The sequence below is a fragment of the Chryseobacterium sp. OSA05B genome (genome assembly GCF_019970065.1).
Classification (GTDB): Bacteria; Bacteroidota; Bacteroidia; order Flavobacteriales; family Weeksellaceae; genus Chryseobacterium.
In genome coordinates this window covers 461,374-519,044 of sequence record NZ_JAHXYH010000004.1, presented here as the reverse complement: position 1 = coordinate 519,044, position 57,671 = coordinate 461,374, and the positions used below count along the sequence as shown (strand labels likewise).

At 37.8% G+C, this 57,671-nt stretch carries 53 protein-coding genes (2 of these 53 only partly in view); 36 read left to right on the top strand and 17 right to left on the bottom strand.

From position 1 onward, the window contains the following. The 21 genes from LC419_RS18050 to LC419_RS17950 form a co-directional block, all read left to right on the top strand. On the top strand, positions 1 to 879 hold the 3' portion of the coding sequence (locus LC419_RS18050; protein ID WP_223608667.1) for a T9SS type B sorting domain-containing protein. It extends 1,257 nt beyond the left edge of the window; only the last 879 of its 2,136 coding nucleotides appear in the window; the start codon falls outside the window, past its left edge; the stop codon is at positions 877 to 879. A 104-nt stretch (positions 880 to 983) separates the two neighbouring features. Beyond that, positions 984 to 3,101: a T9SS type B sorting domain-containing protein gene (locus tag LC419_RS18045; RefSeq protein WP_223608666.1), complete on the top strand. Its 2,118-nt coding sequence runs from the start codon at positions 984 to 986 to the stop codon at positions 3,099 to 3,101. 415 nt (positions 3,102 to 3,516) lie between these two features. After that, positions 3,517 to 5,106, top strand: a complete 1,590-nt coding sequence (gene dnaB / locus LC419_RS18040; protein ID WP_034723999.1) for a replicative DNA helicase — start codon at positions 3,517 to 3,519, stop codon at positions 5,104 to 5,106. 83 nt (positions 5,107 to 5,189) lie between these two features. Next, complete coding sequence (rnhA, locus tag LC419_RS18035; RefSeq protein ID WP_090025038.1) at positions 5,190 to 5,666, top strand: ribonuclease HI; 477 nt, start codon at positions 5,190 to 5,192, stop codon at positions 5,664 to 5,666. Positions 5,667 to 5,824: 158 nt separating this feature from the next. Beyond that, complete coding sequence (locus LC419_RS18030; protein WP_223608665.1) at positions 5,825 to 8,077, top strand: T9SS type B sorting domain-containing protein; 2,253 nt, start codon at positions 5,825 to 5,827, stop codon at positions 8,075 to 8,077. Positions 8,078 to 8,320: 243 nt separating this feature from the next. Continuing rightward, positions 8,321 to 10,579: a T9SS type B sorting domain-containing protein gene (locus tag LC419_RS18025; protein WP_223608664.1), complete on the top strand. Its 2,259-nt coding sequence runs from the start codon at positions 8,321 to 8,323 to the stop codon at positions 10,577 to 10,579. 129 nt (positions 10,580 to 10,708) lie between these two features. Then, positions 10,709 to 11,335: an NAD(P)H-dependent oxidoreductase gene (locus tag LC419_RS18020; RefSeq protein WP_223608663.1), complete on the top strand. Its 627-nt coding sequence runs from the start codon at positions 10,709 to 10,711 to the stop codon at positions 11,333 to 11,335. A gap of 30 nt (positions 11,336 to 11,365) precedes the next feature. Further along, positions 11,366 to 12,937: an L-aspartate oxidase gene (gene nadB / locus LC419_RS18015; RefSeq protein ID WP_223608662.1), complete on the top strand. Its 1,572-nt coding sequence runs from the start codon at positions 11,366 to 11,368 to the stop codon at positions 12,935 to 12,937. A 12-nt stretch (positions 12,938 to 12,949) separates the two neighbouring features. After that, a complete protein-coding gene (gene nadC / locus LC419_RS18010; protein WP_223608661.1) occupies positions 12,950 to 13,810 on the top strand; it encodes a carboxylating nicotinate-nucleotide diphosphorylase in 861 nt (286 codons plus the stop codon). Between the two features lie 209 nt (positions 13,811 to 14,019). After that, complete coding sequence (locus LC419_RS18005) at positions 14,020 to 16,599, top strand: TonB-dependent receptor (RefSeq protein ID WP_223608660.1); 2,580 nt, start codon at positions 14,020 to 14,022, stop codon at positions 16,597 to 16,599. Between the two features lie 78 nt (positions 16,600 to 16,677). Continuing rightward, the gene (locus LC419_RS18000) at positions 16,678 to 17,430 is read left to right on the top strand and encodes a nucleotidyltransferase domain-containing protein (protein WP_223608659.1); all 753 of its coding nucleotides are present in this window, start codon (positions 16,678 to 16,680) and stop codon (positions 17,428 to 17,430) included. Between the two features lie 42 nt (positions 17,431 to 17,472). Further along, positions 17,473 to 17,712, top strand: a complete 240-nt coding sequence (locus LC419_RS17995; protein WP_223608658.1) for a hypothetical protein — start codon at positions 17,473 to 17,475, stop codon at positions 17,710 to 17,712. Positions 17,713 to 17,773: 61 nt separating this feature from the next. After that, on the top strand, positions 17,774 to 18,010 hold the full coding sequence (locus LC419_RS17990) for a hypothetical protein (protein WP_223608657.1): 237 nt from the start codon (positions 17,774 to 17,776) through the stop codon (positions 18,008 to 18,010). A 57-nt stretch (positions 18,011 to 18,067) separates the two neighbouring features. Next, positions 18,068 to 18,307: a hypothetical protein gene (locus LC419_RS17985; protein ID WP_223608656.1), complete on the top strand. Its 240-nt coding sequence runs from the start codon at positions 18,068 to 18,070 to the stop codon at positions 18,305 to 18,307. Between the two features lie 68 nt (positions 18,308 to 18,375). Further along, on the top strand, positions 18,376 to 19,539 hold the full coding sequence (locus tag LC419_RS17980) for a lanthionine synthetase LanC family protein (protein ID WP_223608655.1): 1,164 nt from the start codon (positions 18,376 to 18,378) through the stop codon (positions 19,537 to 19,539). 13 nt (positions 19,540 to 19,552) lie between these two features. Then, positions 19,553 to 21,811: a lantibiotic dehydratase family protein gene (locus tag LC419_RS17975; RefSeq protein WP_223608654.1), complete on the top strand. Its 2,259-nt coding sequence runs from the start codon at positions 19,553 to 19,555 to the stop codon at positions 21,809 to 21,811. Then, positions 21,801 to 22,667, top strand: coding sequence for a thiopeptide-type bacteriocin biosynthesis protein (locus LC419_RS17970; protein ID WP_223608653.1), 867 nt, complete (start codon positions 21,801 to 21,803; stop codon positions 22,665 to 22,667). The genes LC419_RS17975 and LC419_RS17970 overlap by 11 nt, the downstream gene beginning before the upstream one ends. Beyond that, positions 22,657 to 23,559 (top strand): hypothetical protein, encoded by a 903-nt coding sequence (locus tag LC419_RS17965; RefSeq protein WP_223608652.1) that lies wholly within the window; start codon positions 22,657 to 22,659, stop codon positions 23,557 to 23,559. The genes LC419_RS17970 and LC419_RS17965 overlap by 11 nt, the downstream gene beginning before the upstream one ends. Positions 23,560 to 23,615: 56 nt before the next feature. Continuing rightward, positions 23,616 to 24,047 carry a hypothetical protein gene (locus LC419_RS17960; RefSeq protein ID WP_223608651.1) on the top strand — a complete coding sequence of 144 codons (432 nt, stop codon included), beginning with the start codon at positions 23,616 to 23,618 and terminating at the stop codon, positions 24,045 to 24,047. Between the two features lie 75 nt (positions 24,048 to 24,122). Further along, complete coding sequence (locus LC419_RS17955) at positions 24,123 to 25,115, top strand: aspartate-semialdehyde dehydrogenase (RefSeq protein WP_223608650.1); 993 nt, start codon at positions 24,123 to 24,125, stop codon at positions 25,113 to 25,115. Between the two features lie 53 nt (positions 25,116 to 25,168). Then, complete coding sequence (locus LC419_RS17950; protein WP_223608649.1) at positions 25,169 to 26,170, top strand: cation diffusion facilitator family transporter; 1,002 nt, start codon at positions 25,169 to 25,171, stop codon at positions 26,168 to 26,170. Between the two features lie 181 nt (positions 26,171 to 26,351). Here the strand turns inward: LC419_RS17950 and LC419_RS17945 are convergent, their stop codons facing one another. Together LC419_RS17945 and xrtF are read right to left on the bottom strand one after the other, a co-directional pair. Continuing rightward, positions 26,352 to 26,786, bottom strand: coding sequence for an exosortase F system-associated protein (locus LC419_RS17945; RefSeq protein WP_223608648.1), 435 nt, complete (start codon positions 26,784 to 26,786; stop codon positions 26,352 to 26,354). Then, complete coding sequence (xrtF, locus tag LC419_RS17940; protein WP_223608647.1) at positions 26,773 to 27,303, bottom strand: exosortase family protein XrtF; 531 nt, start codon at positions 27,301 to 27,303, stop codon at positions 26,773 to 26,775. Before xrtF ends, LC419_RS17945 begins: the two co-directional genes overlap by 14 nt. A gap of 277 nt (positions 27,304 to 27,580) precedes the next feature. Here xrtF and LC419_RS17935 point away from each other — a divergent pair, with 277 nt between their 5' ends. The 5 genes from LC419_RS17935 (at position 27,581) to LC419_RS17915 (ending at position 31,227) form a co-directional block, all read left to right on the top strand. After that, positions 27,581 to 28,600 carry an aminoglycoside phosphotransferase family protein gene (locus LC419_RS17935; RefSeq protein ID WP_223608646.1) on the top strand — a complete coding sequence of 340 codons (1,020 nt, stop codon included), beginning with the start codon at positions 27,581 to 27,583 and terminating at the stop codon, positions 28,598 to 28,600. Positions 28,601 to 28,734: 134 nt separating this feature from the next. Further along, the gene (locus tag LC419_RS17930) at positions 28,735 to 29,151 is read left to right on the top strand and encodes an RNase adapter RapZ (protein ID WP_090025028.1); all 417 of its coding nucleotides are present in this window, start codon (positions 28,735 to 28,737) and stop codon (positions 29,149 to 29,151) included. Positions 29,152 to 29,225: 74 nt separating this feature from the next. Beyond that, positions 29,226 to 29,939 carry a nucleotidyltransferase family protein gene (locus LC419_RS17925; RefSeq protein ID WP_223608645.1) on the top strand — a complete coding sequence of 238 codons (714 nt, stop codon included), beginning with the start codon at positions 29,226 to 29,228 and terminating at the stop codon, positions 29,937 to 29,939. A gap of 6 nt (positions 29,940 to 29,945) precedes the next feature. Continuing rightward, positions 29,946 to 30,698, top strand: coding sequence for a TIGR00730 family Rossman fold protein (locus LC419_RS17920; RefSeq protein WP_223608644.1), 753 nt, complete (start codon positions 29,946 to 29,948; stop codon positions 30,696 to 30,698). A 58-nt stretch (positions 30,699 to 30,756) separates the two neighbouring features. Continuing rightward, complete coding sequence (locus tag LC419_RS17915; protein ID WP_223608643.1) at positions 30,757 to 31,227, top strand: DUF6702 family protein; 471 nt, start codon at positions 30,757 to 30,759, stop codon at positions 31,225 to 31,227. A 416-nt stretch (positions 31,228 to 31,643) separates the two neighbouring features. On the opposite strand, the gene LC419_RS17910 is transcribed toward LC419_RS17915, so the two are convergent. From LC419_RS17910 to LC419_RS17895, 4 genes are all read right to left on the bottom strand, one after another. Further along, positions 31,644 to 32,165, bottom strand: coding sequence for a hypothetical protein (locus LC419_RS17910; RefSeq protein ID WP_223608642.1), 522 nt, complete (start codon positions 32,163 to 32,165; stop codon positions 31,644 to 31,646). A 23-nt stretch (positions 32,166 to 32,188) separates the two neighbouring features. Then, positions 32,189 to 32,647 carry a DUF1206 domain-containing protein gene (locus LC419_RS17905; protein WP_223608641.1) on the bottom strand — a complete coding sequence of 153 codons (459 nt, stop codon included), beginning with the start codon at positions 32,645 to 32,647 and terminating at the stop codon, positions 32,189 to 32,191. Between the two features lie 91 nt (positions 32,648 to 32,738). After that, complete coding sequence (locus LC419_RS17900; RefSeq protein ID WP_223608640.1) at positions 32,739 to 34,136, bottom strand: DUF5689 domain-containing protein; 1,398 nt, start codon at positions 34,134 to 34,136, stop codon at positions 32,739 to 32,741. A 19-nt stretch (positions 34,137 to 34,155) separates the two neighbouring features. After that, complete coding sequence (locus LC419_RS17895) at positions 34,156 to 37,032, bottom strand: carboxypeptidase-like regulatory domain-containing protein (RefSeq protein WP_223608639.1); 2,877 nt, start codon at positions 37,030 to 37,032, stop codon at positions 34,156 to 34,158. Between the two features lie 246 nt (positions 37,033 to 37,278). Here LC419_RS17895 and LC419_RS17890 point away from each other — a divergent pair, with 246 nt between their 5' ends. Together LC419_RS17890 and LC419_RS17885 are read left to right on the top strand one after the other, a co-directional pair. Then, entirely contained in the window at positions 37,279 to 38,466 is a 1,188-nt protein-coding gene (locus LC419_RS17890; RefSeq protein WP_223608638.1) for an endonuclease/exonuclease/phosphatase family protein, read from the top strand. A gap of 55 nt (positions 38,467 to 38,521) precedes the next feature. Next, complete coding sequence (locus LC419_RS17885) at positions 38,522 to 38,941, top strand: DUF6146 family protein (RefSeq protein ID WP_223608637.1); 420 nt, start codon at positions 38,522 to 38,524, stop codon at positions 38,939 to 38,941. Positions 38,942 to 39,048: 107 nt separating this feature from the next. Here LC419_RS17885 and LC419_RS17880 read toward each other — a convergent pair whose 3' ends face one another. After that, complete coding sequence (locus tag LC419_RS17880) at positions 39,049 to 39,645, bottom strand: superoxide dismutase (protein ID WP_223608636.1); 597 nt, start codon at positions 39,643 to 39,645, stop codon at positions 39,049 to 39,051. A gap of 343 nt (positions 39,646 to 39,988) precedes the next feature. Continuing rightward, positions 39,989 to 41,863, bottom strand: coding sequence for a transcription termination factor Rho (rho, locus tag LC419_RS17875; protein WP_223608635.1), 1,875 nt, complete (start codon positions 41,861 to 41,863; stop codon positions 39,989 to 39,991). Positions 41,864 to 42,008: 145 nt separating this feature from the next. Here rho and LC419_RS17870 point away from each other — a divergent pair, with 145 nt between their 5' ends. The 4 genes from LC419_RS17870 (at position 42,009) to LC419_RS17855 (ending at position 46,038) form a co-directional block, all read left to right on the top strand. After that, positions 42,009 to 42,398 carry a DUF4293 family protein gene (locus tag LC419_RS17870; RefSeq protein ID WP_223608634.1) on the top strand — a complete coding sequence of 130 codons (390 nt, stop codon included), beginning with the start codon at positions 42,009 to 42,011 and terminating at the stop codon, positions 42,396 to 42,398. Between the two features lie 323 nt (positions 42,399 to 42,721). Continuing rightward, on the top strand, positions 42,722 to 43,642 hold the full coding sequence (locus tag LC419_RS17865; RefSeq protein ID WP_223608633.1) for a M28 family peptidase: 921 nt from the start codon (positions 42,722 to 42,724) through the stop codon (positions 43,640 to 43,642). Between the two features lie 189 nt (positions 43,643 to 43,831). Further along, on the top strand, positions 43,832 to 45,664 hold the full coding sequence (locus tag LC419_RS17860; protein WP_223608632.1) for an ABC transporter ATP-binding protein: 1,833 nt from the start codon (positions 43,832 to 43,834) through the stop codon (positions 45,662 to 45,664). A gap of 26 nt (positions 45,665 to 45,690) precedes the next feature. Next, positions 45,691 to 46,038: a DUF1801 domain-containing protein gene (locus LC419_RS17855; RefSeq protein WP_223608631.1), complete on the top strand. Its 348-nt coding sequence runs from the start codon at positions 45,691 to 45,693 to the stop codon at positions 46,036 to 46,038. 143 nt (positions 46,039 to 46,181) lie between these two features. On the opposite strand, the gene LC419_RS17850 is transcribed toward LC419_RS17855, so the two are convergent. The 5 genes from LC419_RS17850 to rsfS all read right to left on the bottom strand — a co-directional run bounded on the left by LC419_RS17850 (position 46,182) and on the right by rsfS (position 50,854). Then, positions 46,182 to 46,835, bottom strand: coding sequence for a phosphatidylserine decarboxylase family protein (locus tag LC419_RS17850; protein ID WP_223608630.1), 654 nt, complete (start codon positions 46,833 to 46,835; stop codon positions 46,182 to 46,184). A 4-nt stretch (positions 46,836 to 46,839) separates the two neighbouring features. Then, positions 46,840 to 47,712 (bottom strand): phosphatidate cytidylyltransferase, encoded by an 873-nt coding sequence (locus LC419_RS17845; RefSeq protein WP_223608629.1) that lies wholly within the window; start codon positions 47,710 to 47,712, stop codon positions 46,840 to 46,842. 24 nt (positions 47,713 to 47,736) lie between these two features. Continuing rightward, on the bottom strand, positions 47,737 to 48,318 hold the full coding sequence (locus LC419_RS17840; RefSeq protein ID WP_034724042.1) for an LUD domain-containing protein: 582 nt from the start codon (positions 48,316 to 48,318) through the stop codon (positions 47,737 to 47,739). A gap of 135 nt (positions 48,319 to 48,453) precedes the next feature. Continuing rightward, complete coding sequence (gene ftsH / locus LC419_RS17835) at positions 48,454 to 50,469, bottom strand: ATP-dependent zinc metalloprotease FtsH (protein WP_223608628.1); 2,016 nt, start codon at positions 50,467 to 50,469, stop codon at positions 48,454 to 48,456. A gap of 22 nt (positions 50,470 to 50,491) precedes the next feature. Then, complete coding sequence (gene rsfS / locus LC419_RS17830) at positions 50,492 to 50,854, bottom strand: ribosome silencing factor (protein ID WP_034700760.1); 363 nt, start codon at positions 50,852 to 50,854, stop codon at positions 50,492 to 50,494. A gap of 85 nt (positions 50,855 to 50,939) precedes the next feature. On the opposite strand from rsfS, the gene LC419_RS17825 reads away from it, so the two are divergent. Then, positions 50,940 to 51,656: a biotin--[acetyl-CoA-carboxylase] ligase gene (locus tag LC419_RS17825; RefSeq protein ID WP_223608627.1), complete on the top strand. Its 717-nt coding sequence runs from the start codon at positions 50,940 to 50,942 to the stop codon at positions 51,654 to 51,656. A 1-nt stretch (position 51,657) separates the two neighbouring features. On the opposite strand, the gene LC419_RS17820 is transcribed toward LC419_RS17825, so the two are convergent. The 4 genes from LC419_RS17820 to LC419_RS17805 form a co-directional block, all read right to left on the bottom strand. Next, complete coding sequence (locus LC419_RS17820; RefSeq protein ID WP_223608681.1) at positions 51,658 to 52,767, bottom strand: LptF/LptG family permease; 1,110 nt, start codon at positions 52,765 to 52,767, stop codon at positions 51,658 to 51,660. Between the two features lie 15 nt (positions 52,768 to 52,782). Beyond that, positions 52,783 to 53,913, bottom strand: coding sequence for a tRNA guanosine(34) transglycosylase Tgt (gene tgt, locus LC419_RS17815; RefSeq protein WP_223608626.1), 1,131 nt, complete (start codon positions 53,911 to 53,913; stop codon positions 52,783 to 52,785). A 71-nt stretch (positions 53,914 to 53,984) separates the two neighbouring features. After that, on the bottom strand, positions 53,985 to 54,353 hold the full coding sequence (locus LC419_RS17810; RefSeq protein WP_223608625.1) for a DUF4296 domain-containing protein: 369 nt from the start codon (positions 54,351 to 54,353) through the stop codon (positions 53,985 to 53,987). Next, on the bottom strand, positions 54,350 to 55,066 hold the full coding sequence (locus LC419_RS17805) for a polyprenol monophosphomannose synthase (protein WP_223608624.1): 717 nt from the start codon (positions 55,064 to 55,066) through the stop codon (positions 54,350 to 54,352). Before LC419_RS17805 ends, LC419_RS17810 begins: the two co-directional genes overlap by 4 nt. A 76-nt stretch (positions 55,067 to 55,142) precedes the next feature. Between LC419_RS17805 and LC419_RS17800 the strand changes: the two genes are divergently transcribed. From LC419_RS17800 to LC419_RS17790, 3 genes are all read left to right on the top strand, one after another. Continuing rightward, positions 55,143 to 55,811: a DUF4271 domain-containing protein gene (locus tag LC419_RS17800; RefSeq protein ID WP_223608623.1), complete on the top strand. Its 669-nt coding sequence runs from the start codon at positions 55,143 to 55,145 to the stop codon at positions 55,809 to 55,811. A gap of 12 nt (positions 55,812 to 55,823) precedes the next feature. Then, positions 55,824 to 56,564 (top strand): uroporphyrinogen-III synthase, encoded by a 741-nt coding sequence (locus LC419_RS17795; RefSeq protein WP_034724052.1) that lies wholly within the window; start codon positions 55,824 to 55,826, stop codon positions 56,562 to 56,564. A 176-nt stretch (positions 56,565 to 56,740) separates the two neighbouring features. Continuing rightward, positions 56,741 to 57,671, top strand: partial view of a S9 family peptidase gene (locus tag LC419_RS17790; protein ID WP_223608622.1) — the 5' end (the start) only. The gene runs 1,115 nt beyond the window's last position; only the first 931 of its 2,046 coding nucleotides appear in the window; its start codon is at positions 56,741 to 56,743; the stop codon falls past the right edge of the window.

Below are 57,671 nucleotides of genomic sequence, written 5' to 3'. Positions count from 1 at the left end.
AATGCGCCAGTAACTGTAGGAACAGCAACGAAAAAATATTACCCGTCTGTAGCAGATGCCGTAAACGGAACGAATGAAATTTTAAACTTCCTTACTTATACAGCACCTACAGGAGTAGTGTATGCGAAAGTATTCAACGCACAGGGATGTTATAATATCGCAAAAATAACACTGACCGTAATGGGACCTGTTTACTCAAGCGTTTTAAAAGATAAAATCATCTGTATCGAGGACAAAACAACACTGGATGCAGGACCCGGATTCAACGGTTACGAATGGAGCACAGGAGCTACTACACAGGCTATTAACAATGCAGCTGTAGGAACTTACTGGGTTAAATTAAAAACCGGAAACTGTATCACACTACAGAAAGTAAAAGTATATGCTTCCGAGCAGCCGGTAATATCAAGCATTGATATTTCAAACACTACAATCACCGTGAATGTTATCGGAGGAACTCCAGACTACAAATATTCTATGGATAATATCAACTGGCAGGACTCTAATGTATTCACCAATATTTCAAGAGGTGACCACAAAGTATATGTAAAGGATGCTTATGACTGTGAGCCTATAGATATTACCGTTTTAGTTCCGAACCTTATCAATGTGATCACTCCAAACGGAGATGGCGTGAACGATGTCATTGATTATTCAGCATTATCTGGAAAACAAAGCCTTGTGCTGAGCATCTTTGACAGATATGGTACGAAAATCCATCAGGCTGATAAGTCCAACGGATATAAGTGGGACGGAACCGTAGCCGGGAAAAAGATCCCTACAGGAACCTACTGGTATTCTGTAACATGGAATGAAAATGACAAAAAGAATACACCATTCAAGTTTTCAGGATGGGTAATGGTAAAAAACAGAGAATAATCATTATAAAAAACAGAAAACCGCTCTACGGGGCGGTTTTTTTTCACATAAATGCTGATAACTTTATTTTTCTCAAATCTTGTTTCACTAAAATCATTTTAAACATGAAAAAAACATTACTTCTTTTAATTCTATTTGTAGCGCAGGTGTTTTATGCACAGTCCGACTGCGTTACAGCTATTCCACTCTGTGGAAACTCGGATATCTCCTACACACCATCAGGACATGGAACTACTCAAGAGAATTTATCTGCCAACGGTTGTCTGGGTAGAAATGAAAACTATTCAGTATGGTATACCTTTACAATAGCAACATCCGGCACACTGTCATTTACGATTGACCCTAACGTTAATTCGGATGATTACGATTTTGCAGTATATGGCCCTACGACCAATGGATGTACTTCTCTAAATACCAACAACACTTTTGTAACTCCTATAAGATGTAACTATACTGGCCGTGTACCTAACGGAAATACAGGTCTTAGCCTGACCGTGCCGCCGCCTGCAACACCTAATACCAACGGAACTGCAGGAAATCAGGCAGAATGGAGCCCTTACATGGACGTACTGGCAGGACAAACCTATTATCTTGTTGTAGATAATTTTGAAAGTTCTCCTGATGGGTTTAAGCTGATCTGGGGTGGTACCGCTACCTTGAGCTCCGCATTTAACAATCCAACTCTTGCTCCTAACCCTTTTATTCCACCGGGAATTCCGGGAGCTGCTCCAACCGATCCTACAACGATCATGGTGTGCGGACTTCCTTCACAATTTAACTTTAACTCGCTTACTGCCGGAATTATTAACGGTAACAGTCCTAATTTTAAAGTTACTTATCATAATGATACCAATGATGTAGTTACAGGAGATAATCCTCTAACAATTGCAACGGTAAATGCAACAACCGATTATTACTACAGAATCCGATATCTGGATCCCGATGACCCTAATAATGTGGTCAATAAATGTTTCATCAGTGGGAAGTTTAAATTTGTAAATGCCAGCATCACGGCTAAGAATGCTACCATTTTTGCATGTAACAATAATAGCGAAGGAACTGGGAAATTTGATCTTACCACGGCAGATGTATTTACCGGCGGTACCAAAAAATACTATCCGACACTGGCTGATCTAAACGCTGATACCAACGAGATCACCAGTCCTACCGATTATATTTCTGCTCAGAAAATAGTCTATGCAAAAGTAATTTCCGCATTCGGATGTACAGCAGTAGGTAATATTACATTATCATTCCATCCGGTAGTTACACTAAGAGATGCACTGGTTGAAGAATGTTATATAGAAAACGACATCCTGCAGGCTAAGTTTGACCTTACAAAAGTTGAAGTAGGTGCAATAGCAGGACAAACCAAAAAATTCTATAAAACACTGAACGACGCGAAAGCAGAAACCAACCCTATCGGTAATCCTGATGCTTATATTACCATAAGCACAGAAGTTTATGTAAGAGTAACCAATGCCAATCAGTGTTATGATATCGCAAAAATCACATTAAAAGTTCTTCCTCCTGTAAAATCTGCAGTACTGAAAGACAAAACGATCTGTGCTGAAGCTAAGACAACACTGGATGCAGGACCTGGATTTGACGGATACGAATGGAGCACCGGAGCAACTACTCAAACCATCAGCAATGTAGGAATCGGAGTATACTGGGTGAAACTGAAAACAGGAAAATGCTTTACGCTTCAAACGGTAACCGTTTTTGCTTCTACGCAACCTGTGATCTCTTCTGTAGAAATCAGTAATAATACCATTACCGTGAATGCTTCAGGCGGAACTCCTCCTTACATGTATTCATTAGACGGAATCACATGGCAGGCAGCAAACTCGTTCAGTGGGCTTCCTAGAGGAGACAACAAGATCTTCTTAAAGGATTCTTTCAACTGTAACCCTATCCAGATCACTGTGACTGTACCGAATTTGATCAATGCGATTACTCCGAACGGAGATAAGATCAATGACGAGATCGACTACTCTGCTCTGTCTTATAAGAAAAATCTGGTATTCATTGTGTACGACAGATATGGAAATAAGCTTTATGAAGCCAACAAAATGAGAGATTACAAATGGGACGGAACTGCTTCAGGCAAGAAGATCCCTACAGGAACTTACTGGTATACGATCTCATGGAACGAAAACGATAAGAACAGTACAGAAACGAAATATTCAGGATGGATACTGCTAAAAAATAAAGAATAAATCTATTCTTATATCAAAAAAAAAGACTGCCTTAACCGGCAGTCTTTTTTTTGCAGGTTACGAATACGAGTTTGAGAGGTTTGAAAAGTTGTAAATTGTGCGTTATGAGTTATTAGGAGTGGATCCCGGAGTTGGAGAACTTTCGCATTTAACTTGCGCAGCAAAATTCACTATTCACATCCCGTAATCACAATCTAAAAATCTGAAATCTCACGTCTGACATCTGATGTCTAAAATCAAAAAACTTATAATCTTCATCCAATTAAGCAGAAATTATTGAAATTTTTCTATTTTTGATCCCCGTTTTTTACTAACATTCTTATACTTCCTGTCCATTGCATCTTAAGTAGGAATGCTGATAACTTGTTAGTTACTATTTTTTAATTATTTTTTTTAAATAAACTATCTTTGCATCATGGCGCAGAAAGAAACATTATCATCCCTTACACACGGAAACTTTGCAAGAGAGCTGTCTATTGCGGATGGAAAAATGCCACCCAATGCTGTAGATTTTGAACGACTGGTGATAGGAACTTTTCTTATTGACAAGAAAGGTCTTGACCACTCTATTGACCTTCTTACTCCCGAGGTATTTTATGATCCGAGACATCAGGTCATTTTTGCCACGATTTTAAAGCTTTATGAAGGCAATCACCCTGTGGATCTTATGACGATCATCCAGGAGTTAAAGAAAGAAGATAAATTAAGCCAGGCTGGTGGCGACCATTATATCATTGATCTTACCATGGGCGTAAGTTCATCTGCCCACATTGAATACCATGTACGTGTTATTCTTGAAAAATATATCTTAAGAAGTCTGATCAATGTTTCTGCGAACGTGATTGACTCTTCCTATAAAGAATCTACCGATGTATTTGAACTTCTGGACAAAGCAGAACAGTCATTCTTCGAGATTACGAACGGTACGATCAAAAAAGGGTTTGATACGGCCAACTCATTGGTAAAACAGGCTATCGACACCATTAAATCTTTGAAGGACAAGGAAGGACTTTCCGGGGTTCCTTCAGGATTCAGAGATATTGATAAAGAAACAGGAGGTTGGCAGAATTCCGACCTCATCATTATAGCAGCCCGTCCCGCGATGGGTAAAACAGCATTCCTGCTGTCTATGGCCAGAAATATTGCGGTAGGTCACAAGATTCCCATGGTGCTATTCTCTCTCGAGATGGCATCTGTACAGCTGATCACGAGGATGATTGCTTCCGAAACGAAAATCTCTTCCGAAAAACTGAGAAAAGGAACCCTGGATGATGAAGAATGGCAGAGACTGTTCTCCAATGTATCGGAACTGGAAAATGCACCGCTATTTATTGACGAAACCCCTTCCCTTTCTATATTCGACTTCCGTGCGAAATGCCGAAGATTGGTAATGCAGCATGGAGTAAGACTGATCATGGTCGACTACCTTCAGCTGATGACCGCAGGAGGCGGAGGAAAAGGAGTAGGAAACCGTGAACAGGAAATCTCCATGATCTCACGTTCCCTGAAAGCGATTGCTAAAGAACTTAATGTACCGGTGATTGCCCTTTCCCAGCTATCCAGAAGTGTGGAAGCCCGTCCCGGAAAAAGACCTCAGCTTTCTGATCTGAGGGAATCCGGAGCGATTGAGCAGGATGCGGATATCGTATCGTTTATCTTCAGACCGGAATACTATAAAATTGCAGTTTGGGATAACGATGAAGAAGGTGCGGAAACGCCAACGGAAAACCAAGCCGAGCTGATCATTGCGAAACACAGGAATGGTGCTACAGCCGATGTGAGATTATCATTCTTAAAGCATTTTGCTAAATTTGGTGACATTGAAGCTGCGTTAGATGGCGGTATGGGAGGTTATCCTTCTAATTTCGGATCTAATGAACCGAGTGGTTTTGACAAGATCAAGACAACCATTCAGCCGGGTGCAGCATTTGATCTTCCGGACAGTTCAAAGCTTTCCGGTTCATCCATGAACGATTTCGATGACGATGATGATTTCCCGTTCTAGAATCCACACAATTTAAATTAAATAACAGCTCAGTATTCTGTAAGCTACATGTTGCGGAATACTGATTTTATATACCTGAACTTTTGAGAATAGAAATATACACTGACGGTGCATGCAGCGGAAATCCCGGAAAAGGAGGCTACGGAATCCTTATGCGTGTTCCTGAAAAAAACTATCAGAAAACATTCTCCAAAGGTTTCAGAAAAACCACCAACAACAGGATGGAACTCCTGGCTGTGATTTCCGCCATGGAAAAACTAAAATCTTCGGAGAACGATATTCATATTTATACTGACAGCAAATATGTAGCGGATGCCGTGAATCAAAAGTGGATCGCAGGATGGATCAAAAGAGGCTGGAAAAATGTAAAAAACCCTGACCTCTGGAAAAGATTCATCGAAATGTACAATAAGCATACTCCACAAATGCACTGGGTAAAAGGCCATGCAGGACATTTCGAAAATGAACTCTGCGACAAACTTGCTGTAGCTGCAGCCAATTCATCTGATCTGGAAATCGACACTTATTTCGAAGGTTTGGAGAGCAACTCACTTTTTTAATAAATCTAAATTGCTACTCATCACATACGACATTCTTTGGTTTTCCTTATCATTATTGAAAATTTGCTATCATATTCAGTAAAATTAACATTGAACACGCATTAATTAATTGGGATTTAATATATTTACACCATCTAATTAAAAGTAATCCCAATTCAATGAATAAATCTTTACTGTCTTATATTTCCCTCTTTCTGATCTTCCTGTCAGGGGGAATCTTTTCCCAAACCTATCAATTAACCGGAAATCCGGTGAGCACTACAGGGTGGACCATGGTAAATCCTGCACAGGTAAACGGTGATTTTATTCAGCTTACTCCGGATACGAATAATCAATCCGGCTCTATACGACTGAATGATCAGATTAATCTAAAATACTGTGATAAGTGGAGAGTGGAATTCGATTTCAGAATGGATTCCAACCAAACGTCCAACGGAGATGGCATCGCCTTCTGGTATCTAGCCAATCCGCCGGTTGCCAGTGTACTGGGTTCAGGTCTTGGAGTTTCTCAAAATGCAGTAGGTTTTATTGTAGGATTTGACACGTACAACAATACCACCACAGCAACAATGAGTAAGGTCCATGTGGCTTACGGACAGGTAGCCAATACATCGGATACCAATAACGTAGAGTTTTTCAATACGGCAGGAAGTTCTTTTCACTCACCGGATCTGAATACAACGATTCCTTTTCAGGGAGCTACTTATAAACATGTTGAAGTAACCGCTCAGGTAGATCCTGCCAATCCTGTTAACTGGATTGTAAAAATTACCATTGACGGGACTTTGATCTGTAACCAGTCATTCGCACCTTCAGGCACTGCAGCTGCTATGACGATTGGGTATTTCGGATTTTCGGCTTCTACCGGAGGGGCCAGATCAAGACATTCCATTAAAAATGTAAAAATTTACACGGACAAAGTTCCTATTTTGCAGGCTACAGCTACTCAGTCTTTCTGTCCAAATCCTACAACCGGATTCGGATCTGTCAATTTAACAACCTTTAATTCTCAATTTGTAAGCAACCCTTCCAACTATACCTTCACCTATTTTCAGGGAGCAACTCCAATTACAACTCCAACCAACTTCCAGTTCAATGCGAACACTACAGTCACCGTGGTCGTAAAAGATAACGCAGGAATATTATGCGACAACCCTGATGGAAAAATACAGCTTGTCCTTGCTCCTCTTCTGCTGACCGATAAAACTTTGCTGGCCTGCAACAACAATAAAGCAGGAAACGGACTATTCAACCTCAACGCAGCGGATGTGGCCGGTGGCCTTACCGTGGTTAAAAAATACTACAGAACACTTGCTGACCTGAATGCAGGCACGAATGAGATTACCAATCCGGGCAGCTATACTTCAGCACCAGGGAGTGTTTATGTAAAAGTAACGACACCTCTTGGCTGTACGGGTAATGCAAAAATCACCCTGGCATTTTTGCCGGAAACACCAGTAAGAGAAGTTACGTTGCGCTCATGCTTTTTACAGAATAATATTACGAATGCCCTATTTGACCTTACTTCCGCTAACGTAACAACCCTAACCAGCGGTTTCACAAAAAAATACTATACCTCTGTAGCAGATGCTTTAGCCGGAACGAATGAAATTGTCAATCCGCTTCAGTACATGTCCGTGAGTACTTCGGTTTATGTAAAAGTAACAGATTCCAATGCATGTTTTGCACTGGCTAAAGTAAATCTGATTGTTCTACCTCCTGTCACTTCTTCTGTTTTAAAAGACAAAATCATCTGTATCGACGGAAGAACCAATCTGGACGCGGGTCCCGGCTTTGATGGCTATGAATGGATCACCGGCGCAACAACACCGTCTATCCAAAATGTTGGCGTAGGACTCTATTGGGTGAAATTAAAAACAGGAGACTGTATCACAACCCAGACTGTAAAAGTAATTGCTTCGGCAAATCCTGTTGTAACAAGCATAGATATTAATAATACTACAGTAACGGTCAATGTATCGGGAGGAACTCCGCCTTATAAATATTCATTGAATGGTATAGACTGGCAGGATTCAAATACATTTACAGGACTTCACAGAGGGGAAGCAAGGGTTTTTGTGAAAGATTTTTACAACTGTACACCTGTTGAAGTGCAGATCACTGTTCCCAACCTGATTAATGCCATTACACCAAACGGCGACAACGTGAATGACTTTATTGATTATTCTGCTCTGGCTTATAAGAAAAACCTTGTTTTCATCGTATACGACAGATATGGCAATAAACTTTACGAAGCTGACAAAATCAGAAACTTCAAATGGGACGGAACTGCTTCCGGTAAAAAGGTTCTTACAGGAACTTACTGGTACTCCATCTCCTGGAATGAAAATGACAAAAACAATACGGCTACCCAATACTCAGGCTGGGTATTGGTAAAAAACAGAGAATAATATCTCTATTAAAAAAATCACTCTTTCCCGGAGTGATTTTTTTAATAATATAAACCTCATGTGAATTAATAATGTATTTTTTTATCCAATACAAGAAAAACATAATATCATTTTAATGTTTATATCATTCACATAAAATTAATTTTAAATTGACAATTTTAACCAAACAATTGACAATTATTCATTATACAATCACAAACAAAATAAATATATTTATAGCAATAACCTTAAACCAATCGCTTCATGAAAAGAAAACTACTCATTTATTATCTAACCATTCTATTAGGCTTTTCAGGGCAGCTGTTTTCCCAGACATATCAGCTGGCCGGAAACCCTGTCAACACCACCGGCTGGGACCTTGTTTCAAATGCAGCTGTTGACAACGATTTCATCCGCCTTACTACAGATAACACCAGTTTGTACGGCGCTATAAAACTGGCAACTCCCATCACATTAAGTTATTGTGACAAATGGAAGGTAGAATTTGACTTTAGGATCGATGGAAACGGAACTACGCAGTTTGGCCGTGGAGACGGATTTACATTCTGGTATCTGGTGAATCCTCCAACAGGATTCGTATCCGGAGGCGGGCTTGGAATTCCGGGAAATGCCTCAGGACTTATGGTAGGATTTGATATTTTCAACAATTCCACAGAAGGACAGATGAGTAAAATACATTTGTTGTATGGAACCAATGACACTGCCGGAAATAACATTGAATACAACAATACTCCAAACAGTACATTCCACTCTCCGGATCTTATTGCCACACAGCCATTCGTAGGACCTACCTACAAACACGTAGAGGTAAACGGAGAAACAGACCTTACCAACCCTACCAACTGGATCATTAAAATTAAACTTGACGGTGTTCTTATTGTTGATCAGTCTTTTGCCCCATCAGGAGGAGCAATAGGAATGTCACAGGGATATTTCGGTTTTTCTGCAGCTACGGGAGGTGCCAGTGCCAGACACTCTATCAAAAATGTAAAAGTTTTTGTAGATAAAGTTCCTATCCTGAACGCTACGGTTACTCCATTTGTGTGTACCAATCCGGCAACAGGCGCAGGCTCTGTGGATCTGACTTCTTTCAACGCACAGTTTGTTAATAATCCGGCAAACTACGTATTCACTTACTATGTTTTAGGAAGTTCAACACCAATTCCGAACCCTGCCAACTTTCCCTATACAGGCAATACAACGATTAAGGTCGTCATTAAGGATCCAAGCTCTACGCTCTGTGACAATGGGGACGGCATCATACAGCTAAATCCTACGCCATTTGCTGCTACGGACGCCACACTCACAGGCTGTAACAACAATAATGCAGGAACTGCCACATTTGATCTTACGACAGCCGCTCTTACCGGTGTTCCAGGCTGCACTATGCAGTTTTACAATACAATGTTTGATCTGAATGCAGGAATCAACCAGATTCCTAATCCTACCGCTTATGCATCAGGAGCTGCCGTGCTATTTGCAAAAGTAACCACTCCTCAAGGGTGCGTCAGTACGGCAAAAGTCACCCTGACACTTAACCCAGTTGTAGTTGTAACCGATGCTTTCCTAAGAACATGTTTCCTTGAAACCAATCCTTCACTGGGAATATTCAATCTGGCCAATGCTCCGGTAACCGCAGGAACAGCAACTAAAAAATATTACCCATCTCTGGCTGATGCTGTAAGCGGAACCAATGAAATTTTAAATTTTGCAACTTACACTGCGCCATCCGGAGTGATTTATGTAAAGGTATTCAACGCGCAGGGTTGTTACGGAATTGCAAAAGTGACTCTTACTGTTATAGCACCGACACTGTCGGCTGTATTAAAAGATAAAATTATCTGTATTGAGGATAAAACCACATTGGATGCAGGACCTGGATTTAGCGGATATCTCTGGAGTACAGGCGCAACGACACAGGCAATTACGAATGTAGGAGTAGGAACCTATTGGGTAAAATTGAAAACCGGAGACTGTACAATATTGCAACCGGTAAAAGTATATGCTTCGGAACAGCCGGTAGTAACCAGCCTTGATATTTCCGGAAGCACTGTCAATGTTTTTGTGAATGGTGGAACTCCTCCTTACAAATATTCAATGGATAATGTGAACTGGCAGGATTCCAATGTCTTCACTAATGTAGCCAGAGGAGAGACCAAGGTCTATGTTAAGGATAGCTATGATTGCGAACCTATAGAAATCGACATCACAGTTCCTAATCTGATCAACGTGATTACTCCAAACGGAGACGGTATCAATGATGTTATTGATTATTCTGCACTTGCTAACAAGAAAAACCTGGAAATCGGCATCTTCGACAGATACGGATACAAAATGTTCAAGGCTGACAAGTCCAACAGATACACCTGGGACGGGACGACCAACGGAAGCAAGAAAGTTCCTACCGGAAACTACTGGTATTCTATCACATGGAATGAGAATAACAGCAAGAATACGCCAATCAAGTTCTCGGGTTGGATCATGGTGAAAAACAGAGAATAAATAGAAATTGATTATTTTTAAATACCCGGGGATCACGTCAAATTTGGCGTGATCCTTTTTTGTTTTTTCAAACGGGAGATATTTCATTTTAAAGGCTCTTTATTCATATTCAATTCTTAAATTTGTCTTATGAATTATTTGGAAGCTTTAAGCAGAAGATATTCTGTGAAAAAATTTAATCACGAGATCATTCCTCAAGACACTTTGTACAACATTCTTGAGTCAGGAAAGCTGTCCGCCAGTTCGCTGGGGCTTCAACCTTACAAAGTATTGGTGGTGGAAAGTGAGGAGATGAAACAGAAATTAATTCCGGCCTTCTATAATCCATCGCAGATCTCCACCTGTTCTCACCTCATTGTCATCATTTCAAAGAAAACCATTGAAGAAAGCTATATACACGGCTATTTCAATCATATTTCCGAGGTAAGAGAAACACCTATTGAGAAACTTGATCTGTTCAGAAAAAGCATTAATCAGCATATTATTCAAAAAACACAGGATGAAATTTTCAATTGGGCAGAAAAGCAGTCTTATATCGTGCTGGCAAATCTGATGTACGCTGCCGCGATTGAAAATATAGACTCATGCCCTATGGAAGGCTTCCGACAGGATATGATAGAGGAAATTCTCAATATCAATCCGGAGACAGAAAAAGTAACCGTCACCCTCGCTTTAGGTTACCGTTCCGAGGAAGATCATTTCCAGCACATGAAAAAAGTAAGAAAACCAAACGAAAAATTGTTTAAATTTATTTAATATTTAAACGATTGTACCTAAAGCAAGCATATGATAAAAGCGGATGTATTAGTAATTGGTTCCGGCATCTCGGGACTTTCCTATGCCATTAAAGTTTCTGAACAGTTCCCTGATGCCAAAATCATCATCGTAACCAAATCTGACGAAGACGAAAGCAATACTAAATATGCACAGGGCGGGCTGGCTGTAGTCACCGATTTTAAAAATGATAATTTCCAAAAGCATATCGATGACACCATGCGCGCCGGAGACGGAGAAAACAAACGCGACGTTGTAGAAATGGTGGTAAGAGAAGCTCCCGCAAGATTCAACGAGATTGTAGAATGGGGCGCTAATTTCGATATGAAAAACGGCGAATTTGCTTTAGGAAGAGAAGGTGGTCATACTGAAAACAGGATTGTTCATCATAAAGATATTACAGGATTCGAGATTGAAAGAGCTTTGCTGGAAACCGCGAAAAACAGCCCGAATATTGAAATCCTCGATCACCATTACGTTATTGACATCATCACGCAACACCACGTTCCGGGGAAAGAGGTAAATCAAGGTGACATCAATTGCTACGGCGCCTACATCCTTGATGAAAAATCAAAGACCATTAAAAAAATTACTTCGAAAATAACACTGGCAGCTACCGGAGGAGCAGGACACGTTTATAAGAACACCACCAATCCTACCATTGCTACCGGAGACGGAATTGCCTTCGTAGCCCGCGCCAGAGGTAAGGTTTCGAATATGCAATATTACCAGTTTCATCCTACAGCACTATATAGTAAGATCAACGGAATGCTTTTCCTTATTTCTGAAGCAGTAAGAGGAGACGGCGCTAAATTAAGAACAAAAAAAGGGGAGAAATTCATGCACAAATATGATGAGCGTGAAGAATTGGCCTCCCGAGATATTGTAGCCAGAGCCATCGACAATGAGATGAAAATTTCCGGAGACGAATACGCCGGCCTCGACTGCCGCGATATGAACCAGGAAAAATTTTTGGAACACTTCCCTAATATTTATAAAAAATGCAGAGAAGAAGGAATCGATCCTTTCACTCAATTAATCCCTGTAGTACCTGCCTGCCATTATCTTATGGGCGGTATTGAAGTAGACAAAGACGGACAGTCTTCTATCAGAAATCTCTTTGCAGTAGGTGAATGTACGAACTCAGGACTTCATGGCGCCAACAGGCTTGCTTCAAACTCTTTACTGGAAGGTTTAGTTTTTGGACACAATGCCGCTATTAAAACTGTTGATTTACTTAAAGAAAACAATTTCAATTTCGACGACCTGAAAGCTGTTCCGGAATGGAATGAAGAAGGTATGAAGATCATGGATGAAATGGTCATAGTAAGCTACCTCAGAAAGCAGCTTCAGGAAATGATGAGCGATCTGGTAGGTATCGTAAGAAGCAACAGACGTCTGAACATGGCCCTGCAAAAACACCAGGAAATCGCCGCAGCTGTTGATGAGATTTATCACTACTCTATTCTGTCACCTCAATTATCTGAATTAAGAAACCTGACCACCGTTGCTCACCTTATTATTACCCAATCTATAGAGATGACGGAAAATAAAGGAGCATTTTATAATAAAGACCTAGTCTAAAAAACATCAATAATGAAAAGACCAAGCTACGCAACCGATAAAGCATTAAAAACGTTTATTAAAAACGCCCTGGAAGAAGACATCCAGGATGGCGACCACTCTACCCTTTCCACAATTCCAAAAGATCTGGAGCAGAGTGCTAAACTCCTGGTCAAGCAGGACTGTATTTTAGCAGGTGTTGAACTGGCGGAAATTATTTTTAAAACGTTTGATAAGGATTTAAAGGTTGAAATTTTCATTAAAGACGGAGAAACAGCCAAAGTGGGAGATGTCGCAATGATTGTTACCGGAAGCGCAAGATCCATTCTTTCCACAGAAAGGCTTATCCTGAACTGCATGCAGAGAATGAGCGGAATCGCTACGCTTACCCATGACTGGGATTCCAGATTAGTAGGAACTAAAACAAAGCTTCTTGACACCAGAAAAACAACCCCGAATTTCAGAGTTTGTGAAAAATGGGCAGTGGCTATAGGTGGTGGAACTAATCATAGATATGGCTTGTACGACATGATTATGCTGAAAGACAATCATATTGACTATAACGGCAGCATTACGAATGCTGTAAAAATGGCAAAAGATTATGTTAAAAGCACCAAGAAAAAGTTAAAAATTGAGGTTGAGACCAGAAACCTTGAAGAAGTAAAGGAAGCCATCAAAGCAAAAGTCGATAGAATCATGCTCGACAACATGACCGTGCCCATGATGAAGCAGGCAGTAGAGATGATCAATGGCTCTTGCGAGTCTGAAGCTTCGGGTGGAATTACCCGTGAAATGTTAAAAGAAATCGCTTCTACAGGCGTTACTTATATCTCTGCAGGGGCCCTAACACATTCTGCTGAAAATATAGATTTGAGTCTCAAAGCTGTGAAATAGCGTTGTATTTTTAATAAAAACACCCCCTCTTTGTTAAAAATTCAATAATATGATTTTTTTCATGCTAAAATTCAATTTTTATGTAGAATATTGAAAATCAGCATTTTAATTCTTATTAAGATTGAGTAAAAATTAACATACAGTTAATATTAGTTAAATTTTATTTCGCGAATTTTGCAGAAAATTAAATCTAACTATTACTAACGATTATGAAATTAATCAACAAATCGATGCTAACTGCAGTTATTACATTATCTACAGCCAGCGTCTATTATGCTCAACAGGTTCAGGACACAGTGAAAACTAAATCCAATGACATTGAACAAGTTGTATTAACTGGTGTTGCCGATATCGCCAAAGATAGAAAAACACCGGTAGCAGTTTCAACAATTAAAGAAGCTCAAATTGTTGAAAGATTAGGAAACCAGGAATTTCCTGAGATCCTAAATACGACTCCGTCTGTTTATGCTACTAAAGGCGGTGGAGGTTTTGGAGACTCTAAATTGAACATTAGAGGATTCAGCCAAAATAACATTGCTGTAATGGTAAATGGTATGCCTGTAAACGACATGGAAGGTGGATCTGTTTATTGGTCTAACTGGGCTGGGCTATCTGACGTTACTTCTGCAATGCAGGTACAAAGAGGTCTTGGTTCATCAAAACTAGCTATTGCCTCTGTAGGAGGTACAGTAAATATCATAACTAGAGCTGCCGATAAAAAGCAAGGTGGTATAGTTTCTTTAGGTTTAGGAAACGATGATTATTTAAAAACTCTTTTTGCATACAATACAGGAAAATCTGATAAAGGATGGTCTTCTTCATTCTTAATGAGTAGAACAGCAGGTTCTATGTATGCCGACGGAACTAAGTTTGAAGGATACAACTATTATTTTGCAGTAGGATATAAAAAACCTGGAGGTAATCATGATTTCCAGTTTACGATCACTGGGGCTCCTCAATGGCACAATCAAAGATCATTTGCAATTTCAATTGCTAACTATATTGGATTCAATCCTGCTCAGGACGGTACGCCAAACAGAAGATATAATTCTGACTGGGGATATCTTAACGGTGATGAATACTCTGCAAGAGTAAACTATTACCACAAACCGGTAATGTCATTGAACTGGGACTGGACCATGAGTGAAAAATCAAAACTTAATACAGTATTGTATGGCTCTTTTGGTAGAGGTGGAGGTACAAACACCACGGGTACGGCTAATGGAAAAAACTTAGCAAGCTTTAGAGACACTACTACTGGTTTATATAATTTTGATAATGTTTTTGCAGCTAACCAAGCTTCAACGCCTGACAAAGGAGTATTGATCAGAAATGCTTCAATCAACTCACACAACTGGTTTGGATTAATTTCTAGCTTCAATCATAAGATCAATGATAACATGAAGTTTTCTGCAGGTGTTGATGCAAGATATTATTATGGGTACCACTATCAGGTAATTACCGATCTATTAGGAGGTAGCGGATATATTGATAAAGCCAATAAAAACATCCCACCTAATTTGGTAACAGCTGTATCTAAACCTGAATCTTCTTGGAATCCATTTGGAGGAAAAATTGACGATTTAAATAATAGAATCGGTTATAGCAATGACGGTGAGGTACTTTGGTATGGCGCATTCGGACAATTTGAGTATACAAACGATAAAATTTCAGCATTCCTTCAAGGTTCCGTTTCTAACCAAGGTTTCCAAAGAATCGATAACTTCATCATAGATGGAGTGACTACTTCTAAGAGAGGTGAGGTTATGAATACCAAAACTGGATTTAAAAACCTATTTGGATACAATGTTAAGGCTGGCATTAACTATAACATCGATGAAAAACACAATATTTTCGGAAATGTAGGGTACTACGAAAAACAACCGTTCTTCAATGCAGTTTACAGAAGTAATGAAAATGTTGTTTCTCCAGACCTTACCAATGAAAAAATATTTGGTGCAGAACTAGGATACGGATTCAGAACAGCACAGTTTAATGCTAATGTTAACTTATATAGAACAACTTGGGACGACAGATATCTAAGAAGATCTAGCTTAAGAGATGCTGCTTCGGGTAAAACTTTCTATGCTGAAATCACAGGGTTGAATGAAGTACACATGGGAGTTGAAGTAGACGCCAACTATACCTTAAATAAATTCTTCTCAGCCTTCGGTATGTTCTCTTATGGAGATTGGTACTACAGAGGAAATGCTACAGCAACTTTATTTGAAGATACAACCAATTTACCATTCAACTTCCCAGGAACGTCAAGCAATGAAACCCAATTGTATCTAGATAAAGCTAAAGTAGGAGAAGCAGCTCAAATGACTGCAGCATTAGGATTTACTGTAAGACCAGTTAAAAACCTTAGCTTTGATACTACCTGGAGAAGCACCAGCAACCTTTACGCGAGCTTAGATGCTTACAATTTCAGTGTAAAGTCTACTGCAGAAAGAGGAACTTTAAAACTTCCAAACTACAACTTATTTGACCTTGGTATTTCTTACAGAATTAATCTAAATAATAAGCAACAGTACTTTACAATCAGAGGAAACGTTTATAACTTGTTCGACACAACTTATATCGCAGAATCTAACACAAGTACTCAGGTTAAGCAATTATCTGATTTTGCAACGACTACCACAGGTGGTGTAACTACAACTGCACAACAAAAGTATGATGCCTATATAAACAATCCAAAAAATTTCTATAAAGGATTGGACACATCTAACCAGGTATTCTTCGGATTCGGAAGAACATGGGCAGCAACATTGTCATTCAACTTCTAATAAGATCATTATATTAGATTTTATAAATATCTATCCCGGCTTTTAGCCGGGATTTTTTATTTTTATAAAAACAAATTTATGGAAAAGGCACTTGAAGAATTTTTAAACCAATGGAAAAACAAAAAATATGTTTTAGGAATTCTACTAACTGGAAGTTATGCAGTAGGCTTACAAACTGAAAATTCGGATATAGATATTCGAATCATATTTGACAAATCTAAAACAAAAACACTAAAAGGCCTTACCAAGATTAACAACTACACTTTTTCTTACCTTGGCAGAAATACCGATTCCATTATACGAAAACTCAATAGCGAGTTTATCAACAGGCAGAAATTTGAAGCTTATATTTTCAATATTGGTAAGATTTTATATGATAGAAAGAACACCACCGCCGAATTAAAGCATCTGGCCCAAACCTACGCATCTACACCATTTTTAAAAAAACACCATATAAAAAGCGAAGTAAAAGCTGGGATGTATGGATTATATAACCATAAAAATCACCTCATTAATTTAGATGAAAATTCTCCCTTTTTTCATTATCAATATTATATGTTTATGAAAAAGGCACTTAGCTTTTACTCATCCTATCTGGGCTTCGAATCGTTCTTAGATACAAAAACAGAAAAAGTCCTGTATGATACTGAGTACAGACAGCGATATCAGTGGGATGATTTTCCAGATAAAATATTTTCAGAAAAATGGATAACCAGTATAAAAATTGAAAATATTAGTAAAAATTCAGCCATAATCATTTATCACTATTTAGAGAGTAAAATAGAAAAAATCAATGAAGAAAATTTCACAATACACTGGAAGGAGATTTAAATTTTACTATTTTAGAGATTAATAAATTTAAAATTTCAATCCATGGAAAAGAAGAAATTAATTTTAAAAAAGACAAAAATTTCAAAACTCAACACTAATATTCTTGACATAAGTTTCAAACGAAATATAAAAGGAGGTGATGTCGTTCAGCCAAATACACATCCGTCAGAAGTATGGGGTGGAGACAATGGTTCAGCTCATGGTGTATGGATGCATGAGGGAGTTGATGCACAAACAAACGACATCCACGGAGCTACCTGCTATTTTGTTTGCGGATCTTAGACTGCTGTAACATTTTAGTATAACCAATCAAAAAAAATAATTACGTTATAAATTATTCATTATGAAAAAAAAACTAACACTAAAGAAGACAAAAGTATCAAAGCTTAACACTAATATTTTAAGCAGAAATCTAAAAGCAAACGTCAAAGGTGGTGATGTACTTCAACCCAATACGCATCCTACTCCAGTATGGGGAGGAGATGGAGGTTCAGCTCACGGCGCATGGTACCATGAGGGATACGATGCCCAGACCAATGTTATCCATGGCACTACATGCTATTATGACTGTGGTTCATAATAAAATTCTAAGATTCTAGTTTAAAATTAACCGTACTAAAACTCTATATGCATTAACATGAAAAAGAAAAAGTTAACATTAAAAAAAACAAAGATTTCCAAATTAAATTTAACAACTTTAAGCAGGAATCTAAAAGGAAATATAATAGGTGGTGATGTAGTTCAACCCAACACACATCCTACTCCTGTAATTGGTACAGAAAATGCCTCGGGCCAAGGGTATTGGCAACACGCAAGCTATGACACACAAGGCAACCCTATCCATAGTACAGAGTGCTACTATGTATGTGTATCCTAGTCCGATTTTAAAAACATTTCGCCATAGTAAGGGTAACTTTACTATGGCTTTTTATTCAATAGATTTTCATGATTTCAGCTAATCTCACAACTGACCTTGATAAAAAGTTACATGATATTTACATTCATCTTGGAGATCATTATCAGCAATATAACCGGATAGGTGCACTCAATGGCCTGGCCGGGATTGCCCTTTTTCAATTCTATTATGAAGAACGTTATAACCTTCATTCAGGCAGAGGCTTTGACTCTTTAGAGCACTGCATAAAAAAAATAAACGAGGGCAATTTCTCCGCTTCTTACTGTAATGGTCTGGCTGGCTTCGGCTGGCTTTTAAATCATTTAGAGGAATACAAATTTGTAGAAGACAATGAATTCGTCCAAATAGGATCTGTTATAGATACTTATATAGAAAATCATCTGGATCAATGTATCAGACAACATAATTATGATTTCTTTCATGGCACCCTCGGATCTATTTTTTATTTCTTAAAAAAATCAGACTCTACAAATAAATATAAAAACCACATTTCCTTGTTATTTTCAAAGCTTCCTCATCTCTATGACACTATTAATGACTATGATCTCAGCAAAGTAGCTGTGCCAGAAGCCATAGAAGGCAAACTTAAAAAAAGGCTTCATCTTGGTCCGGCACATGGCATATCAAGCATTATAGCAATACTCTGTATGGCTTATAATAAAGGTTATTTTCGCGAACAGTCTATATTGTGGATTGATGAATTTGTACAGCTGATTTTAGCATACGAAATGCCGTTAGATTCGGTATCGGAATTTCCTATGTGGATCGATTTGCAAACCAAAGAAAAAGCCACAAGTAGTCTAAGCTGGTGCTCCGGAGATACAGGTATAGGAATAACTTTATTAAATACCTCCGAGACACTTGGAAACAGAATATGGAAAGATCAGTCATCAAATATTCTAAAAAAAGCATGTCAAAGAAGACACATACAGCAATCAATGATTAAAGGCTATGGAATATGCCATGGTTATTTTGGAGCTTCAAGAATCTTTTCGCGGGCATACAGCTTAAATCCTATCCAGGAATTCGAAGAAGCTTCAATTTACTGGCTAAAGGAAGGTATGGATTCGCTCATCATAACACAGGATTCACCCATGAGTATTCTTAATGGACTGGCAGGAGCAGGGCTTGTGATGCTGGATTTTCAACACAACAAATTAAGTAACTGGGACGAATGTCTGCTAATTTCATAAATAAATAAGTACAATGAGTAAGTTTCCTTATAAAGTTTTAGATCAATATGTTCTCCGGACACCTTCCAAATCCTTTCATTTACTTAAAACTCTATTCAAAGGCAAAGATATCAATGAGCAACAATTTAAAGACTTAACAACTGATCCTCTTTTTCAGGAAGCATTATTTCTGGCATCACCCTTACTCTATAGCACGCTTTTAAAGTGGCTGAAAGAAGGATTAAATACTGAAAAAGAAGAAAAATTAAAAATATCTTTACTTAAATACATCAGCCGAATGTCTTCACGCTGTACTCCTTTCGGATTATTCGCAGGATACTCTCTGGGGCAGCTGGGTGATTATAATGAAGTGGAAATAAATGAAGAAAGTAAATATCTCAGGTACACAAGACTGGACATGCAGTATCTTATTACTTTTTCCCAATATATCTCTGTAGACAAAAAACTTCGGAATCATTTTATTTACCAAGTTAACAGTAGTGTCTATAAAGCAGGTAGCCAGTACAGATATGTAGAGTATACCTATCCCGGAGGATTACAGAGAGTTCATCATATACAAGCTATTGAAACAACACCTCATCTGGAATATATTTTTGACAAAGCTTCCACTGGATCAACAATTGTCACGCTGACGGAAGAACTTATTCAATACGATCCGGAGATCGACCGTAAAGAAGCCAAAAGATTCATCAATGAACTTATAGACAACCAGGTTCTTGTAAGCAATATCAGTGGATCATCCATTGGGGAAGATTATTTCACATCCATTAAAAACAACATCTCTCCCATCAAAAACAACTTCTACAATGAAAGCTTTAATCAAATCAGCAACGAACTCTCCGAGCTAGATAAAAAAATCCCAAATACAATCAGCAGTTATTACACTCTGAAAAGCAAAATTGATGAACTTGGAGTAAAAACAGATCCGAAATTTCTGTTTCAAACTGACCTATCCGTTACAACAAAAAAGAATATACTGGATAAAAAAATTATCCGAGATCTTCAGGATGGGCTGCATATTCTTAATGGAATATCATTTATTTCAGAAAAAAAAGACAATCTGCTGTTAGATAATTTCATTTCAAAATTCAAAAAGAAATATGAAGATCGTGAAATTCCTCTACCAATTGCATTAGACAACGAAATTGGAATAGGCTATGGTATAAATACTAATATAATTCCAGGGAATCATTTTCTTGAAAATCTTCATATCCCTATTCAAAGGAAGAACAAGAACGAAATAAAATGGAATGCTGCCAGTACACTGTTTCAGGACAGGATAATGGAAGCTCTCAGAAATAATTGTAAAGTTATTACCCTTACAGCTGCTGACGTTCCGGAAAACACCGATGGAATCTGGGACGATATCCACGATACTTTCTCCCTCATGACAGAAATTATTCATACAGATAACGAACAAAAAATATTTTTTCATGGATTTAGTGGAGCAAGCGGAGCAAACTTATTTGGTAGATTTTGTTCCTCAGATTCTTCGCTGAAAGAGCATACCCAAAATATTATTGACATTGAAAAAGAAATAAGGAAAAATTTTATTATTGCAGAAATATCACATATTCCGGAAGCAAGAATTGGAAATGTCATCTGCCGTCCAAGTTTCGTAGATTACGAAATACCCTATTTATCTATGTCCGAGAAAACCTCAGAATTTCAAATAAAACCCTCCGATTTAATGGTTTCTGTACGAAATAATAAAATACTATTACGATCGAAAAAATTAAACAAATACATTATTCCCAGACTTAATACCGCTCACAATTTTAGCAACAATTCTCTGCCTGTGTATCATTTTTTATGTGATTTGCAAAGTCAGGATAGCAGATATGGACTGGGTTTAAATTTGGGATCGATGGAAAAAAGATACAAGTATATTCCAAGAATAGAATACAAAAAATGTATTCTGAAGGCCGCTACATGGAATCTCAATAAGAAAGACATGCCTATCTTTACAAAAAAATACAGCTCAGATGAAGATCTTTTTGATTTGATGAATGAAACACAAAAGCAATGGGATCTCCCTCAATATGTTTTATTTGCAGAGCATGACAATGATCTCTTAATTAATCTTGAAAATATCTACTGTATAAAAATGTTGATTGATACCATCGGAAATCGCGAAAATTTCACCCTCAAAGAATTTTTATATACAGATGATAATCAGCTTGTGAGAAGAAACGGAAGAAATTTCACCAATCAGTTTGTATTTACTTTTTATAATAATCAAAAACTTTCTGCGATAAAAAATGCAAAATAATATTCAGCGAATTTTTTCACCTGGAGACAAGTGGCTTTATTACAACATATTTTGTGGATATAATTCCTCAGATCATATTTTAATTGAGTATCTCAGTTCTTTTAGTCAGTCTATGCTTTCTCAAAACCTGATCGATCAATGGTTTTTCATAAGATATAATGATCCCTCTTACCATATAAGGTACAGAGTAAGAATGAAAGACCAGGCAGATTTGGGTTTAATCATTAATACATTAAACAAATTACTGGAAAATCTGGTTTTGGATGAATATATCTGGAAATTACAGATCGACACTTATACAAGAGAGATTGAAAGGTATGGTTCATCCAGTATGGAAGAGGTAGAAAAAATTTTCTTTCAGGACAGCAATATGATTATTAATATCATAAGTTCTTTGGATGAAAATCAGGAGAACATCCGAAGTTTATTTGCATTAAAGCTGATTGATTTTTATCTCTCTGTTTTTAATTTTTCGATTGCAGAAAAATTAAATTTTACGGAAAAATTACGAAATCACTTTTACAACGAATTCAACATAGACAAAAATGCAAAGAAGCAATTTGATAAACTTTATTCTGAAAACAAACACAAGATTGATGATTTTTTAAGCAAAAAAACAAAAAAAATTAATAAAAAATTAATTGCAGAAAGGGCTTTAAAAATCCTGGAGTTAAGAGACAGGAAACTTCTCAATGTAGATTTCTATAGTCTGATATCAAGCCTCATTCATATGTCACTCAATAGACTTTTCGTTGGCGACAATAGAATGCATGAACTTATTACTTACGATTTCATATGGCGTTTTTATAAGAAAGAACATTATTTCAGCACATGTACAAAAGATCATGAAAACTGAAGAATATTACAATACCATAAAAAGCTATCTGCAAAAAAAAGAACTTTCCTCTCTTAATACAGGTTTAAATGGCAGATGTTCCATTTCAATCTTTATGTTTGAATTTTATAGGATTTCGTGTAATACGGAAGCCTATAACTATGGGATAGAACTTATAGAGACTGAATTGAACGGAATAGATTTAATTAGTAATATATCTATGTACGACGGACTATGTGGCATAGGCTGGACTTTGCAACATCTATCAAAAGAAAAATTAATTGATTTTAATCCAGACTCTTATCTTTCTCAATACATAGAAAAACCCTTAATGAGATTTAGAGACTCTAATGTAAATTTCAGGGACCCCATACAGCTTGAATATTTCAGCGATCTTCTTTTCTATTTTTCAGATAGGCTTTCTTATACAAACAAAAAACTCCAAAAGGAAAATTACATTCATACTCTGAATCAAACGTTGATCATCTTAAACAATCAGCTCCTTCAGATAGAAAAACATAATGATCATCAAAACATATCATTTGAAAATATATTTTCTATAATAAGATCATTGGTATATTTATCTGAAATGAATTTCAGTTCCCCGCTGATTTCAGGATTATTAAAAAAAATTATTCTTTGGATTGAAGATAAGAAAAGCCATAAAAGACCAACTGCATTCGAGTTATTTATTTTAGAAAAAGCCATACCAGACCTAGCATCATCCCAACTCATTGCTAGAAAATATTTCACTGAAAATAAAATTTCTGAAAACAATTATACAACAGAAATAAACAACCTTGGAATATGGAATAATAGTATCATAAATCATGCTATCCGGAATATTACAGCATTAAACACTAAAAAAGCTTCTGGATTAGAGTATATCTTAGAATACCAATATAATTCCTAATAATCCACCCGGGATTTTTGTTATATTTGTACTTAGAAAAATAGAAAAAATTGAATATGGATTTTTACAAGATTTTGCTTAGTGCACACAAAGGATTCGGGTATCTTGAACTTCTTTTGGCTTCATTATTTATTATTGCCCTTTTAGCTACTATGTTTGGCTTCAGTGGTAAAGTGAACAAATTTTTAAAGAAGATCACCCTCTTCACGATGATTTTCTTCCACGTTCAGTTTTTAATAGGGATCATCATGTTGGCGATTAATTTCACAAAAGGATTGGACATGGGATCAGTAATGAAAAACGCTGACTTAAGATTTCAGTATGTAGAACATCCATTTTCTATGCTGATCGCAGCCGTATTGATGACCATCATCAATAAGAAAGTAAAATCTAATGACACTATTTCTTTAGGAATCGTGATCATGGGTCTTATTGCGGTAGGTTTATTTGCATTCGCGTTCCCTTGGACAAGAGTCTTTGGGGCTTAAAAAATAAATATTAAGTGATCAATGATGCGTTGATAAACTTAGTAATAGTTTAACCTTAAATTTTTAATTAAATCAATGAAAGTAGCTGTAGTCGGTTCAACAGGAATGGTTGGACAAGTTATGCTTAAAGTTTTGGAGGAGAGAAACTTCCCTGTAACAGAATTAATTCCGGTAGCATCCGAAAGATCTGTAGGAAAGAAGGTGAAGTATAAACAGGAGGAATTTACGATTGTAAGCATGAAAGACGCTATAGCTGCCAAACCTGATATCGCTATTTTCTCTGCAGGAGGAGACACTTCTCTGGAATTCGCCCCTCTGTTTGCAGAAGCAGGTACAACGGTGATTGACAATTCTTCTGCATGGAGAATGGATCCTACCAAAAAACTGGTAGTTCCGGAAATCAATGCGAATGTATTGACTAAAGAAGATAAAATAATTGCCAATCCGAACTGTTCTACCATTCAGCTGGTAATGGTATTAGGCCCATTGAATAAAAAATATGATCTGAAAAGAGTGGTTGTTTCTACGTACCAGTCTGTAACAGGAACAGGAAAAGCTGCCGTGGATCAGCTCAATGCTGAAATAAACGGAGACGACAGTGTTGCCAAAGTATATCCTTATCAGATCTTTAAAAATGCGCTTCCTCACTGTGATGCATTCAGCGATGATGATTACACTAAAGAAGAGATCAAACTGATGAAAGAACCTAAGAAAATTTTAGGGGACGATACCTTCAACCTTACGGCAACTGCAGTGAGAGTTCCTGTTCAGGGAGGTCACTCAGAAAGTGTAAATATTGAATTTGAAAACGAGTTTGACCTTGACGAAGTAAGAAAGATCTTATCTGAAACCCCTGGTGTAATCGTAATGGACAACGTTAAAAACAACGAATATCCAATGCCACTCTACTCCGAAGGTAAAGACGATGTATTCGTAGGAAGGATAAGACGGGATCTCTCGCAGCCCAAAACGCTGAATCTTTGGATCGTAGCAGACAATCTGCGAAAAGGAGCCGCAACGAACGCTGTACAGATTGCAGAATACTTAGCAGCCAACAACTTAGTTTAAACTAACAAAATAAAAAAGAGTCTCAGAATTGAGATTCTTTTTTTTATCAAACTATGGAAAATAAAAAGACCATTACCCACAAAGACAAAATAGGATTTCAGAAAATCATTGCTGTTTTCGGAGTCATCTTATTCATTGGAAAAATCATTGCATGGAAGCTCACCAATTCCGATGCCGTATTTTCTGATGCCATGGAAAGTGTCGTCAATGTCATCAGTGCATTTATGGGACTCTACTCTCTTCATCTGGCTGCAAAACCAAAGGACGAAGACCATCCATATGGCCACGGAAAAGTAGAATTCGTAACATCCGGCATTGAAGGTGCGTTAATCGCCATTGCAGGTATTATGATCATCTATGAAGGCATCAACAGCCTTGTTGTAGGGAAAACCTTAGCCAAACTGGATCTCGGAATATGGATCATCGCTGCTACTGCGATCGTTAATTATCTTTTAGGCTATATTTCCATTAAAAAAGGTCAGGCGGAAAACTCGCTGGTTCTGGTTTCATCCGGAAAACATCTTCAGTCTGATACTATCACAACGTTAGGAGTAGTGATCAGCTTAGTCGTCGTTTATTTTACCAAAATCTATTGGCTGGATTCTGTGGTAGCCCTTATTTTTGGTTTTTACATCATCTATGTCGGATATAAAATTGTTAGAAAGTCGTTAAGCGGAATCATGGATGAGCAGGATCCCGATCTTCTTAACCAGATCATCAAGGTACTCGAAGACAACAGAAGAATAGAATGGATAGACGTTCACAACATGAAAATCCAACAGTTCGGCGCCAATCTCCATATCGATGCCCATATTACCTTACCCTGGTACTACAGTCTTCGGGAAGCGCACAACGAAATGGAAAAGATGATTATCCTTTTAGCCAAAAACACCAAAAGAAGTGTAGAATTTAATTTCCATATGGACGATTGCAAAACAGTTTCATGCCCTGTCTGCCAGATCAAAGACTGCCCTGTCCGTGAAAAAGATTTTGTCAAAAGAGTACAATGGACTCCGGAAAATGTGACGAGCGTGGATAAACATACCGTAGATTAGGGTTCAGAGTGTTGTCAGTTACTGGTTAGTTACTGGTTGCCAGTAATGAAGCTAATGAAGCATCTTCTCATTATCTTGATTCTTACTTCTGCTTCTATCATTGACCATTGACTTGCGAAGCAAAATTCACCATTGAAATTTCTCAATTTTAATTTTATTCTAAAACCTTAAATTAATAAGTTTAACTGTTTTTCTCTAACTGTTTCCTGTAATAAAACATAGGAACAATCAAAAGCAGCGCCAGCGGCTGAATGACAAACCTTCTCATATAAAAGGAAAAAAGATAACCCACATCAAACCGGTCGTAGATACAGTAAAGATAGATTGGAAAAGTAATGACAAAGATAATGGTGATCAGCAATGCGCCCTGCACCGTCCACTGTTTATTTTTAAAAAGACACTGAATGATCAGGCAGGATAAAGCAAGATTGAGCATAAACCTGAACATATGGCCTGCTATTAATTTCCTCCATTCAAACTGTGGAAACGTAATATTTTTATTCGCTTCGTGAAAATACTCCAGGAAAGGATCGTAGAAAACTTTATCCTCAAGCACACGCACGCTGATAAGGCCGCAGATTCCTGCTATGACAAGAAGCCAGTTAAGAATTTTCATTTTTTAAAGCAAAGAATTTAATCCAGACCAACCAAAGAACCACCACCGTTCCATAAATAACCGCCGGAAAAATAAAGTCATGAAACATTTTTCCATATTCTTTATAGTCTGACATCACAACATTCAGTCCTACAATCCGGAGAAGATTCATCACATACAGCAGAACAAGTCCGGCAAGGGCAAACACAAAAGTTTTGGACCCTTTATAAAATGCAAATACAAATGCTATAAACAGAATCATCACTGAGACGGCATTACACCCTTCCACCATTCGGGTTACATAATTTTTCTTTACATAAAACCAAACCTGTTCATTTTTCACATCATCATAAAGTAACGTAGGAAATCCGGAAGCTTTCTGGATAGATGCTACCTGATCAGCGATCATTCTGGAAAAAGGATCCAGCCCGCCTGCCTTGCTTCCATTCAGATAAAACTGGTACGCAAACAGCAACACCAGATAAATGACGATGAACCTCAGCAAAATGTTTAAAACTGGTTTAAAATCCTTTAGCATACTACAAAGATAAAAATTAGACTGAAATGTTAGCTAATTTAAGACATCAGATTTCAGATGTGGGGTACAGGGTATCGAGTTCCGGGATGCGAGATCCCAGTTACTACTCTAAAAATTTATTTTCAAAAACACTCAAACTCTAATACCCTCAAACCCCATAACACTCCGACCCCGTATCTCAGAACACGAACCCCAACCCCACAACTCTCGAACCCTAAAACTCTCAAACGTCACAAACACCAAACTCCCATTAAATTAGTATATTTGTTTCCATATTATGACTTCCGAAAACGCAAAACGATTTTTTGAAAACTATCTCGGTGAACCATCTTCTGAGTTCGTTACATTGGCTCAAAGCGGTTCTGCGAGGGTGAATTTCCTGGCCAGATCCGGCAACAGAAAATATATTGTCACCAGCAATGAAAATATTCCGGAAAATGAAAGCTTCCTTTATTATTCTGAAATTTTCTCTGAACTCAACCTCAATACTCCACAGATTTTTGCAGTCTCTGATGACAGAAAAATGTATGTACAGGAATTCCTTGGAGGGCAGACTCTCTCCGAGATGATTACCAACGACGGACTTTCTCCTCATGTACAGGCATTGGTAAAACAAACCTTAGAGAAACTTTTCCAGCTTCAGATTCAAACAAAAGGAAAGATTGATTTCTCAAAAACTTTTGAATACGAAAGTTATGACGAACTTCCCGTGATCCACGATCTGTATTATTTTAAAAACTTCGTGGCAGATGTCCTGGAACTGGAATACCGTAAATCTGCTTTGCTGAAAGAATTTAAACAGATCGCTGCACTTATTGAAAGTCTTGAACCTACAGGAATTATGATCCGTGATTTTCAGGCCAGAAATATCATGGTCAATGAAGAAAGTAAAGTTTCGTTCATCGATTACCAATCTGCTATGAAAGGGCCATTGATGTATGATGTAATCTCTTTTCTGTTCCAGGCCAAGGCTGATTTTCCGGAAGAGTTTAAAAATAAAATGCTTGACTACTACATTGGGCAATCTGATAATGAAGAAGTTAAAATCAAACTAAAAAATTCGGTAAAACCAATCCAAATGATGCGATTTCTGCAGGTACTTGGAGCTTACGGCTTCAGAGGACTGATCCAAAGAAAACAACATTTTATATCAAGCCTGGAAAAAGGGATTCAAAATATCACGCAGTTTGCAGCATCATGGGACCAGATGAATAATTACCCGGAACTTAAAAAAGTGATAGAACAGCTCGCTACAGAAGAATCAAAATTAAAAATTAATGCAATTTTAAACCATTAAGATTCTTTTGATGTTCTGTTAGGATAAAATACAGGCAACTGGAAAGTATTAGAAATATCAGCCTGAGCGGAGTCGAAGGCTTTACTACCAATAAAAAATAAAAACCTTAAATGGTTGAAATAAAATAAACAACAATGCTACACATCGACATACACAGTTTTTCGTACAAAAAAGGAGGAATTCCCAAGGATCATTCAGGAAACGGCGGAGGTTTTACTTTCGACTGCAGAGGAATTTTAAATCCGGGAAGAATTGAAGAATATAAAATCCAGACAGGAAATGACATTGGGGTTCAGGAATATCTTGAAACCAAAACAGAGATGCCTAAATTTCTGGAACTGGTAAAATCCATCGTATCCATCAACATTGATAATTATCTGGAAAGAGGTTTTGAAGACCTTCAGATCAGTTTCGGATGCACCGGCGGACAGCATAGATCTGTATATTCTGCCATCAAAATTGCTGAATTCATTAAGGAAAAATATCCTGAAGGAACGGAAATCAGTCTTCATCACGACGAACAGCACCAACTGAACGTGAGTAATGGGTAATGAGCAATAAGTAATATTTTACTTGTTCATCACCCTGAAATTACTCATTACTTATCACTCATTACTTATACTATATGAAAGCTTTAATTTTCGCTGCCGGAAAAGGCACAAGGCTAAAACCCTTTACGGATCATCATCCGAAAGCACTGGCCAAGGTAAACGGCATACCGCTTTTGGAAAGAAATATCAATTATCTTAAAAGCTTCGGAATAAAAGATTTTGTGATCAATATCCATCATTTTGGAAATCAGATTGTTGAATTTTTAAATAAAAACAGTAATTTCGGCTGCAACATTGAAATCTCAGATGAGACCAATGAACTGCTGGAAACCGGTGGCGGCTTGATTTTTGCTAGAAAGTTCCTCGATCACGGGGAAGATTTCCTGATCATGAACGCTGATATTTTAACGAATATCAATATCAATGCTCTGGTTGAATACCACAAAAAGATAAAAGATTTTGCTACTTTAGCGGTTTCAGACAGAGATAGTTCGAGAAAATTACTTTTCAACGACGATATGGTTTTGAGAGGCTGGCTTAATGTACAGTCGGGAGAACAGCGGCTTGCGGAATTCAACAAAGGCTTTAAGGCTCTTGCATTCAGCGGCGTTCATTGTATCAACCCTGCTATCTTTGAAAAAATAAAGAGAACCGGCAAGTTTTCTGTCATGGAGGAATATCTGGATCTGATGCAGACCGAGCATATCCACGGATTTGTGCACGACAGCATTCTGATAGATGTGGGAAGACCCGAATCTGTGATAGAAGCCGAAAAACATTTTAAATAGTTTGTAATGGAAATGGATGGAACCAGGGATGAAAGTTTAGTCAATCCGGCCCTAGATATTAATGAAACAAAGCTTCACAACAGTCTCAGACAGAAAACCTGGGACGAAACCATCACCAAAGACAGCTGGATGGTTTTCAAAGTGATGGCTGAATTTGTGGATGGCTATGAAAAACTGGCCAAGATCGGACCCTGCGTTTCTATATTCGGATCTGCAAGACTGAAGCCTGAAAGTAAATATTACGAAATGGCGGTGGAAATTGCTGAAAAGATCACCAAACTGGGCTTCGGAATCATTACCGGAGGCGGCCCGGGGATCATGGAAGCAGGAAATAAAGGCGCTTTTAATGCACAGGGAAGATCTATCGGACTTAATATTGATCTGCCGTTTGAACAGCATTTTAACCCGTACATCAACAAATCTTATTCAATGAACTTCGATTACTTTTTTGTAAGAAAAGTAATGTTTGTAAAATATTCTCAAGGTTTTGTCGTAATGCCGGGAGGTTTCGGTACATTAGACGAACTTACGGAAGCGATGACCCTGATCCAGACCAATAAAATCGGTAAATTTCCGATCGTTCTTGTAGGAAGTGAATTCTGGGGCGGATTGTTGGAATGGTTCAAAGCAACACTGTTAAAAGAAGGGATGATCGCAGAAGATGATCTGGACTTATACAGAGTAGTAGACACGGCTGATGAAGCGGTGGCCCACATCAAGGCATTTTATGACAAGTATTCTGTGAATGTAAATTTTTAATTGGCATATTATTTGTGACCTATAATTAGCAAGTATGATTGTAAATCTATTAATTAAGATGAAAAAACTTTTATATATATCAGGAATTTTAACATTTTTTGTGTTAATGAGTTTTATGTATGTAGACTTTTTCTCTTCAATGACCAAAGTTGATTATATAGATGGAAGCAAAACATTGAAGTTTACCACAAAAATGAATACCAACCATATTTCTGACGCTATTAAAATCAATCCCAATACAGCCGGATTTGAAGCAGAAGTAAAAAAATATGTGAACAATAATTTTGATGTGTATGTCAATGGCTCTCCGAAAACTATAACATTCACTGGAAGTCAGGTAAGCGGAGAAACGGTATGGGTATATTTTGAAACCGGCGGCGTGTCGGACATCAGTACCATGAAGATTAAAAACACGATCCTTTTAAGTTCTTTTCCTAAGCAGTTCAACATTGTGAGTGTTTCTTACAAAGGAAGCCAGAAAGTAATGAACTTCCAGAGAGGAAAAGAAGTGAATGAGGTTTCTTTCTAATCGGAATAATTTAAAAATAAATAAACCACTGCAGATGCGGTGGTTTTTTTGTGTTTTTATCTCTTATTTTACCAAAATAATCGTTGTTAAGATAGGGTCATAAACTTTGGGATGTGATTTTTTTTCACGCAAAGTTCTATGAAAAATGCTTTTGAGTTAAAGGAGGCAAAGAGTTCGACTTCGTCGCTGATGAAGCTTCCGGATATAGCGTCTGCTTAATCGAATCAATGAAATTGATTCCGCATTTGCTTCACTTTATCGATAGAGTAATCAATTTCTTTGCGTTATCAAAAACGCATCTGCTCTACAAGTTTTGAAATTGATTCTCAATATTCTATCTTGAGAGTAGAATCTATGTCTAAACTTTATATAGCTTATTGTAAATATATCCATTCTAAAAAACAGTGTATGGAAATTTACTTAAAATCGGCAATGACCGGAGGTAATATTAGTCTTAAAGAATTAGTGTAATCATCATCAAAATAAATAGCCCGTACTTCTTTGAACAAAAAACTTTCCACTTGCAGCCAGGTTGCATTGGGACTGAATAAATGAACTTTGAATGAATGCTCTCTAACCAGATTAATTTCCCCTATATATGCTTTATTATGGTCTTTCAGCTCAATTTTAATGATTCCGATTTTATCCTGTAAGTCTGATAATAATTCCACATGATGATCAATATTTAATAAGGTGCTTTTTTTAGAAATCATCCTTTTTAGCTTCAATATATTTTCTTTAAACCCATCATCATCAACTGTTTCAATAGTTACAATATATCTCCGGCTTATTAGCACATAACCATCAACTACATAGTCCACAGGAATATACTTCAAATAGCACCATTCATCGGACACGTCAATCAATACCCCTTCAAAGGATGCTTTATTTTTTAATGTGATTGAAACCACTCTGTTGATAAACTTTTTTGTATTCACGGTTATCATTATTTTAAATCATTCTAAAGCTCTTCATAAGCTCTCTTCAAATCATATTCTATATCACCTTTATCATATTGAAAAGGAATATTAATCAAAGACCAGGTTTCATCATACATGGTATGTTTTGGATAGATATGATGCTGTATCAGAGAATCTGTAATATCATATTTTTCAAGTATAATAACTCCGTTTTCGATATTTAAAGAATCAAAAGCGACCAGATATTTTCTTCCTTTTGTAAATTCACCATTTGCTTTCGACTCTATGATATGGCCACCGTCATACATGAATTCAAAATCATTTCCTTTCCGCCCTCTTTCTGTATAATAAGCCGAAGTAACGATTCCCACAGCATATTTGGTATTTTTAAGCATATCCTGATTAGGCGGTCCTATTCTCGACGTAAAGAAAAACATATATATACAATAAGCGACCAGTCCTGCTGCGATCGCTCCCAATACTATTTTACCTTCCTGCATGGTGCTATGTTTAAAACAAAGTTAAAATAATTATTACATAAAAAAGGCCGTCTCCTAAAAGACGGCCTGTATTTAAAATATCAGATTTTGATTATTGAACCTGAATATTATCTAATTGAATCGTAGTAGTAACACCTGTAGATGCTCCCGTATATTCAAATAAGATAAATCCGTTACCTGTTAATCCGGCCGGCAGGGTATAAGTTCCCGCAGGAGCTAGAGTACCATAGTTAACAGCCGGAGCCTGTGGAATTGTAAATGCAGATGTAATATCTGTTTTAGTGGCCGTTGTAATATCTCCAAGCGGAGTATAGTTGGTTGTGTAATATACTTTTAAAGCATTACCATTCCAGAATCCAACGTTAACGTCAAATTTCACTGTATTGGCTGCTGTAAAGTCAACCGGTACGGCAAAATAAGTCAAGTAGTTTCCAGAACCGGAATTAGCTCCCAACTGGATATACTTATTGCTGCTGAAAGTTTTTAACTGCCAGTATCTGTTTCCTAATACCGCATCATTTACATATTTAGGGTATACTTCCAGGTTAGCAGGCGTCAGAGAATAACTTTCAAAGTTTTCAAGGAATGAACCTGAATATGCAATCTCAGTCCCTCCTTTAGGTGGCGTTGCATCTACTCTTGTTCCTGTGAAGTTGATATCAGATAAGCTTCTGATCAGCATCTGCCATGTAGAATTGTATCTGCTCACTACGAAAGTAACCGTACCGTTTCCTTTTGGAATAAGCTCCCCTCCACTCTTGAAGAATCCTGAGTTTCTGATTACTGCTGAACCTCCTAATTTATCTTCAATATTTCTGTCTGTATCCAATCCTTGGTTTCCGGCATCATAATCAAGATATTTTTTCTGAACCGGGAAGATTTCACCGATACCGAACTGTACATCAGATACAGTCACTAACGTGTTGATCAGGTTAGCTTGTTTTGCATCGTTTAATGAATTAAGCTTTGTAGGGACAAGAGTCTGGATATCCAAACCATTTCCTGAACATACTCCGGAAACATATCTTCCTACAAGAGCCTGAGGAATTCTACCGATCGCAAAGTTCGGATCTTCAGACCCCAACTTAATAGAACCTCTGTCAAGACCTAAACGCAATCCTTTAGCATTAATTCTGATGTGTGCACCTACCGGGAAATCAGCAAAGTTACTTGCTTTATCTACTTCGATCTGAAGACCTACAGTAGGATTCACCGTTTTATCCTGGAAAGAGATTGTTTTATAGAAATTTCCCTGAGCATCAGAAGAAACGATATAACCGTCGAAAATCTGATCTGTAGTGATTAATTTGTATCCTGTAGCAGGAGCCTGAGCCGAAAAATCTGCCATTGAAATGTTTGGCGCTTCGAATTTATTTGAACAGGCGATCGGGGGAGTTTCCCAATCATCATTCTTTACACAAGAAGACACTGCAGACAGTACACCTACTGCTACGAATGTCGTTTTGAAAAAGTTAGTGAAATTATTCATTGTTATTTTTTTATTTTTATTAGAATCTGAATTGTAAGTTAACAAAGTACGAACGTCCCTGAGTATACCAGTATTTCGGTCCAAAAGAAGGTGTAGGGCTGTAATAGTCGGCCGCAAAATCTTTCGCTTTCGTTTCTCTCGTCTGCTCAAAACCTCCTGTAATGAATCTTTTGTTGTTTAAGATGTTATTCACAGAAGCAGTCAATAATATGTAATACTTTCCAATCATGAATGATTTCCCTGCATTGGCATTTAAGAAAAATGCAGAAGGAAGTTGTACAGGCTTCAGCATATCACGTACATCTCCTTCGGTAAGACCAAGGTAAGGTGTACTTGAGTAAGGGTTCTGAATAAAGTTATTCGTTCTTAAAGCCGGAGCCGGATCCAGATAATTGTTGTCAAAATAGTTCCAGTTAGCTCCTACCCACCAGTATTTCGGGTTGTTGTAACGGAAACCTAAAGAGAAAGCACGCTGAGGAGTTCCTCCCTGCTTATAATCTTTCAGATATGCTTTTCCGAAAGAAGTCACACTGCTTCCTGAAGCATCAGAAACCAGATAAACTTCCGGGTTATTTCTGTATGTATATTCACCTAAACTCGCAAGCCCCTGTAAAGATAAAGTAGGAAGAACTTTCAGGTCAACCCCTAGTTCAACCCCCATATTTCTTTTCTCCAGATTGGACATTACCTGAGTAACGAATGCACTCTGTACCTGAGAAACAGATCCGTCAGGGTTTGTGCTGCTTAGCTGAATCCCGTCTGCAAAGAATCTCTGTACATTGGTTTCATTCTGAGTATCTACAATAAATCCTGATGCTCTTAATTTAAGGAAAGGCGTATTGATCACATAACTTAAATCATTCGCTGTATATACCGTACTTCTGATATTAGGATTAACAAGTGCATTGATTCTTGGATTGATAAACAAATCTTCCAGGAATGGTGCCTGATTGTACATTGCTCCGTTATACACTAAGAAATTACGTCCGTTGATACGGTACACAACCTGTCCTTTAAGACCAAAGTTCCAGAAATTGTAATCCTTGCTTTTCCCGTATGAGTTGTCATATAAATAATGCTTGAAAAGACCTTCTCTGTTTGAAGTAGAATATCCTGCCATAGCAGAAACAAAAACATCAAAGTTACCTGTAGAGAATTTCAGTCCCGGATTTACTTTTGCTTCCTGTCTTCTCAGGATGTAATTGTAAGTCATACGGTCTCCTTCTCTCAGCTGAACATTGGAATCTAACGTATTATACAATCCTGAAGAACCCGGTTTTGCAGATTCTTTAAACGGATCCACACCAATAGCGTAATCACCTCCTAAAAGATCTTTCAGTTCACGGTACAACTCAGATTTATAGTTCTGATAAGAAACGTTCATGATAAACTTCGTACGGTCGTTAAAGTTGTATGTGTAGTGTGTACCTGCGTTGAAGATCTTATCATCACTTACGTCATCTACCAGATATATTTTGGAACGTTTTCCGGATATTCCGTAAAGACGGGTCATTTCAGCCTGGTCTGCAGCATCCACCTTTTGGTTATTGGCATAGATCTGTCCCCAGTTAAGCTGAGTAACATTAGGATCTCCGTTCTGCCAGGCTGCCAAACTTGTATTGTAAGCATCAATCAGAGTTCCATACTGTGTGGGATCTGGCTGCGTATTGTTGGTAGCGTTATAAATAATGCTGTTGATATAATAACTTGGTAAGTTTCTGTAGTAGGTAGGAGAAGGATTGGTAACCCCATTCCAGTCTAAACGGGAACCTTTATCTTTTCCAAACTGGTAAGATGCAGTCGTCCAAAGGCTTGATTTCTTATTAATCTTCCAGAAGTCCTGAATCTGGAAAAGTGGCTGAAATCCTCTTCGAACTCTTTCGCTTCTCTTTTCTCCATCCTGCCATCCCCAATAAGAGTTGTAATGTACCCCTCTATAATCATACACTTCCTGGGTATTTGGACTTGATGTAGATCTTCTGTATGGCGCACCAATCGCGTTGAATGTGATCGTGTGGCTGTCGCTGAATTTCTTCTCTACACCAAGGTAAGCACCGTAAGCATCATAGAAAGTCCCCTCCTGGATTCCTTCTTCTGCCCATCTTCTGGCTCCCATTGCAGTAAATGCCCATCCTTTCTTGCTCATTCCTGAGGTATATCGTAAAGATGTTCTGTTTCTGTAGTTTCTGTTGGTTAAGGATTGTGTAAACTGGAATCCTTTTCTATACTCACTTGCTTTTGTGTTTTTGTAAACCACAGAGCTGTTTCCACCAAAAGCATATTCGGATGGAGAGTGATTAGACGCGATTTCCGGATATCTCGTGATCTCGTTTAGCCCACCCCAGTTACTGAAGTCAACATTACCATTATCAGATTTTACCATGGAAACACCGTTCAGCATAGATTCACCAGTTCGTCCGTCGATCCCTCTTGGGCGGAACCAGTAAAATCCTAAATCAAACGCAGCAATTCTACTGAATACATCCATTGATGATTGTAGCAAACCTACCGTAGAAGCCTGTCCACTGCTGTTGCTGTCATCATCATCATTGTCTATAATAGCTAAACCTTGATCTGCGCTTGTAAGATTAGAATACAGGGTAATGATCCCCAGATCCTTTTTTTTCTCATCGGCTACGTCAAACTCCATCATTTTGGTTTCGAAGTTTGGTTTCGTAATCATAATTTGATAATGGCCCGGCTGCAGGTCTACAAACTGGAAATATCCAATTTTATCAGCCGTTACATCATTCTCACTCCCTTTAAGATCTACTTCTGCCCTTTCAATAGGCTTTCCTTCGGCATCCTTAAGATACGCAAACACAGTGGTCTGCGCAAAATAGAATGAAGCAGGAAGTAAAGTAAATAAAGAGACTAATGATAGTTTTTTAATCATGAGTATATTTATTTTTTTTAATACTTTTCTTGTTAGTTTTCAACAGTTTAAAAGTTGGGGGCACAAATTTAGTCAAAATTTGGAATTTCCAACTTTTTTAACATTATTTTTTCTTAACATTGCAACCTTTTATGATTCATTATATAAGAGAATTATTTTATATTGTTTTAAATTTACAAATATTTAAAATGGAGTGAATTAAAAAAAGGTAAATTTGTCGTTTAAATAATTTTAATACTCTAGAGGATGAAGAGATTTATGAGTTTTATAGCCATCGTTTTTTCGGTGATGGCTTTTGCACAACAGGGGAAACTGAGAAAAGTGGCTGCTGTTGGTTTTTTGAATGTGGAAAACCTTTGGGACACTATACGTTCTGCAGATTATATAGATGGGACTAAAGATATTCATAATCCTGCTTTCCACAGAAGCATCCCACTTGATTCCATCAAATTTCTGGAAGCAGAAAAACATGACGGACCATGGAGTGATGGAGCCTTAAAAGGTAAAAAAGCAGTAAGATACCAAAGCGGTTCTGAGGAATTCACCCCAAGCAGTGGTAAAAACTATAATACTAAAATCTACAAAGCCAAACTGGCCAACGAAGCAAAAGTAATTGCCGAACTAGGTGCGCAGTATACCAAAACAGCCCCGGCTGTGGTAGGACTTATCGAAGTAGAGAACAGACAGGTGATCGAAGATCTGGTGAAACAGCCTGCTCTTGCCAAATATGATTATGGAATCGTACATTACAATTCTTATGACTACAGAGGAATTGATGTTGCTCTTATTTATCAGAAAAGAAGATTCACGGTAACCAACTCTTTAAAGAAAGAATTAAAAGTGTTCGGTGACGACGGGAAAAGAGAATATACCAGAGATATTCTGGTAGTAACCGGTTTCCTCGACAATGAAAAAGTGGCCTTCTTTATGAATCACTGGCCTTCAAGAAGAGGGGGTGAAGCCGTTTCATTACCGAAGAGAAATGCAGCAGCAGCTTTACTTAAGCAGCAAATGGACAGCATTAGAACAGCAGATCCTACGACAAAACTTTTTGCAATGGGTGACTTTAATGATGATCCTGTAAGCTCAAGTTTAAAAAATTATTTAAAAGCAGCGGCAAGCCCTAAGGACTTAAGCGAAACTACACCTTATCTTAATTTAATGTATCCTTTATATAAGAAAGGTATCGCTTCACTGGCTTATCAGGATGCACCTAACCTTTTTGACCAGATTATCGTTTCCAAGAATTTGGTTTCTGATCAGGTGACTAAAGAGTACTCGGTATACAAAGCAGAAATCTTTGCTCCGGCTTATCTGGTAAACAAAGAAGGAAATTATAAAGGCTATCCTTTCAGATCCTGGAACGGAGACCAGTTTACAGGAGGATACAGTGACCACTTTCCGGCATTTGTCATTCTTCAGAAAGAACCATAAAAAAGCAACTTAGGCACTCATTTTGAGTGCTTATTTTATATACAATGTTTCTATTATGAAAAATATAATTAGCATCCTTCTCTTTGCGCTGATTCCTTTCAGCTGTTTTTCTCAGGAGAGTACTAAGAAAGACGAAGAGAAATCTGAAATAAAGCCTTCTAAAAATGAAGACGGCGAGTGGGACATTACTGTGATCGACACCCAATTCGATTACTTTTTAAATGCGGTAGCCAAGCCGATGAACCAGTATTCGGAATCTTATCTGAAAACAAAAAATACATTTCTAGTTACTGAATGGAATTCTTACTACAGTTCGGGAAAATACCGGAATATTATAGAATCCGGTATCGATTACAACCCGAGAGAAAACTATGGGATCAAATTTGAATACAAGCTGTATCAGGTTTTTGCTTATGTCAGCTGGAAATACGGATTGAAAATGAACGGGCTTTCGCCAAGTGATGCTACAAGATAGTTTTTTTTAAAATTAAGCGGATAAAAGATTAAGATCACTAAACCGTAACCATAAAAAAAAGGTTCAGAATTTCTTCTGAACCTTTTTACTTTTATAATAGCTGAAAATTATTTGTTGAATAATTCCTCTACTTTATCCCAGTTTACTACACTGAAGAATGCTGCTACATAGTCAGGTCTTCTGTTTTGGTAGTTTAAATAGTAAGCGTGCTCCCAAACATCTAATCCAAGAACCGGAGTTCCTTTTACATCTGCAACAGGCATTAATGGGTTATCCTGGTTTGGAGTAGAAGAAACAGATACAGATCCGTCCGCATTTTTCACTAACCAAGCCCATCCAGAACCGAATCTTGTTTTAGCAGCCTCAGAAAAGTCATTTTTGAATTTCTCAAGACCTCCGTAAGCTTCGATAGCAGCTTTTACGTTTCCTACAGGCTCATTACTTCCGCCCGGCGTTAAAATTTCCCAGAATAAAGAGTGGTTGAAGTGTCCTCCACCATTGTTTCTTACAGCTGGTTTGTCAGTTCCTATCTGGCAGATCTCTTCGATCGTTTTACCAGCTAGTTCAGTTCCTTCGATTGCTTTATTTAAATTGTCAATATAAGCCTGGTGGTGTTTTGTATAATGGATTTCCATAGTTTTTGCATCGATAGTCGGCTCCAATGCATCATAAGCATATCCTAATTTTGGTAATTCAAATGACATAATTTTTATTTTTAATGTTATATCCAAATTTAGCCAATATTTAAGCGATTATCAAATACTGGGCATTACTTTAATAAATCTTTAACATTGATATATTGATTTAGAATGAATTAATTTTTATAAGAGGGAAGCAGGAAGTTGCAAGATGGAGGTTATCTCAGTCTAAAATACATCTCAAAGTATTTTTTAATTGATAAAAAAGCTCCAACAGAACAAATTTATACTTTTACATCTCTAAAATTCTCAAACCCTATTACACTACTACTCTCAACTCATTAGCCTCAATAAAAAAGCACGAAAATCCGCTGATCTCCGTGCTTTTTTTAACAACAATTAAATTAATCTATTTATTCATAGACATCAGGAATTCTTCGTTATTTAAAGTTCCTCTGATGTTTTTGTTTACAAATTCCATTGCTTCTACAGGATTCATCTCAGAAAGGTATTTTCTGAAGATCCACATTCTCTGAGAAGTTACTTCGTCTAAGAGAAGATCATCTCTACGTGTGCTTGAGGATACAAGATCAATCGCAGGATAAATTCTTCTGTTGGCAATTTTTCTATCTAACTGAAGTTCCATGTTACCTGTTCCTTTGAATTCTTCAAAGATTACTTCGTCCATTTTAGAACCTGTATCGATAAGTGCCGTAGCAATAATGGTTAATGAACCACCTCCTTCAATTTTTCTGGCTGCCCCGAAAAATCTTTTCGGCTTGTGAAGCGCATTGGCATCTACCCCACCGGAAAGCACTTTTCCTGATGCTGGTGTTACCGTATTGTATGCTCTTGCCAATCTTGTAATAGAGTCCAGCAGGATTACTACATCATGTCCACATTCTACCATTCTCTGGGCTTTTGCTAAAACAAGGTTCGCTACTTTTACGTGCTTGTCAGCTGCTTCATCAAATGTAGATGCGATAACTTCAGCATTTACACTTCTTTCCATATCGGTAACTTCTTCCGGACGTTCGTCGATCAGAAGGACCATCATATATACTTCAGGGTGATTGGCTGCAATAGAGTTGGCGATATCTTTTAGCAACATCGTTTTACCCGTTTTAGGCTGGGCAACGATCATCGCTCTCTGTCCTTTCCCGATAGGTGCGAAAAGGTCTACAATTCTTGTTGAAAGTGTAGATCCGTTTCCGGTAAGATTGAATTTCTCTTCAGGGAAAAGCGGTGTTAAATATTCAAATGCCACACGGTCTTTGATGAACGCAAGATCACGTCCGTTTACTTCCGTAGGTTTCAGTAATGAAAAATATTTTTCTCCTTCTTTCGGAAGTCTTACAATTCCTTTAACGGTATCTCCGGTTTTCAGACCGAAATTTCTGATCTGTGCCGTAGAAACGTATACGTCATCAGGAGAAGAAATATAACTGAAATCAGATGAACGAAGGAATCCGTAGTTATCCGGAAGGATTTCTAAAACCCCTTCAATACTTACCATCCCATCAAAACTGAATTCTTTTCTGTGCTCAGAATGATGTTCCTCATTTCTGTCAGCGTGTTGTCTTTGCTGATTTTGATTTGGATTCTGATTCTGGTTAGGATTCTGGTGTTGATTAGGATTTTGGTTTTGACCCTGATTTTGGTTTTGATGCTGATTAGGGTTCTTATTTTGGTTTCCGCTGTTTTGCGGGTTGTTGTGTCTTTGTTGGGATCTGGCCTGATTTTGAGGAGTATTAGGCTTTTCTTCAGATGGAGCAGATTCTTGAGGTTCTGCATTTTTAGGAGCTTCTGCTCTTTCCTGTGGAGTTTCTGTGTTGCCAGTATTATTGGCGACTACTCTTTTTCTTTTTTTCTTAGCTTGTGCCTGATTGTTTTCTTCAGGAGTGGAAACTGTTTCAGCTTTGGGTTCTTCCTGTTTTGTTTCTTCAGCAGCGGGCACCTTTTCTTCTACTTTCTCTTCAATCTGGGGTTTTTCTTCAATGGGTGCTTTTACTTCTGCTCTCGGTTTGGCAGGTTGTCTTTTAGGCGCTGCTTTTTTTACAGGAGCCTTTGCAGGTTTGTCTGCCGGTTTTTCTTCAGTATCCATGCTGGTTTCTGTGGCGTTGAAATAATCTTTTGCAACTTTAGGGTTAGAAGCCTGAAAGTCAAGAACGGCAAAGATCTTATCATTATCATTGCTATTTCTAGCAACTTTAACGCCTAAATCTTTTAAGATTTTAGTCAGTTCCGTTACGGATTTTGACCTTAACGTTTCTATGTTAAACATACTTAATGTAAAAATGTAATTAATTGTGAGTAAGAAAAGTAAGTCCGGTGACTTTTGTTTTCAAGTACATATGTATAATGCAAATCTACACTAATTTTTGAATTGTGCAAAATTTATGTTATTTTTGCCAGGTATTTAATAATCAATGTTACAGAGAATACAGACTATATGGACTCTTTTGGCAGTTTTGGCTGCAGTTTCCCTTTTCGTTACAGGACAGGATGTTGACGTTTTCGGCAATATTCCGGTGATTGATATCAGTTGTAGTGCGCTTGTTTTGGCGGGTGCATTAAGTATTTTCAGTTTCAAAAACAGAAAAAGACAAATCATGCTGAATACGTTCAGCATCATTATAAACGCTTTGTTGATTGGTGTATTGGCGTACTGGTTACTAAACTTATCCGGAGGAATTCAGATTCCTGAGAAGGGTATTGAGCCGGTTTTCCCATTGATCGCGGTGATATGTCTGCTTATCGCAAATATATCTATCCGCAGAGATGAGAGGCTCGTAAAATCTGTAGACCGACTTCGATAGCCTTACAACGATTTTTTGAGTGAGAACAGTTCCGAAAGGAGCTGTTTTTTTTTAGTCATTATATAAACTGTTTTGATTTTCATAATTAAATTGACACACACTTCGACTCCGCTCAGTGTGACAGAGTGTTTTTTTTAATATTACAGGTCTGAGTATCAACTGAAAGTCTGGAAAATGTTTTAAAAAATTAAATGATTTACTTAATTTCGCATTACATTTTAAGTTTCTTAATGGTTGAAATGTATTCTTATCTGATTAATTTATACCATTTAATGCAACATTTCCGTTAAGAATACGACTGATCCTATTAAATTGTATCTATAATGAAAAAACTAACCTACCTTGCCCTTTCCTTCTGCTCCGTATTTACGCTGGCACAGGAAGTTTCAAAAGAAAGAGTAACTACCATCCTTTCCACACTGGCTTCAGACGAAATGAAAGGCCGTGAGATCGGAACTCCGGAAAATGACAAGGCCGCAGAATATATTGCCACACTATTTAAAGAAAACAAGCTTGAATACTGTACGGGAAATTCTTACCTGATTCCTTTTGAATATGAAGGCAAGAAAGTCTACAACGTATGCGGTATTAAAAAAGGAAAAACGGATAAGTATCTTGGATTCTCAGGTCATTTTGATCACATCGGGACGAGCGAAAAAACCGGAGACAATATTTACAACGGCGCAGATGATGATGCCAGCGGAATAGCTACTCTAGCAGGTATTGCCGATTATTTTAAAAATAAAAAACCTGAATTTTCAATGGTGTTCATGGCCTTTAATGGGGAAGAAAAGGGAATGCTGGGATCCAAAGCGATTTCTACCGATACCAATTTAGATAAGGTTTATCATAATATGACCGCTCTTTTCAATTTTGAAATGGTAGCTACAGAATCTCAGTTCGGAAAAAATGCTCTGTTTATGACCGGTGATGAGTTTTCAGACTTTGATGAACTCTTTAATAAATATGCAGCAAACGGTTTAAAAATAAACCCAGATCCTTATGCAGTGCAAAAATTATTCTACAGATCAGACAATGTAAGTTTTGTGAAGAAGAAAATTATCGCGCATTCATTTTCTACGGTTGATATGACGAAAGCTTCGCATTACCATAATGAAAGTGACGATGTGAGTGTGGTAGATTTTGATAATTTAACAGGTATTATCAACAATGTTGGAAAAACTCTTGAAAAATTAAATCCTCAGAACTTTGCCCCAAAATATAATGACAAAGTAAAATTTTAAATAAATATAATTATAAAAACCGCCGAAATGGCGGTTTTTTTCATAATTAATCTATCACTGCTATTATAAAATTAAACAAACGTTTGTAACAAAATTGACCTGATTGAAACATATTAATTAAAGTAAAAGAGGATTAAGAACGTCTTTTCTTTTAATTTTACGTAATTTTGCTATCCAATTTTTCATTGAATGAAACCATTACAAAGAATACTTTATTTCGCGAAACCGCATCAAAAATACCTTTTCGGAAGTATGTTTTTCAATATTCTGTACTCCTTACTCAATATCTTATCGGTAGGAACAATGCTTCCTATTTTGGGATTAATGTTCGGTACCATTGAAAAACAAGCTAAAGAACCGGTATGGAGCGGAGCTTTCGGCGACTATTTCAATTATATAAAAGATAAAGCGTACTATTTTGTACAGATCCAGATAGATCAGCACGGTGCTGTTTATGTACTGGCTGTTCTTTGTGCTATTACCGGAGTTTCATTTTTATTAAGAAATATTTTCAGATATATAGGATCTTTCCTATTGGTTAATTATCGTGTAGGAATTACAAAGGATCTTCGTACGGCGATGTATAATAAATTCCTTCAGCTTCCTGTTTCTTTCTTTACAGAACAGAGAAAGGGAGATATGATGTCCAGGATTTCCAATGACATCGGAGGTGTGGAAGGTGGAATCATGGGGGTTTTGGTAGATATTATCAATGCTCCGTTTATGATCATCTCTTCACTGATTGCCTTATTTTTACTGTCTCCTCAGCTTACCTTGTTCTCACTACTCGTTTTCCCTATTATGGGCTGGCTGATTTCGTGGACAGGAAAAAGTTTAAAAAAACAGGCTCATTTTGCTCAGGCTGAACTTGGAAACCTTTTCTCATTGGTAGACGAAACATTGAAATCGTCTAAGGTGATCAAAATCTTCAACGCAGATAAGATCCTTAAAAACAGATTCAACGAAACAACGACCAACTGGCAGAATTATGCGATCGATATGAGCAGAAGAAGAGAATTGGCGTCTCCTATGAGCGAATTCCTCGGTTCTATCACCATTCTTATCATTACCTGGTATGCAGGAACGCAGATTTTAGAGGATCAGACCATGAAACCTCAGGCTTTCCTGGTATTCATCGGGATGTTCTTCCAGATTCTTGATCCTGCGAAAAAGCTTTCCAGTGCAATTTCTTCTATTCAGGGAGGTATGGCAAGTTTGGAAAGAGTAGCTGAAGTTCTTGATTATGATTTAAAAGTAGAAGAGATTGCAGAGCCGGTTTCTATCTCTACCTTAAGCAATCAAATCGAATTCAAAAACATCGGTTTCTATTACGATAAAGATAATGTAATCCTTAAAAATTTCTCACTGATCATTCCGAAAGGAAAAACCATAGCTCTTGTAGGCCAGAGTGGAAGCGGAAAAACAACGATTGCTAACCTTCTGGCAAGATTCTATGATGTGAATGAGGGACAAATTTTAATTGACGGAGTTGACATTAAACATTTAAAATTAAAAGAATACCGTCAGCTTCTCGGAATGGTAACTCAGGAATCTGTACTGTTCAATGATTCAGTATACAACAATATCCTGATGGGTAAACCTGATGCCACGAAAGAAGAAGTAGTTGAAGCCGCAAAAATTGCCAACGCTGATAACTTTATTTCGAATCTTCCTGATGGCTACAACGCTAATATCGGTGATGATGGAAATAAACTTTCCGGTGGTCAGAAACAAAGAGTTTCTATCGCCAGAGCGGTATTGAAAAACCCTCCGGTAATGATCCTTGACGAAGCAACTTCTGCACTTGATACGGAATCTGAAAGATTTGTACAGGATGCCTTAGATAAAATGATGGAAAACAGAACCTCCCTGGTGATTGCCCACAGGCTTTCCACCATTCAGAAAGCAGACTGGATCGTAGTGATGGAGAAAGGAATTGTAGTGGAACAGGGAACACACCACGACCTTATCGCTAAGAAAGGCATGTACCATAAGCTGGTAGAGCTTCAGAATTTTGACTAATCGTTTATTGAATTAATTTCATTTAAATGAATCCTATACAAGAGTACTTCTACAGAATCGACGAGCCTGAAAGAAGTACTCTTTTGTTTTTACGTAAAAAGATCCTTGAATCTGATACGGAACACATTACAGAAACACTGAGTTTCGGATTACCTTTTTTTAAGTATAAAAAGAAAATGCTGTGTTATCTCTATTACAGCAAAAAGTACAAACAGCATTACGTAAGTTTCTATCACGGGGACAGACTTGATCATCCACTCCTTATTCAGGATGGCAGAAAGAAGTTTAAAATCCTTCTGATTGACATGGAAGAAGATTTGCCTGTCGAAACTATTTTAAGTCTGACAGAAGAGGTTAAAAAACATATAAAATAAAAGCTGCGGCATGGTTTCACCATGCCGCAGCCTCTTTGAATTCACATAATTAAGCATACACTCCATTCAGAATACTTAATGTCGTAAAACAAAAAAAGGAGAAAACTTAATTTCTCCTTTCTATATTCTGATGATATTTTGTATTAATCTTTCATTTTGGCGATCACATCCAGACCTCCTTTTGTGATATCTCCGATCTTGCAGGTGATTTCTGTATCCAAAGGCAGAAATACGTCCATTCTCGAACCGAATTTGATAAATCCGAACTCATGTCCGGCTTTAGCCTGATCTCCTTCCTTACAATAGAAAACAATCCTTCTGGCCACATATCCTGCGATCTGTCTGAATACGACTTTATGATTTGTTGCAGTTTCCACCGCTACCGTTGTTCTTTCGTTCTCTGTAGATGACTTTTCATGCCATGCTACCAGATATTTTCCAGGATGGTATTTTTTGTAGATCACGTTTCCGGATACCGGATATCTACAGATGTGAACATTCAGCGGCGACATGAAGATGGAAATCTGAAGAGCTTTTCCTTTGATAAATTCAGTTTCCTCCACTTCCTTGATCATCACCACCTTTCCGTCTACCGGTGCGATCACATTTTCTCTGTGCTCCAGAATATCACGTTCCGGAACTCTGAAAAACCAAAATACTAAACTGTAAACAACCAATACTGGCATAATGATCAGTAACGACCACATTTTAAGAAAATAAATAGCCAACACGCTTATGATGATAAACAGTATCGTTGCTACGGTAATCGTTCCTTTTGACTCCTTATGTAGTTTCATGAGATTAAATAAATTTTTCTAAAATAAAGTACAAATATACGACAGGAACGCAGATTAAAAAACTGTCCAGTCTGTCCAGCACACCTCCATGCCCCGGAATGATGTTTCCGCTGTCTTTAACGCCGAAATTTCTTTTCAGCTGGCTTTCCACAAGATCTCCTAATGGAGCAAATGCAGCTACCAGGAAACCGACTACCATCCAGTTCCCGCGAAGTTGAGGCTGATAATGCTCTATAAAGTAGGATAAAACCAAAGTTAATACTACTCCGCCACCATAACCCTCCCAGGTCTTCTTTGGGGAGATTTTAGGGGCCATTTTATGTTTCCCGAAAAATTTTCCGGTAAGATAAGCGAATGTATCACTGCTCCAGATCAAGATGAACAGGAAAAGGACTTCCAGTGAAAACGTCCCGTCAAAGCTGGAAAACTTAGGCAATCCCAATGCAAAACTAAAAGGCAGTGCTACATAGATGACCGTAAATATCAACTTTCCGCTGTCGAAATAAAGTTCGTTTGGATATTTGAATAAGGTAACCACTGCAATCGCGATCAGGGAAATAGCCAGTATTTCATTCAGTCTGAAATCGAAAAAGAAGTCGTGTTGGAAATATCTTTTGGAAAAAACGTAGTAAATAAAAATCACCAGCGGGAGTACGATCCATTTTTCATAGCCTTTCCCGAATTTCATGATCTTAATACATTCCCAGGTACCTACCAACAGCAGAAGAGTGATCAGCCCGTGATACAGGTATTCCTGTCTGATAAGGTCCGGATGGATCTTGTTGATCAGCTGGGCACCCAGCGGTGTTGTGCAAAGAATGATAACGGCAACGTAAACAAGCCCGGAAATGGTTCTTTGAATAAGGTTTTTGTCCAAGATGTAAAATTTATAAGTTGATGCTTAATCTTCAAGCAGCAATAAAAACAGTTTTGTATTCGTATTGGAGGAAGTATCTAAACTTGACTGCCCTCCACTGATGGAAGTAAGGTTTTTGATATTCCCGTTTCTTTTTATTTTTCCCATCGCATCATTCAGGTTGTTTACAATCTGTGAAACATTGGCCATGATAATGATCTTACCCGGCAGTCGTGAAGAATGGTAATGCAGGATATTGTTATGCGAAAGCATAATTCTCCCGTCGTAGGCGATAAGATATTCACAGGTGATGAAGGCGGCATCGTTGGAATGCTCCATTTCTGAGGTGTATGGTATTTTCACCACATTCAAAAAGTTCTGAAGCTCTTTGTCCCAGCAGAACACATTGTTTACTCCTTCTATTTTGACAATCTGATTTAAAGTCTGTAGAGCTTCCGCTTCATCTGCACAATAATTAAAAAATCCCCCTGAATGCGTAAATAATTGCGCAAACTTATAGTCAAGATCCGCATTTTTCAGCGAATCCCCGAGCTTCTCCAGACTCTGTTTTTCCTCTTCCTCAGGCTGGTTGGTAAGTTTGCTTACAATCCTCTTGAATAAATTCAACTTAATCTATTTTTAGTCAACTTTATACAAAAATAGAAAATAATTACAATAGATTCTAAAAATGTAGCTTTAAATATGAAAAAACCTGACAATTCTAAGACTGTCAGGTTTTTTCTGATATGTTTTGGAAGTATTTTAAAGTTGAGTCGGGCTTTCCGGAGCCTGAATTTCGCTTTCTTCTTCCTTGTCTTTAATAATGATCTGCTCATCCGGTTCTTTCGTTGCAGCAATCGTGCTTGTAACAGGTCTTTCTGTTAACTCAGGATCCCATGCTCTTTTACCGAATATATCTTCAAGATCTTCACGGAATATCACTTCTTTTTCTAAAAGCTTATTCGCCAAAGCATCAAGTTTATCTTTATTCTCGGTAAGAATCTGAACTGCTCTCTCGTATTGATTTTCAATAATTGATTTAATTTCAACATCAATCTTATTAGCTGTTTCCTCAGAATATGGCTTTCCGAAATTATATTCAGACTGTCCTGAGCTGTCATAATAAGAAATATTACCAATCGTAGGGCTCAGACCGTAAACCGTAACCATAGCCTGCGCTCTTTTCGTTACTGATTCCAAGTCAGACAATGCTCCGGTTGAAATATTGTTAAAAATCACCTGCTCTGCTGCTCTACCTCCAAGGGTAGCACACAATTCGTCCAGCATCTGCTCAGTAGTCGTCAACTGTCTTTCTTCCGGAAGATACCAGGCTGCCCCTAAAGAACGTCCTCTAGGAACGATCGTTACTTTTAAAAGGGGTGCTGCGTGTTCGACCAACCAAGAGATTGTAGCGTGACCTGCTTCATGATAAGCAACTCTTCTTTTTTCAGAAGGTTTGATGGCCATGTTTTTCTTCTCAAGACCTCCGATGATTCTGTCTACAGCATCAAGGAAATCCTGTTTTGTTACGGAAGTATGACTATTTCTAGCTGCGATCAACGCTGCTTCGTTACAAACATTAGCAATATCAGCTCCACTGAATCCAGGGGTTTGTTTTGCTAAGAAGTCTCTGTCAACCGTATCGTCTAATTTGATTTTCAGCAAGTGAACATCAAAAATTTCTCTTCTTTCATGTAATTCCGGAAGGTCTACATAAATTGAACGGTCAAAACGTCCTGCTCTCATTAAAGCTTTATCCAAAATATCAGCTCTGTTGGTAGCAGCCATTACAATGACGTTAACATCTGTTCCGAAACCATCCATTTCCGTAAGAAGCTGGTTAAGGGTATTTTCTCTTTCGTCGTTTCCGCCGGAGAAGTTATTCTTTCCTCTTGCACGTCCGATCGCATCAATCTCATCGATAAAGATGATAGCAGGAGATTTAGCTTTTGCCTGAGCAAAAAGGTCTCTAACTCTTGATGCACCTACTCCAACGAACATTTCTACGAAGTCTGAACCTGAAAGTGAGAAGAACGGTACTTTGGCTTCACCTGCAACAGCTTTTGCCAATAGGGTTTTACCGGTTCCCGGAGGGCCTACAAGAAGGACACCTTTAGGGATCTTACCACCCAGTTTTGTATATTTTTCAGAATTTTTCAGGAAATCTACCACTTCCTGTACTTCTTCTTTTGCTCCTTCAAGGCCTGCAACATCTTTAAATGTCACCTGGATTCTTTCTTTTTCGTCGAAAAGCTTCGCTTTAGATTTCCCGATTGAGAAAATCTGTCCGCCAGGGCCTCCGCCACCGCCCATCTTTCTGAAAAGAAGGAAGTAGAAAAGTCCTAAGATCGCGATCCATATCAATGCTGAAACCAAGATGTCCATGAACGGGTTTTTGCCTGCTCCGTAATCTTTCGTCGTTTTGATAGTAGCGTCTGTAGCTTTTATCTGATCAAACTTTTGAAGGAAAAGCTGAAGGTCTCCGTATTTCACAGAAAAATCTGCTTTTGGAGCCATTTCGAACGCAGAAAGAGGATTGCTTTGGTTGACCGTTTTACTGACCATTGCTGTCTTTGCTGCTTTTGTCAGGAAAACATCAGCTTTCTCTGTGTCTTTGTATATGATAACGTTTTGGACCTTTCCTGCCTGCATTTCCCTGAAGAAAGCATCCTCATCAATAGATTTTGCACTGTCGCCTCCTAAAAAATTGGAACCGAAAAATAACAAAAGAGCCACGATTGCAATTGGAAAAAACCAGTTGAATCCTTTATTGTTCATTTATACTTTTTAAAATTTAAAATTAATTTTCTATTTTGGTAATGGCTGCATCGCCCCAAAGTTCTTCAATATCGTAATATTCACGAACTTCTTTCTGGAAAATATGTACTACCACCGTTACGTAATCTACCAAAACCCACATAGAGTTTTCGGTACCTTCTACATGCCAAGGTCTATCTTTTAGATCGTTTCTTACTTTTTTCTCTACACTTCCTGCCAATGCTGAAACCTGTGTATTTGAGTTTCCGCTACAAATTATAAAAGTTTCCGCTACAGAGTTTTCAATCTTCGAAAGATCGAAAATCATAATATCTTCACCCTTAACATCCTGGATGGCTTCAACAATTTTATCTATTAGTGCCTGCTTTTCTGCTGTTTTATTCATTAAAATATCTATAATCTGCAAATTTATTGTTTTTCTTTTACTTTAGCCTTATTTTTAGCCCTTTAAAGTCTTAAAGTTTTCTTAAATGGATCAATTATTTTATTTAAAAGAGTGCTCTTCTACTAATGACGAAGTTTCAAAGTTTTTACTTTACGAAAATTCAGATTTTATCGGAGTCTCTACATTCAATCAAACTAAAGGCCGCGGACAATACGGAAATACATGGGCGGCGGCGGCCGGAAAAAATGTGGCGTATACGCTGGCTGTTAAGGTCCAAAGCATTCTGCTCTCAGACTTTATATTCAATTACTATACCGCAGTGGTCATCCGGGATTTCCTTGCCAATTTGACTGACAATCCGGTAAAAATAAAATGGCCGAATGATATGATTCTTAAAAATAAAAAAATCGTCGGGATTTTAATTGAAAAGAAAAAAATAAATCAAAATAACTATTTCATCATCGGTGCCGGCTTCAATGTTCTTCAGGATCAGTTTGACGAAATATCGCATGCAGGATCGCTTCTGACGCAGACCGGACAGGTTTACGACCTTGAAGATTTTGTCTTTAAACTCCATGGATATCTGTCTGAAAAACTGAAAAACATTCCGTCTGAACAGGAGATCATTGATCAGTTTAACATGAATTTATACCGCAAAGATGAGATCTCCGTTTTCGAAATCGGAAAAGAGAGACAAAATGGCATTATCCGTCATGCAGACGAAAAAGGAGAATTGTGGATAGAGCTTGAGAAAGACGGTTTAAAACCTTTCTATCATAAAGAGATCAAACTCCTCTACTGATTTACTGATTGGCTCTTTTCAGGTACAGATACAAAGTAAGCGGGAAAAACACCATATTCGGAAGCCACATGGCTACAGCCGGTGATAAACTTTTGTTCTCCGAAACAACTTTTAAAGCTTCAAAAGAGAATACAAAAACAAACGCCAGAGAAATCCCTATCGCCAGATTGACTCCAAGACCTCCCCTTTTCTTCTGGGAAGCCAGAGATAAGGCCAGGAACGTCAGAATAATAATGGCCACCGGCATTGCGGTTCTTTGGTGGAACTCGTTAAGATAAGAATTCAGGTTGCTGTTTCCTCTGTTTTTTTCCCTTTCAATAAATTTGATAAGTTCGGGAGTGGTTTTATTCTGGCCAAGAAGTTCGTTCGGGAAAAGTTCTTCGGGAGAGTGTCCGTAGCTTTTCCTCATTTCAACTCCGTTGCCGAGTTTTTCTGTATTATTTTTGTTGATGGTTTTCTCGAGGTAATTGGTAAGGATAAACTGTTTTTTAGCTTTATCCCAATATACTTCAGATGCTTTCAGCTCATAGATCATCTTTCTGGCTTTATCAAACTTCTGATAAACGAAGCCGGAACCTCTGGTTTCTCTTTTGTTCCAGGAGTTGACAAAGATGTATTCCGTCTTACTGAACTGGGCTGATGCAGGACCGGTACCTAATATTTTTTCTTTATTCGCTGCATTATAGGTATATGCTTCCAGCTCGTTTTTCTTGATATTGGCCCAAGGAAGCACCATATGATTGACCACCAGCGATATCGTAGCAATTAAAACAGAGGTATAAAGATAAGGTTTTGCAAATCTGTGAAAGCTGGCTCCACTACTGATTATGGCAACAATTTCGGTATTATTCGCCATTCTGGATGTGAAATAAATCACGGAAATAAATACCAGGATAGCCAGGAACGTCACGACAAGGTTAATGATCCAAAACGGATAAAAGTGGATCAGGAAATACACCAGATCCAGCTTGGGATCGAGTGCTTTTGCGTTTTCAATCCTTGGAATCTTCTGCTGTACATCAATCACCAGTACCACTATAGACAACAATATCAGCATGAAACTGAATGTTCCAAGATATTTTTTGATGATATAACCGTCTATAATTTTGATCATGATCGTTCTGTTTTAAAGTCTCTGTCTAAGAACCGGCACTACAGATTTTTTCCATTCATAGAAATCACCTGCCAAAATATGTTCTCTCGCTACTTTCACAAGATCTAAGTAAAAGGCAAGGTTATGTACTGATGCGATCTGCTTTGCAAGATATTCTTTTGACACAAATAAATGGCGCAGATAGGCTTTCGAATATTCTCTGTCTACATAGCTGGTTCCAAATTCGTCCAAAGGCGAAAAGTCCTGCTTCCATTTTTCATTTTTCATATTCATTACCCCCTGCCATGTGAAAAGCATTGCATTTCTGGCATTTCTGGTAGGCATCACACAGTCCATCATATCAATTCCCAGACCAATGGATTCAAGGATATTCCAAGGAGTTCCTACTCCCATAAGGTATCTCGGCTTGTCTTTTGGAAGAATATCCGTTACTTCATCAGTGATTCTGTACATTTCTTCTTCAGGTTCTCCTACAGACAGTCCGCCGATGGCATTTCCTTCTGCTCCGGCCTCAGCAATCACTTCAGCTGAAATTTTTCTAAGATCGGAATACGTGGACCCCTGAACGATCGGGAAAAGTCTCTGCTTGTGACCGTAGATTTCTTTATTTTCTTCTGTCCAGTCAATACATCTTTTCAGCCACCTGTGAGTAAGCTCCATAGATGTTTTAGCCTGGTTATATTCACAAGGATAAGGCGTACATTCGTCGAAAGCCATGAAAATATCCGCTCCGATCTGTCTTTGGATTTCCATAGACTTTTCGGGAGTAAACATGTGATAGCTTCCGTCGATATGGGATTTGAATTTCACTCCTTCTTCAGACATTTTTCTGCTTTTGGAAAGTGAAAACACCTGAAAACCTCCTGAATCGGTAAGGATAGGAAGATCCCAGTTCATGAATTTGTGCAGTCCTCCAGCCTGCTCCATAATGTCCATAGTAGGACGAAGATACAGGTGGTAGGTATTCCCCAGAATAATCTGGGCTTTAATGTCTTCTTTTAATTCTCTCTGATGAACCGTTTTTACACTTGCTACAGTTCCTACAGGCATAAAGATAGGCGTCTGGATCGTACCATGGTCTGTGGTGATCTCTCCGGCTCTCGCTTTTCCTTCAGAGTTTTTTTCTATATTAAAAAATTTCATTCGTCTATTCTTTTAATTCACCGCTATTAACGCTTCTGCTTTTAAAGACAGAAATCGTTTCCGCATCATATTTATTTGTTTAAAACAGGTACAGTTCCAGTACTTTTCAATTTGTCCTGGACATATTTTTCTGCTTTAGGATCTTTTTTTAATACTATATTCTGTGCGTTCTCCGCAATATCTTTCATTTTGTCTTTGATGACATAATATTTAAAGCTTTCTACAAAATCTTCAGACTTTACCTTATGGGTTTTAAGCACGAATCTTGTTCCCGCTTCCAGATTTTTATTCTGATAGGTCATGATCGCCTGATCCGTAAGGGCAAGATCAGCCAGGATCTCAGCCATAGCATCCGGCTCGATCAGATTTTTGGGTTTGTCAATATAGTCGCCGCATGAGAACATGCACAGCATAACGAAAATGAAGACCAGCTTTCTCATAACCTGTTGATTATTGATTTCCATTTTAAATTTAAAACTCCGAAAACAGCTTCATGAATGATTCCACCGTTCATTTTACTTTCTCCTAAAATTCTGTTCGTAAATATAATAGGAACTTCTACAATTTTAAAACCTTTTTTAAAAGCACGGAATTTCATTTCAATCTGAAAGCCGTATCCTTTAAGTTTTACATTATTCAATCCGATTTCTTCAAGAACTTTTCTTGAGAAACAGACAAATCCTGCGGTAGTATCATGAATAGGAAGTCCTAAAATAAATCTTACATACTTGGAAGCAAAATAGGAAAGCAGCACACGACCCATTGGCCAGTTCACGACATTCACTCCTTTTGAATAGCGCGAACCTATCGCCATATCTGCATTCAGACAGGCTTCAAAAAGTTTCGGAAGATCATTGGGATTGTGTGAAAAATCGGCATCCATTTCAAAGATGTAGTCATATTTATTTTCTATGGCCCATTTAAATCCATGGATATAAGCCTTTCCTAAGCCGTCTTTGACATGTCTCACGGACATATGCAGATAGTGTGGAAATCTTTTTTGAAGGTCTCTGACTATTTCTGCTGTTCCGTCCGGGGAAGAGTCATCCACCACCAGAATATGAAAGTCATCTTCCAATGCAAAAACCGCGGAAATAATATTTTCTATATTTTCCTTTTCGTTATAGGTAGGGATGATGACGAGTTTTTTCATTTCAGTTTGCAAAGATAGTTTATTTAACCTTTTTATTTTATACAAAATAATCTATAATTTTGCAAAAAATATTCCTTTGCCGTTATCACAAAACTTTATCAACCACGTAAGAATACCTGAGAACAATGACTGGGTAATCTTTATCCTGATAGGATGCATATTCCTGTATGTTTTCATGATGAATATCATAGAAAGAGATGCAAGCCTGAAAGACTTTCTGCTTCAGAAGTATTTTGATGCCAGCAATAACCTTCCGAGCTGGATCATCACTTCCTGTGTAACGGCCATGACTCTGTCGGTACTGCTTTCGCAATACATCCCCATTGTTCCGAAATATATCGCCGATCTTCAGCTTATGGGGTATCAGCTTAATAAATTCGGATACACATTATTGGCAGTCATATTTTTTTATGCATCAAAATCTGCATTGGGCTATTTATTTTATCAAAGTATAGGGGATGGCAGAAAATGGACAGTTTTTTATTTTACCTCCACAAAATTTTACTTCATTCTGTCATTTTTGTTAATAATTCTTTGTGTAACCCACTATTATTTCCCCGTAGACAGAAATAAAATATTTTTATACTATTTCGGATTCTTCGCATTTGTCGCGGTTTTTAAGATTTTCTTCTATTTGTTTCACAAAAACAACATACTTCCCGAAAAATGGTATTATAAATTTTTGTATATTTGCACCCTCCAAATCGCACCTTTATTGTTGCTATGGAAGTTGTTATTTTTTTAATAAAAGTCAATGATGAGAATAAAGTCTATATTGGTTTCTCAACCAGCGCCTAGTGAGTCTTCTCCATATCTGGATATAGCAAAGAAGGAAAAAATAAAGATTGATTTCCGCCCTTTCATCCACGTCGAAGGAGTTGACAACAAAGAACTCAGAACTCAGAAGATAGATCTGACGCAGTTTACTGGGATTATTTTCACCAGCAAAAATGCAATAGATCATTACTTCAGACTTGCCGAAGAGCTGCGTTTCGCGGTTCCGGATACGATGAGATACATCTGCCAGTCTGAGGCGATTGCCAACTATCTTCAGAAACATATTGTTTATAGAAAGAGAAAGATCAGCTTTGGGGAGAAAAACTTCTCAGATCTTCTGCCTCTGTTCAAGAAATTTCCTACAGAAAAATACCTTCTGCCGTCTTCAGATGTATTGAGCCCGGATATCGTGAAAACGATGGAAACAGCCAATGTTGACTGGACCAGAGCGATCATGTACAGAACCGTATGCAGTGATCTTACAGACATCAATGCTAAGGATTATGATATGCTGATCTTTTTCAGCCCGCAGGGAATCAAATCTCTTCAACAGAATTTCCCGGACTTCAAACAGGAGGAAACCAAGATCGGTGTTTTCGGAAACACTACTTTAGCAGCTGCGGAAGAAGCAGGTCTGAAAGTAGATCTTATGGCTCCCACAAAGGAAACTCCGTCTATGACCATGGCACTTGAAAAGTACATTAAAGCACTTCACAAATAGTCTTTAATACATAAGATAAAAACAGCCGTCTTTTCAATACAGGAAAGATGGCTTTTTTTTAACTAAATTTGAACAAGAATTAATATTGAATGAAACGTTGCTTTAAATCATTCTCAGAAAAAGAGAAAATGAATGAGTACGTTCCATCCGGCCCAATAAAAACTTAAAATATTCGGATGAAAGCTCCACAGGCAAAAAAAATAGAAAAAATACTAGAAATACACGGCGACAGAAGAACTGATAATTACTTCTGGCTTAACGAAAGGGAAAATCCCGAGGTCATCCAATACCTTGAAGAGGAAAATGCTTACGAAGAGGTGATGATGAAAGATACTGAAGCTTTTCAGGAGGAACTTTTCGAAGAGATGAAAGCCCGCTACAAAAAAGACGACGAGTCTCTCCCTTATTTCTTTAACGGATACTGGTACATTGTACGCTATGAAGAAGGAAAAGAGTACCCTATTTTCTGCAGAAAGCATAAAAGTCTTGATAACGAAGAAGAAATAATAGTTGACGTCAATGTCTTAGCAGAAGGCGAAACTTACTTTGAAGTGGGAAGCGTTGCTGTTTCTCCAAATAATGAACTGGTTTCTTTTTCATCAGACAATGTCAGCAGAAGAATTTATACGATCAATTTCAAAAATCTTGTTACGGGTGAAGTTTTCGCTGATAAGATTCTTAACACAACAGGAAAAGCAGTTTGGGCCAATGATAACGAACACGTTTTCTACATCAGAAAAGATGAAAGTCTGCGTGCATTCCAGGTGTACAGGCATAAGCTGGGAACAGACGCTTCAGAGGACGTTCTGATCTTCCACGAAGAGGATGATACTTTTGATGTGAATGTTTTCAAGACAAAATCAATGGAATATATTTTCATTGCAAGCTCAAGTACGATTTCCGATGAACACAGATTCATTCCTTCCAACAATGTTTTTGCAGAATGGAAAATCATTCAGCCAAGAATAGATGATCTGGAATATTCTGTAGAACATTATGAAGACGAGTTTTATATCATTACCAACGCAGACGATGCCACCAATTTCAAGATTGTAAAAACCAAAATCGATAATTGCGGAATGGAAAACTGGACAGACGTTATTCCAC

What these genes read in the sequence shown, in the direction of transcription:
- LC419_RS18045 (WP_223608666.1), top strand. Translation starts at nt 984, where the DNA reads ATGAAAAAAACATTACTTCTTTTAATTCTATTTGTAGCGCAGGTGTTT.
- dnaB (WP_034723999.1), top strand. Translation starts at nt 3,517, where the DNA reads ATGGCGCAGAAAGAAACATTATCATCCCTTACACACGGAAACTTTGCA.
- LC419_RS18030 (WP_223608665.1), top strand. Translation starts at nt 5,825, where the DNA reads ATGAATAAATCTTTACTGTCTTATATTTCCCTCTTTCTGATCTTCCTG.
- LC419_RS18025 (WP_223608664.1), top strand. Translation starts at nt 8,321, where the DNA reads ATGAAAAGAAAACTACTCATTTATTATCTAACCATTCTATTAGGCTTT.
- LC419_RS18020 (WP_223608663.1), top strand. Translation starts at nt 10,709, where the DNA reads ATGAATTATTTGGAAGCTTTAAGCAGAAGATATTCTGTGAAAAAATTT.
- nadB (WP_223608662.1), top strand. Translation starts at nt 11,366, where the DNA reads ATGATAAAAGCGGATGTATTAGTAATTGGTTCCGGCATCTCGGGACTT.
- nadC (WP_223608661.1), top strand. Translation starts at nt 12,950, where the DNA reads ATGAAAAGACCAAGCTACGCAACCGATAAAGCATTAAAAACGTTTATT.
- LC419_RS18005 (WP_223608660.1), top strand. Translation starts at nt 14,020, where the DNA reads ATGAAATTAATCAACAAATCGATGCTAACTGCAGTTATTACATTATCT.
- LC419_RS18000 (WP_223608659.1), top strand. Translation starts at nt 16,678, where the DNA reads ATGGAAAAGGCACTTGAAGAATTTTTAAACCAATGGAAAAACAAAAAA.
- LC419_RS17995 (WP_223608658.1), top strand. Translation starts at nt 17,473, where the DNA reads ATGGAAAAGAAGAAATTAATTTTAAAAAAGACAAAAATTTCAAAACTC.
- LC419_RS17990 (WP_223608657.1), top strand. Translation starts at nt 17,774, where the DNA reads ATGAAAAAAAAACTAACACTAAAGAAGACAAAAGTATCAAAGCTTAAC.
- LC419_RS17985 (WP_223608656.1), top strand. Translation starts at nt 18,068, where the DNA reads ATGAAAAAGAAAAAGTTAACATTAAAAAAAACAAAGATTTCCAAATTA.
- LC419_RS17980 (WP_223608655.1), top strand. Translation starts at nt 18,376, where the DNA reads ATGATTTCAGCTAATCTCACAACTGACCTTGATAAAAAGTTACATGAT.
- LC419_RS17975 (WP_223608654.1), top strand. Translation starts at nt 19,553, where the DNA reads ATGAGTAAGTTTCCTTATAAAGTTTTAGATCAATATGTTCTCCGGACA.
- LC419_RS17970 (WP_223608653.1), top strand. Translation starts at nt 21,801, where the DNA reads ATGCAAAATAATATTCAGCGAATTTTTTCACCTGGAGACAAGTGGCTT.
- LC419_RS17965 (WP_223608652.1), top strand. Translation starts at nt 22,657, where the DNA reads ATGAAAACTGAAGAATATTACAATACCATAAAAAGCTATCTGCAAAAA.
- LC419_RS17960 (WP_223608651.1), top strand. Translation starts at nt 23,616, where the DNA reads ATGGATTTTTACAAGATTTTGCTTAGTGCACACAAAGGATTCGGGTAT.
- LC419_RS17955 (WP_223608650.1), top strand. Translation starts at nt 24,123, where the DNA reads ATGAAAGTAGCTGTAGTCGGTTCAACAGGAATGGTTGGACAAGTTATG.
- LC419_RS17950 (WP_223608649.1), top strand. Translation starts at nt 25,169, where the DNA reads ATGGAAAATAAAAAGACCATTACCCACAAAGACAAAATAGGATTTCAG.
- LC419_RS17945 (WP_223608648.1), bottom strand. Translation starts at nt 26,786, where the DNA reads ATGAAAATTCTTAACTGGCTTCTTGTCATAGCAGGAATCTGCGGCCTT.
- xrtF (WP_223608647.1), bottom strand. Translation starts at nt 27,303, where the DNA reads ATGCTAAAGGATTTTAAACCAGTTTTAAACATTTTGCTGAGGTTCATC.
- LC419_RS17935 (WP_223608646.1), top strand. Translation starts at nt 27,581, where the DNA reads ATGACTTCCGAAAACGCAAAACGATTTTTTGAAAACTATCTCGGTGAA.
- LC419_RS17930 (WP_090025028.1), top strand. Translation starts at nt 28,735, where the DNA reads ATGCTACACATCGACATACACAGTTTTTCGTACAAAAAAGGAGGAATT.
- LC419_RS17925 (WP_223608645.1), top strand. Translation starts at nt 29,226, where the DNA reads ATGAAAGCTTTAATTTTCGCTGCCGGAAAAGGCACAAGGCTAAAACCC.
- LC419_RS17920 (WP_223608644.1), top strand. Translation starts at nt 29,946, where the DNA reads ATGGAAATGGATGGAACCAGGGATGAAAGTTTAGTCAATCCGGCCCTA.
- LC419_RS17915 (WP_223608643.1), top strand. Translation starts at nt 30,757, where the DNA reads ATGAAAAAACTTTTATATATATCAGGAATTTTAACATTTTTTGTGTTA.
- LC419_RS17905 (WP_223608641.1), bottom strand. Translation starts at nt 32,647, where the DNA reads ATGCAGGAAGGTAAAATAGTATTGGGAGCGATCGCAGCAGGACTGGTC.
- LC419_RS17900 (WP_223608640.1), bottom strand. Translation starts at nt 34,136, where the DNA reads ATGAATAATTTCACTAACTTTTTCAAAACGACATTCGTAGCAGTAGGT.
- LC419_RS17895 (WP_223608639.1), bottom strand. Translation starts at nt 37,032, where the DNA reads ATGATTAAAAAACTATCATTAGTCTCTTTATTTACTTTACTTCCTGCT.
- LC419_RS17890 (WP_223608638.1), top strand. Translation starts at nt 37,279, where the DNA reads ATGAAGAGATTTATGAGTTTTATAGCCATCGTTTTTTCGGTGATGGCT.
- LC419_RS17885 (WP_223608637.1), top strand. Translation starts at nt 38,522, where the DNA reads ATGAAAAATATAATTAGCATCCTTCTCTTTGCGCTGATTCCTTTCAGC.
- LC419_RS17880 (WP_223608636.1), bottom strand. Translation starts at nt 39,645, where the DNA reads ATGTCATTTGAATTACCAAAATTAGGATATGCTTATGATGCATTGGAG.
- rho (WP_223608635.1), bottom strand. Translation starts at nt 41,863, where the DNA reads ATGTTTAACATAGAAACGTTAAGGTCAAAATCCGTAACGGAACTGACT.
- LC419_RS17870 (WP_223608634.1), top strand. Translation starts at nt 42,009, where the DNA reads ATGTTACAGAGAATACAGACTATATGGACTCTTTTGGCAGTTTTGGCT.
- LC419_RS17865 (WP_223608633.1), top strand. Translation starts at nt 42,722, where the DNA reads ATGAAAAAACTAACCTACCTTGCCCTTTCCTTCTGCTCCGTATTTACG.
- LC419_RS17860 (WP_223608632.1), top strand. Translation starts at nt 43,832, where the DNA reads ATGAAACCATTACAAAGAATACTTTATTTCGCGAAACCGCATCAAAAA.
- LC419_RS17855 (WP_223608631.1), top strand. Translation starts at nt 45,691, where the DNA reads ATGAATCCTATACAAGAGTACTTCTACAGAATCGACGAGCCTGAAAGA.
- LC419_RS17850 (WP_223608630.1), bottom strand. Translation starts at nt 46,835, where the DNA reads ATGAAACTACATAAGGAGTCAAAAGGAACGATTACCGTAGCAACGATA.
- ftsH (WP_223608628.1), bottom strand. Translation starts at nt 50,469, where the DNA reads ATGAACAATAAAGGATTCAACTGGTTTTTTCCAATTGCAATCGTGGCT.
- rsfS (WP_034700760.1), bottom strand. Translation starts at nt 50,854, where the DNA reads ATGAATAAAACAGCAGAAAAGCAGGCACTAATAGATAAAATTGTTGAA.
- LC419_RS17825 (WP_223608627.1), top strand. Translation starts at nt 50,940, where the DNA reads ATGGATCAATTATTTTATTTAAAAGAGTGCTCTTCTACTAATGACGAA.
- tgt (WP_223608626.1), bottom strand. Translation starts at nt 53,913, where the DNA reads ATGAAATTTTTTAATATAGAAAAAAACTCTGAAGGAAAAGCGAGAGCC.
- LC419_RS17810 (WP_223608625.1), bottom strand. Translation starts at nt 54,353, where the DNA reads ATGAGAAAGCTGGTCTTCATTTTCGTTATGCTGTGCATGTTCTCATGC.
- LC419_RS17805 (WP_223608624.1), bottom strand. Translation starts at nt 55,066, where the DNA reads ATGAAAAAACTCGTCATCATCCCTACCTATAACGAAAAGGAAAATATA.
- LC419_RS17795 (WP_034724052.1), top strand. Translation starts at nt 55,824, where the DNA reads ATGAGAATAAAGTCTATATTGGTTTCTCAACCAGCGCCTAGTGAGTCT.